Genomic DNA, 56,641 nt, shown 5'->3' with positions numbered 1-56,641 from the left:
CACGATCCGTCCGGCGCCGGCGGCCCTGGCGAACTGGACGGCCAGGCTGCCGACGCCGCCGGCCGCCGCGTGAATGAGCACGCTTTCGCCGGGCCGCACCCGGGTGACGGTGTTGACCAGGTCGTAGGCGGTAGGGGTGACCCAGCCGAACCCGGCGGCCAGGCGCGGGTCCACGCCGTCGGCGTCGAAGGTGAGCGCGGCGGGCGCCGTCACCACCTCGGCGTAGGCGCCGGCACTGGTCAGCGCGATCACCTGCCGGCCGATGCGGCTCTCGTCGACGCCCTCGCCGACCGCGACGATGCGCCCGGCCGCCTCGAACCCGGGTACGAAGGGCCGTGGCGTCGGGAAGTGGCCGTCGCGGACCAGCACGTCGCCCCACTGGATCCCGGCGTACTGCACGCCGATCGCGACCTCGCCGACGCCCGGGGCGGGCGCCTCCAGGTTGGCAAGGCGGAACCGGTCATCGGCGTCGAGGACAACGGCCTTCATAGTCACTGCTCCCTGAGTTGAATCAGTATCCTGATACCCAGAGACCCTACGAGTATCAGCTACCTGAGTCAACACAGCAAGCTGTGACGATGGAGGACGTCGTGAGTGAGATCCCGGCCGAGGAGTACCTGTGCACGCGCATCCGGCGCACCGAACAGGCGCTGATGACCCACCACGAGGCGGTCCTGCGCGGCTACGGCCTCACCATGACGCAGTACACCGTGCTCCTCACGCTGTCGCGGGAAGGGGGCATGTCCGGCGCGCAACTGGCCCGCGCCTGCGGAGTCACCCAGCAGACCATGGCCTCCGTCCTGACCGGCCTGCAGAACAAGCGACTCATCGCCCGCGAGACCTCACCCCTGCACGCCAAGGTCCTCGTCACCTCGCTGACCGACCAGGGCCAGGAGGTGCTCGACCGCGCCTACCAGGAGGTGATCGTGCTCGAACGCGCCCTCACCGACGCCTTCACACCCGCCGAGCACGCCGCGTTCTGCGAGCTCCTGGACCGCGCCACCACCATCCTGGCCCGGCAGACCCCCCAAGCCGAAGCCCGATCCGCACGCCCGCACCAGTGAATCTGTCCGGTCCGGGCCTGCCCCTACCGGGCTTGCTCCCTTGTCGAAGCTTGTCCGATGAGCCCGTGGAGGTGGGCGTAGGAGACCGCCTGGACGCGGTCCCGCAGATTGAGCTTGGTCAAGATGCGCGAGACGTGGGTCTTGACGGTCTCGTCACCGATTCCGAGACGATCGGCGATCTCGGCGTTGCTGTGCGCTCCGGCCAGCAGCAGCAGAACCTCCCGTTCCCGCGTGGTGAGGAGATCCAGGCCGGCCGGGGTGGCGGGCGGGGCGATCCCGTCGGCGAGGCGGGCGCTGAGGCGCCGGGTCACCGACGGATCGATGAGGGCGTCGCCGCGGGCGGCCACCCGGACGGCCGCGATCAACTCCTCCGGCGGCAGGCTCTTCAGCAGGAACCCGCTGGCCCCTGCCCGCAGCGCGCGGTGGACGTACGCGTCATGGTCGTAGGTGGTCAGCAGGATCACCTTGGTGGTGTTGGCAGGGTCGGCGAGGATCGTCTCCGTGGCGCGCAGGCCGTCGAGCCTGGGCATGCGGATGTCGATGATCGCGACGTCGGGACGCAGCCGCAGCACCTCGCTCAGAGCGCTCTGCCCGTCCGACGCCTCCCCCACGCAGGCGAGGTCGGGTTGGGTGTCCAGGACCGCGCGCAGACCGGAGCGGAACATGGCGTGGTCGTCGGCGATCAGAACGCGCAAGGTCATGAGGGGTCCAGGGGGAAGCTCACGGTGGTGATCCAGGCTCCGCCCTCGGGAGCGGGCCCGTAACTGGTGGAACCGTTGAACATGGTGGCACGGCTGCGGATCCCCTGCAGTCCCCGGTGCGGCGAGTCCGGCCGGGCGCGCGTTTCCGCGGCGAGCGGGTTGGCGGTGGTCACGGTGAGGCTGGCTCGGTCGTAGCGCAACTCGACCTCCGCGACACCGCCGGCGCCGTGCCGCAGAGCGTTGGTGAGCATCTCCTGCACCACCCGGTACACGGCGATGTCCAGGGACTCCGGCAGCCGGGACGGGATGCCCTGGACGGTCACCCGCGCCCGCAGGCCGACCGCGCGGACGGCGTCGAGCAGTTCGGGGAGGTTGTCCAGGCCGGGCTGGCTGTCCTCCCCCGACGGGTTGCCGTGCAGGACGTCCAGCAGGCGCCGCAGGTCGAGCATGGCCGCCCGGCTGGAGGTCTCCACGGCGGTCAGCGAGTTCGTCAGGTCCTGGGCGGCCGGCGCCGTCGAGGCCCGCAACCGGGCTACGCCGGCGTGGACGCCGATGGCGCTCACGTGGTGGGAGATCACGTCGTGCAGGTCCCGGGCGATGCTGCTGCGCTCTTCCGCGATGGCCGCGGCCAGGGCCTGCCGCGCCTCGGCCTGTTCCCGCTCGGAGCGCTGCTCCAGTTCGGCGATGTACGCGCGCCGGGCGGTGGTGTACCGCCCGACGAGCCAGGGCAGCAGCGCGTCGGCCACGACGTCGAGCAGGATCCGCTCCGGCTTGACGGGCGGCCCGCCGAAGACCCGCCTCGCGACGATCCCCGCCGCCAGACAGAGCAGGGACGCCACCGCCGGCCACCGGCCCAGCCAGGCGCCGGCCCGGTACGCGGAGATCAGCAGGCCCGCGCTGTTCAGCAAGGGCAGCGGACCGGGCCCGGGGTGCAGCGCCACGCCCCCCACCGTGACGGCCACCTGGGCGACGGCCACCGCTCCCGACAGGCGCGGCGCGCTGGCCAGGCCGGCGTCCACCACGACGATCGCCCCCAGCATGGCCCAGCGCAGTCCCACCGGATAGGAGAAGGAGCTGGTGTAGAGGGAGAAGGAGAGGCAGTCGATCACCAGGGTGACCGCGGCGATCGCGATCGCCTGGCGCTTCAGCGACCCGCTGACGTCGCGGACGCGGACGGACCTGGCTCCGCGACCGTCACGTTCTTCCCGGTCGGGCACCGGCGCCCCTTCCGTCCTTCGCTCCAGCGGCCGCATCCCCTGGGCGGGCGGCCATGACGTCCCATGATGCCTGCTCACGGCCGTGGCCGAGTCCCCCGCTCGGGGGACCCGCGTCCCCTGCCTCCGTGACGACAGCGGCGGGCGGCCCTCCCTAGGCTGCCCGCACGATGAACGACACCGCCGCCCGTACGACGCCGGGGCACGACGACACGGCTCCTTCTCCCCGACGCCGCCCTGGTGCCGGGCTCGCCGTCCTGCTGAGCGCCGTGGCGCTGCTGTTCGGCCTGGGCCCTGCGGCCGAGGCGGACTCCACCGCCGGCGGCGACGTGCATGTCGCGCAGACGCTCGGCGCCCGGGAGCTGACCGTCGTCCTGCGCCGGATCACCGGTGTGCCGGGACCTCTGCACGTGGACGTGATCACCCGTGCGGGCACGGCCGCCGGCCGCCTCACGCTGGCGGTGGTACCCACCGGGGTCTCCACCTCCGCGCCCGCCGCGTCGGCGTCGGGCACCACCGTCGACACCGCCGTGATCACCCTGGGCAGCCGGCCGGGGACCTTCTCCGCGGTGCTGGACGTCACCCAGGTCGGCCCGTGGGAGCTGTCGCTCGGCGACGGGCGGAGGACCGCGAGGATTCCCTTCGTCGTGCCGAAGCAGACCGCCTCACCGGCGGAGACGGCGGCCTACGCGGGCTTCAGCGGCGCCGGGGTTCTGGTTCTCGCCACCGTCCTGGTCGCCGTACGCGTGCGCCGCGTCTGGTGGACGCTGCTACCGGCGGGCGGGCTGGTCGCCTGTCTGACGGTGGCCGTCACCGGCGCGCTCCTGTCGTCCCGGCTGCCGCTGCCTCCGTCCCAGGGCGACGACGTCGACGCCACGGTCGACGGCGTCAGCGATCCGTACGCCTACGTCGGGCGGCAGACCCGCGACTACTCGCGCCCGCCGGCCACGCTGCTGCTGTCGTCCTCCACCGACCGCGCGGGCGAGGTCGCCGAGCTGCGGCTGGCCCTGTCCGACGCGTCCACCGGCCTGCCGCTGGACGACGTCGTCGTCCACGACGGGGCGCTGCTGCACCTGCTGGTCATCGGCCCCTCGGGCCGGCTGTGGCACCTGCACCCCATAAGAACCGGTGCCGGCGAGTTCGAGGTCCCGTTGGCCCTGCCCGAGGCCGGCCATTACGCGGTCTCCACCGAGTTCGCCCGCCGGGGCGGCGGCGTCCAGCAACTCCGCTCCGCCACCGGCATCGACGCGGTGCCCGGCTCCGGCGCGCGGACCACGTCCGGTGACGCTCCGGCGCAGGCGGGGACCGGTGCGCGGACCGTGGCCGGCGTCGACGTACGGCTGACCGCGTCGTCGCTGGTGGCGGGCAAGGCCGCCGTGCTCACCGCGCGCGTGGGAGAGACGGCGACCCTGCAGCCGTGGCTCGGCATGATCGGGCACCTGGTCGTCGTCGGCCCGCTCTCGCCGAAGGCGCCGGTGGGGACGGCGACGCAGGGCGCCCAGGTGTGGGCCCACGCCCACTCCATGGGCGCGCTGCCGGACGGCACCCACGATATGTCAGATATGTCCGGCATGGAGGGGATGGACCGGATGGACTCGATGAGCGGTCTGACCTCCGTCAACGGCGACAGCAAGGCCGACGAGACCGTCGCCGCCTACGGCCCCGACGTCTCTTTCGTCTACACCTTCCCGGCCGCCGGCCACTACCGGATCTGGATCCAGGCCGAGCGCGACGACACCATCCTGACCGTCCCGTACCTGCTCCAGGTCGCCGACACCCCGGCGAGGAACCCGTGAGCCGGCGGCCCCTGGTGGCCGCGATGATCCTGGTCGCGACCCTGCTCACCGCGCTGTCGGTCCATGCCCTGTGGGCGCCGTGGTCGGGCCCGACACGGCCCGCGTCCGGCTCCGCCCCGCACGGCTCCGTGACGCTCACGGGCGGCACCGCCCACGACGTGGTGATCCTGACGATTGCCGCGCCCATGACCGGCACCACCGCGGTCGACGTCCGGCTCAGGCCGCGCGACGGTGCGGCAACCGGCACATCGCCACCGGTCGTCACGGTCTCCGCGGTACTGCCCACCGCGGGCCACGCGGTACCCGACTTCACCGCCGTACCGGCCTCGGACGACCGCTACCACGTGGCGGGCCTCCCGCTGATGATGCCCGGCCGCTGGGAGTTCCTGGTCGCCGTCGACGGCGACGGCCGCCACGGCCGGCTCGTCTTCCCCCTCACCGTCCCCCGCTGATCGCAACAAGAAGGGCACGCCCGATGGACCCCGCTCCCGCACCCACGCTGACCGGCCCGCCCGGCCGCCCGTCACGGCCCCGGTCGAGCGACGCGGCCGGCGCGTACGCCGTGCTGGCCGGCACCCTGCTGTCGCTGATCGGCGTCGGCTGGGACGTGCAATGGCACGTCGACGTCGGCCCGGACACCTTCTTCACCCTCCCCCACCTGATCCTGTACTCCGGCAGCGCCGTCGCCGGCATCGCCGCCCTGGTGATGGTGCTGCGCGCCACCTTCGCCCAGCGGGCCGGACGTCCCGCCGACCCCACCGCCGGTGGCAGCCCGATCCGGGTTCTCGGCGGCACCTTCACCGCGCCTCTGGGATACCTCGTCGCCGGGACCGGCGGCGCGCTGTTCCTGCTGTACGGCCTGCTGGACCTGTGGTGGCACTCCCTGTACGGCTTCGACGCCGTGCTGAACTCGCCGCCGCACGTCGCCCTGTTCATCTCCATCAGCCTGACCATGGTCGGCAGCGTCATCGTCTTCGCCGCCGCCCGCGCACGGCGCTGGGGGCGGGCCGGGCTCGTCGTCAGCATCCCCGTGCTGATGACGTTCACCCCCGTCACCACCAACGCCTTCGACGGACTGGGCCTGCCCATCGACCCCGAGCTCGCGGGCACCGTCTTCTTCACCGTCTGCTTCGTCCTCATGGGAGCGATCACCCTGCGCCACCGGCGGGTAGCTCTGTCCATCGCGGCCGTCCTCGGCGTCATGCAGCTCTTCCTCTGGTGGTTCTCGCCGTGGGCCGCGCGGGTCTACGCGGACTATGTCGGGCTGCCCCTGCGGGACAACCTCAGGGACATCCCACCTGAGCTCCCCTCCGGCATGCCGATGTTCATGCTCGCCGCAGCCCTGGTGATCGAGGTGCTGCTCCGGTTGGGGCGCGGGCGCGGCTGGTCGGTCCGCCGGCTGCCCCAGCTCACCGGCGCCGCCGGCGGCGTGGTGGTGAGCCTGTCCATGCTCGTGCAGACGTCGCTGCTCCGCGGCGGGGCGGGAGGAGGGCCGATGGACCGGTCCGGCACGTCCGCGACCATGGTGCTGACCGACGCGATCCTCGGGCTGGCGTTCGGTGCCCTGGCCGGCTACCTCGCCGCTCGCTTCGCCGTCCTGCTGCACCTCAACACCACCGCCGCCGACCGGGAAGGCCGCTGACCCGATGCGTCTACGAACGTTCCTCGCATGCCGGCCGGTGACGCGTCACGCCCGCGCCGTGTTCCTCGCCGTGTGCGTCATGGGCGCCGCGGTCCTGGTCTCGGCCCCGTCCGCGCAGGCGTACGCGCCCGTCGAGCCCGAGCGGGCGTACGCGCCGGTCGAGGTCGTCCACACCGAGCGGGTGCAGGCCGGCCCGTACCACCTGACCGTGGGCTTCTCGACGTGGCCGCTGCGGGCCATGCAGTCGCTGGACTTCACCTTCGCCCCCGACGGAGGACTGACCGGCAAATCCGGCACCCTCAGCATGACCGGCCCGGGTATGAGGCCGGGCATGCGCAAGGTGAGCCCGCTGTCCCGCCACCCGCGCGAACGGTCCGTCTGGGGGCTGGACATCCGGTCGCTGCCCACGGCCGGGCAGTGGAGCTTCACCTTCACCGTCAACGGTCCGCGGGGGCAGGGAACGGGCACTCTCGGCGACGTCACCGTCCTCGATCAACCCGGCCCTCCGCTGGCGTTGAGCTGGGCTCTTTGCGCCCTGCCCGTCCTCGGGCTGATCGCCTTCCTGGTCGTCGCCTGGCGGCGTCACCGGCCTTCCCGCCGCCTCGCGATGATGGGCGTCTGAGACACGCCTTGAGCTGACATTTTGCGGAGATGGCCAGCAACTATCGAGTAGCACTAATAAAGGGATATGTAGAAGGAAAAAGGCGTCGATCGCCGCGTGTGGCACCAGCGAACGGAAACCAAACCCCCAGAAGAATGGTCCCGCGGGCGCTCTCAAGCAAATATTCGCCCGATTCGGAAAAATGTCCATATTTCGGGACGGCGATACGTTCCGGGGGAGAATATGCCGAAATTTCCTGGTATTGTTTGGTTTCTTGCGGTCGGTGCCGCACTGACTGGCGGGGTCACGCCTGCGGGCATTCCCGCCATCGCCGCATCCGCCGTCACGAGCCACGCGACTCAGAATCCGGATCCGCCGGCCACCGTGCCGGCGCCGCGGGGCGATCGAACCGCCGCGGCGATGCGGGAGTACCTTCGGGACCTGACCCTGAGAAAGCAGTTCACCGGCTCGGTGCTGGTAGTGCGGCGTGGAGAGGTGCTGGCGCGTACCGCTGCCGGCGCGGCCGACGCGGAGAGGCGCATCCCCAACCGGCCGGACACGGTCTTCCGCATCGCCTCGGTCACCAAGGAGTTCACCTCGATGCTCGTGCTGAAGCTGCGCGACCGCGGGTTGCTCCGCCTGGACGACCCGATCTGCCCATATCTCATCCCGGCGTACATCGAGACCTGCCCGCAGGCGTGGCGGCCCGTCACGATCCGCCAGATCCTCACGCACACCTCCGGCATCGTCAACATCCAGGACCTGCCGGGCTTCTACGCCGAACTCTCGCAACCGACCACGACCCGGGAGCTCATCCAGCGGTTCGTGCACAGGCCGCTGGACTTCAAGCCCGGGACCAGCTGGAAGTACAGCAACGGCGGCTACGTCCTGGCCGGGGCGATCATCCAGGCGGTGACGCACAAGCCGTACGGCACCGTACTGCACGAAGAGATCACCGGCCCGCTGCACCTCCGGCACACCGGCTACAGCAGAGGCGATCCGCCCGCCGGGTACGCGAAGGGCTACTTCACGGTCGGATCACCGGCCCCGCCCACCAACGGCTCCCAGGCGTTCTCCGCGACCGGCATCTACGCCACCGTCGACGACATCGCGCGCTGGGACCGGTCGTTCGGCGCGCATCTGGTCGCGCCGCCCGCCACCGTCAAGCAGGCGTTCACGCCCCAGGCCCCATGTCCCCCCAACGGCTGCCTCACCCTGCCGTCGGAGGCGTACGCCTTCGGCTGGGCCGTCGACCGCCTCCACGGGCACCGGCTCCGCTACCACCACGGACTCCTCCAGGGCTACGCGGCGATCAACATGTACCTGCCCGATGACGACATCGTGGTAGTCGTGCTCAGCAACGTGCAGGACACCGATACTTACGGCATCGGCCGCCACCTCGCCACGATGGCCCTCAAGTCTTCGAACGCGGAGCGGTCCTCGCGATGACGGGGTGCCTGTAACGGGGAAGCCAGGCGATGGCGTCGAGGGTGCTGAAGTGCCGTTGTCGCCTGAGCGGGAACCCTTCGAACCGAGCCGAGGCGCCGCCCTCCGAGGGTGGCGCCTCAGTCGTTCGGCCGGTGCCCGGCAGCGGAGGCGGCGACGTTGCTGCCGCGGGTCATCGGGCGTGGCCAGGATGCCGGACCCCGCCTGCCCGGCCCCATGCACTCGTCATCGGTAGGTGAAAAGGGCGCGGTGCAGCATTTCCCGTACGCGCTTGTGGCGGTGGTCGCGCTGGGCGGCGTCGTCGGCGGCGACGGCGCTCTCCCCCATGGAGATGGCGAGCATCAGGTCGTCGACGTCGACGACCGGCTGGACGATGCCGGCCGCGCGGCCGGCATCGAGGAGGGGCTCGAAGCAGGCCGCGATGCGGCGGGCATGTTCGATGAACCATTGCAGCTCGGTGCTGGACAGGACCTGGGCCAGGCCGCGGTTGTCCAGCTGCATGTCCAGGACGAAGTCGAACAGCTTGACCGCGCCGTCGGGTTGGTCGCGCAGCCCGGCGGCATGGTGCTCGATCTGGGCGACGTTGTCGGCGAAGACCGTGGCCGCGAGCTCCTCGCGGGTGGCGAAGTTGCGGTAGATCGTGGTGCGGCTCACCCCGGCGGCCCGCGCGATCTCCTCCAGCGCGACGTCGTGGCCGTGTTCGGCGAACATCCTCCGGGCCGCGCCGAGCAGCCGGTCCCGGTTGCGGACGGCGTCCTTCCGTGTCACTGACACCCACTTTCACGCACGGTCCAACCCTAACTTGCCACGAACCGTACATGATTGTACGTTTAGCGACCGAGAGAACCGTACACGTGTGTACGTTTTGACTGGCCGAATGGCAGGCTCCCGTCGATCCGCGCCACCGGCCCACATCACGAATCGATCGGAGCGGACAATGCGTGGCTTGAAGGAGAAGGCGATCATCGTGGCCGGCGGGGCGACCGGCATCGGCGCGGCGACCTCGATCAGGCTCGCGGAGGAAGGCGCCAATGTCGTCGTCGGCGACATCAACCTCGCCGGCGCGCAGGCCACCACCGCCAAGATCACCGAGGGCGGTGGTTCGGCCATCGCGGTGCACTTCGACCTCGCCGACGAGGACTCCGTCAACGCGATGGTCGCCAAGACCGCCGAGGAGTTCGGCAACGTGCACGGCCTGTTCAACGTCGGCGCGGACCTGTCGCCCGGCACCCTCGGGCGTGACGGGTCCCTGCTCGACACCGACCTGGACGTATGGGAACGGACTCTGGACGTCAACGTCCTGGGTTACGTCCGTACGGCTCGCGCCGTCCTGCCACACCTGCTGGACAACGGCGGCGGCAGCATCGTCAACTGCTCCTCCGGCGCCGCGGTCAGCGCCAGCGACCGCAAGCGCCCCGCCTACGGGGCATCGAAATCGGCGGTCAACGCGCTCACCCGTCACATCGCCGGACGCTTCGGCCCCGAAGGCGTACGCTGCAACGGCGTGATGCCCGGCCTGGTCATGGGCGAGACGCAGGAGGCGCAGAACGACGTCCAGCTCCAGAAGATGTTCCTGGAGCACGTCCCCACCACCCGGCTCGGCTGCCCGAGCGACCTGGCCGCGGTCGTGGCCTTCCTGCTGTCCGACGACGCCGAATGGATCAACGGCCAGGTGTGGGCCATCGACGGCGGCGCGAACATGCGCGCCTGACGACATCCGCGACCCCGCTGCAGGCGGACGACCTGAGGAGGGGCCTCCCCCGGCGTCGCGGCGACGGCGGGGAGCGTGCTTCGTCCCGGGCCCTGTCCAGGAGATGATCGAGGTCCTGTGCGGAGCGAGAAACGAGGTGACGCGATGACGCCGTCAACGGCCGCGGCCGAGGAGACCGCCCTGCTGGGCCTGCCGCCCGAACCCCCGGACCGGACCGTCCGGTACGGTCCGCATCCGGCGCAGGTGGTGGACTTCTATCTGCCGGCCGGCGCCGCCGCCGAGCGGGTCACGGTGCTGCACGGCGGATTCTGGCGGGCGGCGTTCGACCGCACCCACCTGTCCCCGCTGGCCGCCGCATTGGCGCGGCGCGGAACGGCGGTGGCGCTGGCCGAGTTCCGCCAGGTCGGCGACGACGGCGGGTGGCCCGGCACCTTCGATGACGTCGCGGCGGTGGCGGACACCACCTGGGAGGGCGCCGACCACGTACTGCTGGGCCATTCGGCGGGCGGGCACCTGGCTCTGTGGGCAGCGCACCGCGCCCGGCTGCCGAGCCGCAGCCGGTGGACGCGGGACGGCGCAGGATCGGTGCGCGCGGTGGTCGCCGTGGCACCGGTCGCGGACCTGGACCGCGCGCACCGGCTGGGGCTGAGCCACGGCGCGGTCGCCGAACTGCTCGGCGGCGAGGAGCTGGTTCGTGCCCGGCTGCCGGAAGCGGACCCGGCCCGGTTGCTGCCGGCCACGGTGCCGGTGACCATCCTGCACGGCACGATCGATCCGGACGTTCCGATCGAGTTGTCCCGCGCCTACAGCGCCGCGTCCGGGGCGGAGCTTCACGAGCTTCCAGGAATCGGGCATTTCGCACCAGTGACCCCGGGGTCCGCCGCCTTCGCGGAGCTGCTCACCGCGTTGCGGACCCACCGGCCTCCCCGTACGGCCGCGGACGCCTGACCTCCTGCCACCGCGCCGCTCCCCGCGCACCGTCCTGCGCCCTTTACAAAGTAGACCGCCCAGATGGCGTGCCGGGCCGCGCAACGCCCGAGGAGTCGCAGGTCAGTCTCCGTGAACGGGGTTCTTCGCCACGCGTTTCTCCGACACCAGCAGGCGTACCGCGCCCTGCCGGTACGGCTCGGCGGCCCAGACGATCCAGTGGCATCCCGGTCGTACGGAGGGCTGTGGCGGCGAAGGTACGACGCCACAGCCCCTCATACGAAAAGGGGCAGCGCGATCATGCGGGCTGCAGCCGTCATGCAAGCGACACCTGATCAACTACCGGCATCGGAAACGGACAAGGCCGGCCCGCCAGGCTCCGCCTATCAGCGTGAGGAAGAATGGTGGTATCGATCGTCTTCGGGACAGTCGCCGTCGTCATATTGATCGTGGCCCTGGTGCTGTTCCTCGTGTTGAGGCGGAAACCGCACACCCGGGTCGGGGCGTACGTCAGCGCGGCGATCCTCCTCCTGGCCGCGGGGATGCTCGCCATGGGCTCCATCTCGTTCGCGAGCCTGGAATCCGCCGCGCTGCGGACCTTCACGCCGGAGGAGCGCGCGGCGGCGGTGCGGTGTGACGCGGCGGTCCTGGGGGCCGAGGAGACGTCCAACAAGCTCAACGGACGCTACATCTGGCTGTTGCGACTCCGCGTGACCCCTCAGGCCGGCAGCCCGTACGAGATCGAGCGCACGGCCCGGCTCACCTCTTCCATGGGGGAACGCCTGGAGCAGGGGAACGTCGTGCTCCCCTGCCTGGTGGCCCCCACCGACCAGACCCGGATCGAGATCTCGGCCCTGGCCTGAGACGTCCATGCCCGGGGTGACCCCGGGCCGGCGAGCACCAGGAACGGCGTGACGACGCCCCGATCCGCCGGAGCGCCGTCGACCGGGTTCGGCGGGCCCGACGTCCCTGTCGAGAACTACCTGTCGATCCGCACCATGCGCTCACCGACTGGCGGGATGTTGTGGTTGATACGGAAAAGTTGGTTCGGGTCGTACTTCGCCTTCAGCGTGGCCAGCCGCCGGTGGTTCGCCTCGGTGTAGGCCCGCCTGACCTGCTCGGGAGCCGAGTCGTGGTCGAACAGGAACCCTGGAAGCATGGCGCCGGTGTCCCACTGCCGCAGCCGCTCCAGCACCGCGTCGGCGGCCTTGCGCGCGGCGTCGGCCTGCCCCGCCGGAGCCGGCAGCCGCAGCCACAGGTGGAAGGCCGCGCCCTGGGTGCTGACCGCGTGCGAGCGGCCGGGCGGCCGGTCCAGCGCCCCGCCCAGGTGACGTAGCTCGATGCCGGGGAACGGCCCCCCGGGCAGTGACGGGTCGATGAACGAGACCAGCTCCGCCACGGCCTCGTCGTCCAGTTCGCGCAAAAGCGCGCTGCGCAGGTGCGCCGTGACCGGGCCCTTGGGGTCCTGGTAGATCTCGGTGATCTGCGTGTACGGCATGGCTCCGCAGGTGTCCTTCTCCGGGCCGAGCGCGCGCAACGGCTCCACCAGCCGCGCGCCCTGCTCCTCGTCCCCCGTGCAGACCACCCGGACCAGCACCAACGAGCGGCCGCGGAACTCCTCGGGCAGCTGCGGCACATCAGGGAAGCGCATCAGCGTCACAGAGGACGACATCTCCTCCGGCTGATCCTTGACCCAGCCCAGGTAGGAGCCGAGCACACGGGCGGCGTGCGTGGAGTCCTCGATCGGGTAGTGAAGCTGGCCGCCGTAGATGGTGCGCAGCGGCAGCAGCTCGATCTCGGCCGCGACCACGACACCGAAGTTGCTCTTGCCGCCCCGCACCGCCCAGAACAGGTCGGGCTCCCGGGTGGGCGAGACGGTGCGGAGCAGGCCGTCGGCGGTGACGACGTCGAGCGAGCGAACGTGGTCGGCGGCGAAGCCGTACGTACGGGCGGCCACCGGCAGACCGCCGCCCGTCAGGTAGCCCATCACCCCGACCTGGCCGGAGGAGCCGCACAGGGGCGCGAGGCCGTGCTCGGCCGCCGCGGTGACCACCTCGCCCCACCGCAGCCCGGCTCCGATCCTCGCGGTTCCGGCACGCGGGTCCACCGACAGTTCGCGCAGCTGCCCGGTGGCGATGAACACGGCTCCGTCCGCGGGCACCGACTTGCCGTGCCCGGTCGACTGCACCGCGACCGGGCGTCCCGCCTGCGCCGCGAACCGGACGGCGGCGGCCACGTCATCGGCGTCAGCGGCGACCACGACCGCCGCCGGCCGGTGCTCGACCGTCAGCAACCAGCCGGAGCAGGCCTCCTCGAAGCCCTCGTCACCGGGGTGGAGCGTGCGCCCCCGGATGTGCGCGCCCAGGCTCACCACGTCGTGCCAGGCCGCCGGCCCGCCGGCGAGGCGGTCGGCGGTGAACCTCACCGAGGTGGTGGTGTGCGCCGGCGCGCCGTCGGGGGTGTGCACCCTGACGGTGCCGGTCCCCTGATATCCGGCCTCCTCCAGGTGGGCCTCGACATGGATCCGCACGCGTCCCGGGCGGCCTGCGGCCGGAGTGAGAATCTCGGTGAGCTCGTAGGAGAAGCGGCCGGGCCGGTCCGCGCTCCAGACACCGGTGCCCACGCTGTGGGGGGTGCGCAGCGCGATCGTGCCGTCGGGTGCGAACGAGACGGTGAAGGAGTCGGTCCGGTCGTGGTGGTGCGTCAGGCCGGTCCAGACCCCTGTGGGAGTCCGAAGCGTGCCGGCCGCGGAGTTCGTGTTCAGCATGTGAGTTGTCCGCCTTTCCACGATGTCAGTTGCTCAAAGGACGTCGACGCGTCGCCGACCACCGAAACGTTGGGCTGGCCAACGTTGGTTGGGCCAACAATACACATAATCGTGGGTGCGGCCAACAACTTGCTAGATTGACCCCGTGAACACCCCAGAGGGGCCGCCGCCGAAGCGGCTGCGTACGCTGCCGAGCAGGTTGACCAACCAGGCAGCGCTGACCGCCAACCGGATCGTGGATCAAGCGCTCGCCCAAGCCGGCGTCCGGCGCTACCACTACGCCCTGCTCGCCGCGCTGGAGGAGTACGGCCCGGCCAGCCAGGCCGCCCTCGGCCGCCGCACCGGCATCGACCGCAGCGACATGGTGGCGACCGTCAACGACCTCGCCGAACGGCAGCTCCTCGAGCGCGCGCCCGACCAGGAAGACCGCCGACGCAACGTCGTCACCATCACCGACGCGGGCCGAAGGCAGCTCATCCACCTCGACCGGCTGATCGCCGCCGCCCAGGACGAGTTCCTCGCCCCGCTGTCCGAGGCCGACCAGCGGAACCTGATCGACCTGCTCATCCGCGTCGTCGATCATCACGGCGACAGGCCCTACTGATTCGGGAAGCACTCCCCCACGCTCCAGCTCGACGAACACCGACGCCGGCAGGTCCCCTACGGGTGTGTCGGAGGTCGGCGTAGCGTGAATCGCGCATCCCCGGTCCGGGGTTGAGGCAGGCGCGGGTCCGGTTCCCGCGCATGCGCAGCGCATCGCCGGCGGGGACGGTGAAGTCGACGGTGTGTGCTCCAGCTCTACGGGATGGGGCGTTATGTCCTGGGGCCGGTGCTCATCGCCGGTCTGCTGAACCTGGCGGGTGGCTGGATGCGGGCGGCGCCGGCCGTCCTGTTCGCCGGGGCGGCCGCGGCGCCGGTGAAGGTACGACCTGAGCGTACGTGAGCCGTTCCCACCTCGCCGGCGAAAGAGCAACGACATGGGGACGACAGCCCCAATAGGTACCTTCCGTTTTAAATGCCAAAAGCGATGAGGAGGACCACATGAAGGATCTGATCAAGCGAGTGGTCGGCCTGAAGGAGAAGGCCCGGCTGACGGAGATCTTCGACAAGAAGTCCGCCGCGGTCTCCTCCAGCGCCCTGAAGCACGAGTAATGACGTTGATCTGATGGCCGATGTCGTGCCCGGGCCGCGTCATGAGCCGGGGCACGACGCCCTTCCTGGGGGAACCGGTTGACTACTCATGTTTTCGTGGGGCCGACGTTGCAGGCGGGCGAGGTGTTCCAGGCCGCCGGCGGCGGCGCGGTCGTGCATCCACCCGTACAGCACGGTGATCTGCTTCGGTTGTCGCCTCAGCCGGGTGACATCGTGGTCATCATCGACGGCTATTACCACCAGAAGGCCTCGGTCCGGCACAAGGAGATCCTGCACCTGCTTGCCACCGGAGTGACGGTGGTCGGCTGCGCGAGCATGGGCGCGCTGCGGGCGGCCGAACTGCATCCGTACGGCATGGCAGGCAGCGGACGGGTTTACGACATGTACCGCGACGGGCTGATCGACGCCGACGACGAGGTGGCCGTGGCCCACACGGAAGGGCCCGAATATCGCAGGCTCAGTCTGCCGTTGGTGAATGTCCGGCACGTGGTCGCGGCCGCCGAAACGGCGGGGGCGGTGTCGCCGGGGCAGGCCGAGACGATGGTCGCGGCGATGCGAGCGCTGCCGTACATGGCCCGGACCTGGCAGGCGATCGCCCCGAAGGCAGACGGTGTGGCCGCCGTCCAGAATTTCCTCGCCGAGAATCCTCAGCATGCCGATCTGAAGGCGACGGACGCGGTTGAGGCATTGCTGCGGCTCGGCTCTTTCTCGGCGCCCGACCCGCAGGTCCATGATTGGATCGCATCGACGGGCTGGCGAACCCGCTTCCTCTATGACTGGCGCGCCGCCTTCCGCGGTGCGAAAGTCGAGGGCATCCAGGTGGGAGACGCCGGCGTGGTGCGGTACCGGCAGATTTACGATCGGGATTTCCCGCGGCACTGGCGCGATCACGTTTTCACGTCCATCGCGGGGAGTCGGTCGCCGGTAAAAGTCCTTTCGGCGGTGGCGGCGCGGGGCCTTACGGCCGAGTCGGTGACCGCGGCGCAGCGCGCGGAATGGTTGACGCCGGCCGAGGCCGATCGGCTCTCACCCGACGAGGCGTTGCTGACGATCCTCATCCGGTCCCACAAGCCCTCCCGCGGCATTCACGACCTGGTGAGCGATGAGCGCGCGACCATCACCGCGGCAGAGCGCCGCCTCGTCGCCGAGTGCTATGCGATCAATGCCGAGGTGTCCACGTGGGAGCCCGGCCGCAGCCTCGACTACCTCCGGTATGTCACGCTGCGCGCCCACCTGGCCGAGGTCTGGGGGGAAGGCGGCGGCGCCGCGCTGGTCGCGGCGGCGCGGGATCGGGGATTCCGTACGTTCCGGGACGCCGTACAGGCGGTTCGCGCGTTCTATCTGCGCAGCCACTTCATGGCGGTGGACGCATGACCGCCAAGGCCTTCACGGACGGCACCCACCGGGCGCGGCACCCTGACCACACGTGGGACCTGATCTCGCCGAAGCTCACGGGCTTCGGCATCACCCGCGTCGCCGACGTGACCGGCCTGGACGTCATCGGCATCCCTGTCGCGATGGCGGTCCGGCCGCTGTCGAGGACGCTGAGCGTGTCACAGGGCAAGGGACAGAGCCTGACGCCGGCCAGGGTGTCGGCGGTCATGGAGAGCATCGAGCTGTGGCACGCGGAGACCGTTCTGCCGCCGATCACCCACCGTGCCGCACCCGCTGCCGCGCTCGGCCTGCCGTACGAGCTCGACGGGCTGCACCGCGAGCTGGGCAGCCTGGTGACCGAGGCGACCCTCCTGGACTGGACCGATGCCGTGGGGCTGGTCGGCGGAGGGCGTACACCGGTGCCGTTGGACCTGATCGCCTTCGCCACTCCGCAGCGCCGGGGCTGGACGCCGCCCGGGATTCATGCCACCAGCAACGGGCTGGCGTCCGGCAACGACCACGACGAGGCCGTCCTGCACGCGCTGTACGAGGTGATCGAGCGCGACGCGGTGAGCCTGTCGCCGCGGGCCGGCCGGCGCACCTTCGTGGACCCCGATTCGATCGGCGACGACGCCTGCGCGGCGATGATCGATCGAATCCGGACCGCCGGCGCCGAGCTTCGGCTCGTGCACGCGCCGAGTGTCACCGGTGTGGCGTGTTTCACCGCCGAACTGTGGAGCCCGGACTTTCCGGTCGTCACGCTCGGCGCCGGCGCGCATCTGGCCCCCGAGGTGGCTCTCTCGCGGGCGCTCACCGAGGCCGCGCAGAGCCGCCTGACCGCGATCGCCGGCAGCCGCGACGACCAGGCGCCCGTGTACGACCACGTCAGCGCCGGCGCCGACGGACGCCCCGAACCGGCACCGGCCCTGCTTCCGTGGGCGCGACTGTCCGCCAGGCCGGTCGGCGACTTCACCGACCTGTCCGAGGAACTGGCGTGGGTGGCCGCCGCGGCGGCCGCCGGGTTCGGCGGCGAACCGTTGGTGGTGGACCTGAGCACGGATGCGGACTTCGCCGTGGTCAAGGTGATCGTGCCCGGCGCCGCGTTGGACGCCGGTCGCATGCATCCGGACGGCGGTCCCGAATTCCCGCCGGAGGAGCCTTGACGACTACGTGGATCGGCATCGCGCAGCTGACGTTCACGGCGATTCTGCTGGTACGGATGGTGATTGTGGGGTTCTTCCAGCCGGTGGGGCGGGTGTTCAGCTGGGCGATGTTCACTCGCGGTAGCTACATCACGTTCGAGTTCACCGGATATGACTCCGCCGGCCGAAGGCACGTCGTCGACGCCCTCGACCTCACGCCGTCACACGGCCCGGCGGTCACCGTACGGCGGCTCGAACGGATGGCGGCGTACCTGGAGCAGACGTACACCCAGGTGTCGGGCGAGGGCACCATCATGAACGTGGCCGGCACCCGGCCGATCCGAATCGAAGACGGCCATGTGGTTCTTTGACGCCGCCCTGTCGCTGTTCTCGACGCCCACCGACGAAGCGCACCTGCAGTATTTTCGCATGGGGTTGGGCCTGGCCTGCTTGATGAAGTTCGCGGTGTGGTTCACGCACGGCGCGTGGTCGCGGATGGCTCCAGGCGGCTTCGGACGGTACGACATCGAATGTCGCCTGGGTGCGCGAAGGGCGGCCTTCGTCGCCGCCATGTACCGGCCGGTTCTGTGCATGCGGGTGATCGCCGCGGCCTTCCTCGTCGCGGGCATCCTGCCCAAAGCGGCGGCCGTGGTGGTGATGGCCGGACTTCTTTTCGAGCTGCAGTACGAGCTCCGGTCCAACACCATCTATCTCGGGATGATGGTGGCGTGCATGCTGGTCGCCGGCAACCTGGGAGAGGGCTTCACGGTCATCCACCGGATGAGCGACGCCAACACCTGGGCGCAGTTCCTTGTCGTCCTCATCACCATCGACCTGTACTGGAACAGCGCCTGGCAGAAAACCCGCTCCACGCACTTCATGAGCGGGCTGATCCTGGCCCAATACGTCGGCTTCACCGCTCGGGCCCAGGAGAGACTCCGCTATCGAGAGTTCTACTACCCGGGAGTTTTCCTAAGACTGTTCGGCGGTGGCGACGAGACGGCGGTGCGCCGATGGCGGGTGATCGCCGTGGCGGTGATCGTCCTCGAACTGGCGCTGCCGATCGGGCTGTTGACGCCGGCGCTGTTTCCGTACGCCGCCGCGGCCGGCGTCGTCATGCATCTGGCATTCATGATCCTGCTGCCTCGGCATCTCATCGGATTCTCACTGGGAACGGTGTCCAGCTACATCGCCTTCGCCCAGTAGCTCGGCCGCCTCCGGCTTCACCGGCAGCGCAGCTCCGCCAAGGTATGGCGTATCGCGCGGTGCCGCGCACCGGCCGGTCGGGATGTCGGCGCCCGCGCTTCGGCCCGGCCACCGCCCGGCACGTGTTCACCCTGGGGATGTCCGACGATCTGGAGGCCGCCCTCCAGCTCGCCACCGTGCCCGCCCTGGCCACCCTGCCCACGCCTGGCTCCACCGCCTGGTCTGCGACTGCGAGACACCCGTCCCGAGACAGCGAGGGCGCCTCACCCCGCGCCGGTGCTGCCGTTGCCGCCCGAGGCGGACACCAGCCCGGCGATGTAGTCGGAGACCGCGGCGACGGTCGGTTGCCGCCACAGCAGGGTCGTCGGCAGCGAGCATCGGAACCGTTTCTCCAGCCGCCGCCGCACCACCACCGTCAGCACCGAGTCCAGCCCCTGCTCGACCAGCGGCCGGTACGGCGACAGGTCGGTGGGTGCCAGCCGCATCTCCTTGGCGATCTGCGCACCGACCTCTTCGAGCAGGAACGCCCGCAGCTCCTCCGGCCCCAGATCGGCGATCGACTCGGCGGTCCGCACGCCTTCGGCACCGTTCCCCGTGCCGTTCTCCGGGGCGGTCGGCACGTCGATCACCGGGTAGCGCAGTCCCGACAGCCAGCCGACGACGGCGCCGGTACCGTCGGTCACCCTCACCTGCACCGTGTCGCCGCGCTCGGGGTCGAGCCACACCTCGATGTCCACCGTGCTCGGCGGCTCTCCGACCGTGACCAGCCGATCGACGTGCGTCACCATGCGAAGCAGCGGGTCACCGGGGAACGCGCTCGGCGCCACCGACATCGCCGCGTCCAGGACGGGCGCCCACGTGGCGGCCGGCCCGCACCGTACCCGGGCACGCAGCGCGCCGTGGCCGCGCAGCAGTTCCTCGACCGTCCAGTCGAACCCGGTCTCCGGTACGCCGACCGCGGCGAGCCGCTGTCCGACCAGGCCCGGCTCCGCCGGTGTGAGCGCCCGCGCCGGTGGCGCGGGCGCCTCGCCCGGCGTGGCGGGCACCGTGGCGGTGGCGATCATCTGCCAGGCGGCGTCCGGTTCGCCCGCGGCGCGGGCGGCGTCCGGTTCGCCCGCGGCGCGGGCGGCGTCCGGTTCGCCCGCGGCGCGGGCGGCGTCCGGTTCGCCCGCGGCGCGGGCGGCCAGCCGCAGCTCGGTTCCCTGCCGTACGACCTGGACCTCGCGGCGGTCGGCGGTCAGCAGCGGCGCCGACATCGTCACCTCGCCGAGCAACTGGCCCCCGGCGGCGGCGAAGAAGGTCGCCGCCAGCACCGCGGCCGGCACGATCTCCACGCCCTCGATGGCGTGGCTGCCGGGATAGGGCCGGGTCTGGTCGTCCACGCCGGTCCGCCAGAGCCGTACGTCGGTGCCCGCGAGATCGACGCCGTCACCGAGCAGCGTGTGCGAGTCCGGGTCGTGGCCGCGGCCGGCGGTGTCCGGGGCCGACGGCGTACGCCAGTGCCTGCGGTGCTGCCAGGGGTACGCGGGGAGCACGACCGGACCGCCGGCCGGCTGCAGCCGATGCCAGTCCACGTCGAGGCCGGCGCAGTGCGCCGCGGCCACGCTGGCCGGCAGAGTGACGCTCGGGGGACGGTTGCGCCGCAACGACGCGCCGACGAAGACGTCCTCGTGCCCGCCCGCGCCCAGCGTCTCCAGCACCGAGTGGGTGACCACCGGGTGCGGGGAGATCTCGACGAACGCGCGGTACCCGTCGTCCGCGGCCGCCGCGACGGCGTCGGCCAGGCGCACCGGCCGGCGCAGGTTGGCCGCCCAGTACGCGCCGCCGAAGCCGTGCCGCGCCCGTGGATCGTCCAGCGCCGTCGAGTAGACGCGCAGGCCGGGGGCACCGGCCGCCAGGTCGGCCGCGGCGGCGGTCAGGTCGGCCAGCAGCGGATCCATCTGCGGCCCGTGGAAGGCCACGTCCGAGGCGACCCGGCGGGCCGGGATCCCCTCTTCCAGCCATGCGGCCAGCACCTCGGCGACGGCGTCCGGATCGCCGGAGACGACCGTGGAGCCGGGCGACGACGCAATCGCGGCGACCACATCGGCGCGGTCCCCCAGCAGCCGCGCCGCCTCGGCGAACGGCAGCTGCACCATGGCCATCGCACCGCGACCGGCGACCCGCCGCAGCAGCCGGGACCGCCGGCAGATCAACCGGGCCCCGTCGAGGCGGCTCAGCGCTCCGGCCGTCACGGCGGCGGCGATCTCGCCGACCGAATGGCCGATGACCGCGTGCGGCCGCACCCCGTACGCACGCCACAGCTCGACGAGGCCGAGCTGCATCGCGAAGATCATGGTCTGGATCCGGTCCACCTCGGTCAGCTCGTCCTCGGTGAGCGCCTTCCGCGGCGAGAAGCCGATCTCGGCGGCGAACACCGGCTCCAGCTCGTCGATCACCGCGGCGAACGCCGGCTCGGTCTCCAGCAGCTCCCGGCCCATGCCGGCCCACTGCGAGCCGTGCCCGGAGAACACGAACACCGGGCCGGGACCGGGGTCGATGAGCACCCGCCCGGTGGTCACGGCGTCGTGCGGGGTGCCGGCCGACAGCGCGCGCAGCCGCTCGGCCAGCGCGGCCGGATCCTGCGCCGCCACCACCGCCCGGTGCGGCAGGTGGGCCCGGCGCAGCGCGAGCGTGTGCCCGACGTCGGCCGCCGGCAGGCGACCGACGACACCGGCGAGGTTGCCGGCGGCCTGCCGCAGCGCCGGGCGCGACGCGGCGGACACCGGGTACAGCTGGCCCGCGCTCCCTTCGGGGGACGGCCGTGCCGGCGGCGCCTCTTCGAGGACGACGTGGGCGACGGTGCCGCCGTACCCGAAGGCGGAGACCGCGGCGCGGCGTGGATGCGCGGTGCCGGGCCACGGCGTCGGCGCGCCGACCACCCTCAGCCCGGCGCCCGCCCAGTCGACGGCCGGAGTGGGCGTGTCGAGCCGGCTCGGCGGGATCTCGCCGCGTTCGAGCGCCAGGACGGCCTTGACCAGGCCGGCGATGCCGGCGGCGCCTTCGAGGTGACCGATGTTGGACTTGGCCGAGCCGATCAGGCACGGTTCTTCCTGCGGCCTGCTCGCCCCGTACACGGCGCCCAGCGCGCCGGCTTCGAGGGGGTCGCCGACCGCGGTGCCGGTGCCGTGCGCCTCGACGTAGCCGACCGTGCCCGGCTCCACGCCCGCCTGCCGCAGCGCGCGGCGCATGACGTGCTCCTGCGCCTGGCCGCACGGCGCCATGATGCCCGCGGTGCGGCCGTCCTGGTTGACCGCGCTGCCGCGGATGGTCGCGAGGATCCGGTCACCGTCCCGTACGGCGTCGGCGAGCCGCTTGAGCACCACGACCACCGCGCCCTCGCCCCGCCCGTACCCGTCGGCGGCGGCGTCGAACGACTTGCTCCGCCCGTCCGGCGCCAGGGTGCCCGCGGCGTCCAGGGTGAGCGTCTCGCCGGGGGACAGGATGAGGTTGACCCCGCCGGCCAGCGCCACGTCGGTCTCGCCGGACCGCAGGGCCTGCACGGCCAGGTGGACGGCGACCAGCGACGCCGAGCACGCCGTGTCCACCGCCAGGCTCGGGCCGCGCAGGTCGAGCGCGTACGACACCCGGTTGGCCACCGCGCAGGCGGCGGCGCCGATCCCGGTCCACGCCTCGATGTCGGGCAGGTCCTCCAGCAGCCGGTGCCCGTAGTCGCCGGTGCAGACACCCACGTACACGCCCGCGTCGGTGCCGGCCAGCGCGTCCGGCGACACCCCGGCGTGCTCCAGCGCCTCCCACGCGGTCTCCATCACGAGCCGCTGCTGCGGGTCCATCAGCTCCGCCTCTCGCGGCGAGAGGCCGAAGAACTCCGCGTCGAAGTCGGCCACCCCGTCCAGGAAGCTGCCGTGCGCGAGGGTGCGGCGGACCGCCGCCGCGTACGACGGGCCGCGGTCGGCGTAGTCGCGCCAGCGTTCGGCGGGCGCCGGTCCGCCGGCGTCCCGTCCCTCGTACAGCAGGTTCCAGTACTCCTCCGCCGAGCCGACGCCACCCGGCAGCCGGCAGCCGATCCCGATCAGCGCGATCATCTCGACCGGTCGGTCCATCACACGTCACCTCCCCGTCTCCGCGCCCACACGGGCGACTCGAGAATCTCCACGACGGCGGCCGAAATCGTCACGCCCGGCCCGAAGCCGAACATCAGCAGGTGGTCGCCGGGTCCGAGGGCGCCGTCGCGGACCAGGCGCTCCAGCGCGAGGATCTGGTCGCTGGCCCCGCAGTGGCCGATCGTCCGGCCGAAGTCCCAGACCGAGCGGGACGCCGGGATGCCCAGCCGGTGCTCGCAGATCTGGTCGGCGATCTCCTGGGAGGTGTTCATGCACGCCACCCGGGTCACGTCGTCCGCCTTGATCCCGGCCTCCGACAGGGCACGGTCGATCACCTCGGCCATCCGCTCGTCCAGTGTCACGAGCACCCCGGTCCCGTTGCCCTCGACCACCGCGCGCCGCCGGAACACGTCGTTGTGCGCCGCGAAGTCCACCGTGCGGCCCTCGGTGACGCCGGGCGGGAACAGCGGCTCGGCGCAGCGGTGCATCTCCTCGGCCTCCGACACCGACATCGTGCAGACCGCCGCCAGCCGGGCGAACCCCGGCTCGGTGTCGAGCACGAGGGCGCTGCCCGCGTCACCGGCGACGGCCCCGGGCAGCATCCGCCACCGGTCGACGAGCGGGGTGCCGTAGTTGTCGGCGGCCACCAGCAGCGCCGCCCGGCGGCCGGGCGCCGCGCGCAGGTAGCTCGCGGCCAGCTCCAGGGCGGCGAACATGCCGTTGCAGCCCTGCTTGAGCTGGGTGGACAGAACGCCGTCGCCGACCAGATGGCGTTGCACGTACGACTGGGGCGGCCATCCTTCCGGGCCCTGATGCCAGGTCGAGACGTACAGCAGCAGGTCCAGCTCGGTGGGGGACCGCCCGCTGCGGGCCACCGCGCTCCGCGCCGCCCGTAACGCCATCTCCGGCGGCGGGACGTCGCCGGCCACCGCGACCGCGGCCAGCCGGTGCAGCTCGACCTCCTCGGCCGGGTACCAGCCCGCCGCCACGGCCTGCTCGACGCTCACCGTGGCGGGGAGGTACGACCCGACCCCGCTGATGTACATGTCCGCCGTCTCCATGCCGCCTCCCGGGCTGGTCGAACTCGATCGTCGATGCGCGCCTGCTCAGCCGGGCCCGCCGGGGGCGTACTCCCGGGGGACGTCGAGGATCCGCAGGACGGCGCAGGCCATGGTGGTGCCGGCGCCCAGCCCGACGAGCAGCATGTAGTCGCCGCGGGCCAGCGCACCGACGGCCAGCAGGTGGTCGAGGGCGACGAACTGGTCGCTGACCCCGAGGTGCCCGATGCCCGCGCCGTACTCCCAGGTGGTGTCGGCCAGGGTCAGCCCGAACCAGTTCACCCCCCGGTGCTCCAGGTCGTCCCAGCGCCCGTGCGGGAAGGCCACGCGCGCCACCTCGTCGATGGTGATCCCCGCCTCCTTGAGCGTGCGGTCGACCAGCCCCATCAGCGTCGTCTGGATCGCCAGCATGACGCCGGCGCCGTCGCGGGCGAAAAGCCGCTTGCGGAACTCGCGGTTGCGGGCGGCGAAGTCGAGCGGCCGGCCCACGGTCGCGTCCGGCGGGAACATCGGCACGCCGCCGTCGTTGACCGACTCGGCCTCCGGGAGCACGATCACGTTGACCGACCGCACCTCCGCGAAGCCCGTGTCCGTGGTGACCAGCAGCGCGCAGCCGGCGTCGCCCATCACGTTGCCCTCGATCATGCGCCACCGGTCGACCAGCGGGGTGCCGTGGTTGTCGGCACCGACCAGCAGCGCGCTGCCGCCCGGCCGCAGGTACCCGGCGGCGAGTTGCAGGGCGCTGAACAGCCCGCAGCAGCCGTGCCGCAGCTCGACGGACAGCACGCCGCCGCCGATGAGGTGCTGCTGCAGGTAGTACTGCGGCTGCCAGCCCTCCGGCCCCTGGTGCCAGACGTCGGCGTACAGCATGAGGTCCAGGTCGCTCGGTGACATTCCGCCGGAGCGCTCGAACGCGTGCCGGGCCGCGCGGAGCGCGAGCTCCGGCGCCGGTACGTCGCCGGCCACCGCCGCACCGCCGAGACGGAAGTACTCCATCTCGTCGGCCGGGTAGCGGCCCTCGGCGACGGCTGTCTCGACGCCGACCACCGGCGGCAGATGGACGCCGATACTGCGCAGGTAGATGTCGGGTGTGCGCATCGTCCTCCTTCAGCGCGGGGCGTGGTGGCACGAACGGCCGCCGGACCTCACCGAGGGCCGGCCGTCGCGGCGGGGTTCTCCGGCCCGTCGCGGAGCAGCAGCATCGGATCGCTCAGCTCGTACAGCCCGCACATGGGCGGGCAGGCCTCGTAGCCGAGCAGCCGCTGGATGTCCTCGGGGTAGCCGCGGACCGTCTCCAGCGGCAGGGACAGGTAGTGGTTCTCCTCCTGGCGGAGGTTGCCGAGGTCGTAGGCGTAGGACAGGCCGGTGCGCGGCGCGTCGGAGGCGTTGACGCCGGCGCCGTGGTAGGTGCTGCCGAGCCACAGCAACGCGGCGCCGGGCCGCATCTCGGCGGGGACCGCCTCGTCGTCGCGGGGCGCCCGCTCGTCGTCCCATCGGTGGCTCCCCGGGATCACGCGGGTGGCGCCGTTACGCGCGGTGAACCCGCTCGCGGCGACCATGACCTGCACCCGGCTCTCCGGACCCGGGTGGGAACGGAGGTGGGCCGTGTCGTCGCGGTGCAGCCCCTGGATCGGGACGCCGGGCCTGATCTGGATCGCCCGCGAGATGCCGAGCTGGATCGTCGGGACCAGCTCCACGCGCTGCTCGCCGAGCCAGGCTTTCACCGGGCGCTGCAGGAAGTGCCGCGCGCTGCCGAGGAAGTGCGGCTGCCGCATGATCGCGATCGAGTGCCGGCTCCGGCGGATCAGGCCCGGCAGGATCCGGGTCTTCTCGCCGACCAGCCGCCCGTCGCCGTCTGCCTGGAGTTCCAGATCCGGGCCCAGGTCGTCCCACAGGCCGCGGAGCGTGCCGGCGTCGGCGAAGTCCTCGATGATCACCGCTCCGTCACGCTCGACCACGTCGATCGCCTCGTCGAGCGGCACCGTCGCGGGCAGCGTGGTCAGCTTGGGATCACTCATTCGCGAGCCTCCTGTCCGGTCGGCCGAACCATCGGGTGAGGGCGCCCCGCAGCGACGCCGGGCCGGCGGGCGGGCTCCAGGCGACGAAGCCGTCCGGCCGGATCAGCAGGGCGTCCGCCGGGGCCTGCGCGCATTCGGCCGTGACCACGTCGACCCGGTCTGCCCAGGGTTCGGCGAGCGCACGCAGCTCGGGGCCGGCGCCGAGGTCGAGCAGCAGCGCCCGTCCGGTGCGTTGCAGCTCCGCGAGCCGTACGGGGCCGTCGGCGCACCGCAGCCGCAGATCCGGGCTGTAGCGCCCGACCAGCGGGCCGGTCAGCGCCGGGTCGCCCATGTCGTAGCTGATGTGCAGGTCGTCGACCAGGGAGGTGAGCTGCCGGTTCGCCTCGTCGCGGAGCAGCAGCTGCGTGAGCAGCCGGCGCAGCGCGTCGACGTACGGGCCGGGGCGCATCAACGCGATCGAGGCGCGCTGGATCTCCAGCGTCTGCTCGCCGATCGGGTGCCGCTCGGAGGTGTAGGTGTCGAGCAGGTCCTCATCGCACTGGCCGCGCGCGACCGCGGCGAGCTTCCAGCCGAGGTTGAGGGCGTCTCCCAGCCCGAGCCGCAGTCCCGGGCCGCTCCAGTGCGAGTGGACGTGCGCCGCGTCGCCGGCGAGCAGCACCCGCCCGCTGCGGTACGTCTCGGCCTGCCGCGCGTTGTCGGTGAACCGGGTGATCTTCTTGACCTCGGTGACCGTCACCTTGGTGCCGCTGAGCCGGCGCAGCGCCTCCTGGAACTCCTCCAGCGTGATGGGGGCGTCCCGGTTGGCCGGCGGGCCGTCGAACTCCAGCGTGATGAACCGGGGCGGCCCCTCCTCGTACACCAGGAGCCCGCCGTCCTTGCGGAACCAGCCGGGAAGGTGGAACTCGGGGTCGTCGATCTCGGCGAAGGCCCGGTATCCGGACGTGACGCCGTCCGTCCCCGGAAAGGCGATGCCCGACAGCTTCCTGACCACGCTCCGGCCGCCGTCGCAGCCGGCGAGCCATTCCGCCTCCATCCGGTACGGCCCGTCCGGGCCGTCGACGTCGAGACGCACCCGGTCGTCGTCCTGGACGAGACCGGTGACCGCGTGGCCGCGCCGTACCTCGATGCCCAGGTCCGCCGCGCGCCGGGCCAGGTCCTCCTCCAGGAGCTGCTGGGGCACCAGCAGGTCGGGAGACTCCGGGCGGAGCAGGAACATGGTGGCGAAATGCCGCGCGCCGGGGAACGCCTTGGGGAGCAGGCTGTCCGGCCGCCGCTCCCCCTCGGCGATGCGTGCCCGCTGCGCGGCCGTCAGCGGCGTGGCGGGAGCCTCGGTGACCCCGATCATGAGACCGCGACGGTCCATGATGTCGATGGCCCGTCCGGTGATGCCCTCGGCCTTCGGGCGCCATTCGATCGCGGGCAGCCGTTCGAGCACCACGACCGGAACGCCGTGGAGGGCCACCTCGCACGCGAGCATGAGCCCCACCGGCCCCGCGCCGACGACCACGACCTGTGCATGCGGATACGCCATTGACACCTCTGCTGGAGGAGGGAACGAGACTGCTGAAAGAGCTGCCGGGTCGCCAATCACGGGGCCGGGATACGCACGGCGGTTCGCAACCTGAGCGTTGACAGATGGGTGTCCGGGCGGTCAGCGCCGATGCTAATCGGATGATCCATAAATGACTAGTGGTGTCATTTTTCGGACTCACCATGCATAATCATCACCGCCGATGATCAACGGCGTGCCTGGGACGACTCGTGCCCGGCACGCAGGTGGGAGGTTGCCGGATGAGCGATGGGCGCAAGGCCCAGCCGTTGGAGACCGACCGGCCCAATCCCTTCGACCCGCCCGTCGAGCTGCGGAGGCGAGCCCCGCTCAGCCGGCTCGCCTATCCCGACGGGCACGTGGGCTGGGTGGCGACCGGGTACGCCGTCACCCGCGCCATCCTGGCGGACCCACGCTTCAGCACCCGGCGCGAGCTGCTGCACCAGCCGGTCGGCCGCGAGCGCGCGCACCAGCGGCCGACGCCCGCGGAGCCGGGGATCTTCCCGCACATGGACCCGCCTGAACACACCCGGTACCGCCGCCTGCTGAGCCGCCACTTCGGATCCCGTCGCGTCGCCGGGCTGACGCCCGCGATCCGGCGGTACACCGCGCGGACGCTCGACGCGATGGCGGGCGACGGGCCGCCCGCCGACCTCGTCGCGTCGTTCGCCGTTCCGATTCCGGCACTGGTCATCTGCGAGCTGCTCGGCGTCCCGGCGCGGGACCGGCACCCGATCCAGGCGGCCACGGCGGTGATGAACGACCTGGACTCCACGCCGGGACAGACCGCCGAGGCCGTGATGTCGATCACGGAGACCGTACGCGGCCTCCTCAAGCGCCTGCGCGCCGGATCCGGCCCGCCGGACGACGGGCTGCTGGCTCACGCCGTGGCGACCGGCGACCTGAGCGACGACGAACTCACCAACCTCGGGATGGTACTGCTGGCCACCGGCCATCTGCCCACGTCGAGCATGCTCGCGCTCGGGACGTTCGTGCTGCTGACCGACCCGGCCCAGCGAGCCCGCCTGACCGCGGACCCCGAGCTCGCCGAGCCGGCGGTCGAGGAGCTCCTGCGGTACCTGTCGATCCTCCAGTTCGACGTACGGCGCACCGCGCTGGCCGACGTGGAGATCGGCGGCCAGGCCATCGCGGCCGGCGAGACCGTGGTGCTGGCGCTGCCGGTCGCGAACCGGGACCCGGAGCGTTTCCCCGACCCGGACACCCTGGACCTGGGCCGCTCCGCGACCGGGCACCTGGCGTTCGGGCACGGCATCCACCAGTGTCTGGGCCAGCATCTCGCACGGGCCGAGCTCCGCATCGCGCTGACCGCGCTCTTCGAGCGCTTTCCCGACCTGCGCCTGGCCGTTCCCGCGGCCGAGGTGCCGACCCGTGACCGCATGGCGGTGTACGGGGTGGACCGCCTGCCGGTCACCTGGGGCGCCGCTCCGGTGGACCGTCCGAGCGAAAGGTGATTTCGGATCATGCGGTACAGGACGTTGGGCGACTCGGGCCTGCGGGTGTCGGTGGTCGGCCTGGGCTGCAACAACATCGGTTCGCGCATCGACGCGACGCGTACCCGAGAGGTGGTGGACGCGGCGATCGAGGAGGGCGTGACGCTCTTCGACACCGCCGAGGCGTACGGCGCGGTCCACGGCGCCTCCGAGGAGATCCTCGGCGAGGTGCTGGCCGGCCGACGGGACCAGGTGGTGCTGGCCACCAAGTTCGGCAGACCCGGCAACCGCCCCGACCACGGGCAGGGTGAGGCGCGCGGAACGCTGGGCGGCCGGTCGTACATCCGGCGAGCGGTGGAGGGGTCGCTGCGCCGCCTGCGTACCGACTACATCGACCTCTACCAGTACCACTTCCCCGACGGCGTCACCCCGATCGAGGAGACGCTGGACGCCCTGACCGAGCTGGTGCGTGAGGGCAAGGTGCGCTACCTCGGCAGCTCCAACTTCGCCGGCTGGCAGATCGCCGAGGCCGCGCACGTGGCCCGCGCGCGAGGGTGCGCGTCGTTCGTGTCGGCGCAGAACCACTGGTCGTTGCTGGACCGGGGCGCCGAGCGCGAGGTGGTGCCGGCGGCCCTGCACTACGGGGTCGGCGTGCTGCCGTACTTCCCGCTGGCCCATGGGCTGCTGACGGGGAAGGTGCGACGAGGGCAGGAGCCGCCGGCCGGGAGCCGGCTCGCGGAGCGTCCCCATCTCGTCACGCCGGAGAGGCTGGGCCGGGTGGAGGCGCTGACGTCCTGGGCCGACAAGCACGACCGCTCCCTCCTGGACGTGGCCATCGGCGCGCTGGCCGCGCTGCCCGGCTGCGGATCGGTGATCGCCGGTGCCACCGCCCCGGAGCAGGTCCGGGCCAACGCGGCCGCCGGCGGCTGGGAACCGACCGCCGAGGAACTGGCCGAGCTCACCGGGTTGGTGCCGCTGTCCTGAAGGTTTGGCAGAAGGGGTTGTGACGAGCGGCTTCCGCGGCGACGACCCGGCCGATCCTCAGCTGCCGACCGTGACCGGCTCGGCCTCGGAGCCGGCGGCGGGTGCGGCGGCGCTGCGCAGCGGGACCTGGCGGATGAAGAAGGCCAGGACGATGCCGACGGCGGTCACGGCCGCGCCCCAGGTGAACAGGGTGGTGATGCCGTCGGTGACGGCTTGCTGGAACAGGTGCCGGGCCGCTTCGGGCAGGGCACGCAGCGACTGCGGGGTCATCGAGGTGGCGGAGGAGGCCACGCTCTGCGCGGCCGGCCCGGCGGCTGCCAGGGAGTCGGCCAGCCGGCTGGTGTAGACGGCGCCGAGCAGGGAGACGCCGAGTGAGCTGCCCATGTTGCGCAGGAAGGTCGACACGCCGGTGCCCGCGCCCATGTCGCGCAGGTCGAGGCTGTTCTGGGCGATGAGGGTGCTGGTCTGCATCAGCGCGCCCATGCCGGCGCCCAGGACCACCATGTAGAGGGCCGACATCGTGGTGGTGGTGCCGAGGTCCACGGTGGCGAACAGGGCCAGACCGGCCGTGACGAGGATGGAGCCGATGATGGGCAGCGACTTGTAGTGCCCGGTCCTGCTGATCAGCGCGCCGCCGACCAGGCTGACGACCATCGCGGCGATCATCATCGGCATGAGCAGCAGGCCGCTGTTGGTGGCCGAGGAGCCCTGGACGAACTGCTGGAACTGCGGCAGGAAGCCCGTGGCGCCGAACATGGCGAACCCCGAGATGAAGGCGACGGCGCCGGCGAGAGAGAAGTTGCGGCTCTTGAAGACCCGCAGCGGCATGATCGGCTCGGCTGCCCGCCGCTGGACGATCACGAAGGCGACGAACCCGGCCACTGCCAGCGCCGCCAGGCCGAGAATCTGCGGCGAGCCCCAGTCGTACTGGGTGCCGCCCCAGCTGGTGATGAGCACCAGCGCGGTGATCCAGACCGTCAGCAGCGCGGTGCCCCACCAGTCGATCACGGCCTTGCCGGTGCCCTTGGGCAGCTTGGCCAGGGTGATCCAGCACAGGACCAGGGTGACGGCGCCGAGCGGCAGATTGACGTAGAAGGCCCAGCGCCAGCTGAGGTTGTCGGTGATGAAGCCGCCGATGAGCGGGCCGCCGATCATCGCCACCGGCATGGCGGCCATCATCACGCCCTGGTACTTGCTGCGATCCCGCGGCGGGATCATCTCACCGATGATCGACAACACGCCGACCATCAGGCCGCCCGCTCCCAACCCTTGCAGGGCGCGGAAGCCGATCAGCTGCGCCATGTCCTGCGACATCCCGCACAGGACCGAGCCGAGGAGGAAGATCGCCACCGCGGCGACGAAGATGATGCGCCGGCCGTACAGGTCGCCGAGCTTGCCCCAGATCGGCGTGGCCACGGTGGAGGCCAGGACGTAGCCGGTGGTCACCCACGCCAGATGGTTCAGGCCGCCCAACTCGCCGACGATGGTCGGCAGCGCCGGGGCGACGATCATGTTGTCCAGCATGGCCAGCAGCATGGCGATGACCAGGCCGCTCATCGTCACCAGGATCTGGCGGTGGGTGAACCCCAGTCCGCCCTGCTCCCCTGTCGCCGGCGGGCTGGCCGCGTCTCTCGCGCCGTCTCCTGCCATCATTGCGCTCCCATCGATACCGTAGGACTTACCTGCCGGTCGGCAAGCTTACTTGCTAACCGGCCGGTAAGCAATCGGGGAGACGGGTGCACCCGGCTGTTTCGAGGGGCCGCGCTCACTTCACCGACCTGCCGGGCCGAAGCCCCGTGAGTCAAAGCGGTGTCTTCGCCAAGCTCGCGATCTCCTGGCCCGACCCGCCGTTCACGGCCACCCGCCCCGCCGCGACCAGCCCGTCCAGCACCCGCGAGAACTCGAACAGCTGCAGCCCCGACATCGCCTGGAGCCTGCGCAGCTCGGACTCGCCGCTGGCGCGCAGCGCGTCCAGCAGCACCTGCTCGGCGGGCGGCGACTGCTCGAAGGCCGGCCGCAGCGACTCCACCAGCTCCCGCAGAACCTTCTCACCGATCAGCGCCTGCAACGACAGACCCAGCACGTACGACTTGACCTGCTCGGGAAGGGTGGCCTCACGCCCCGAGCGCAGGGACGCGATCCGGTCCTCGACCACCTTGACCTCAGCGGGAGTGAAGTTCTGCAGCGCCGCCACCGCGTAATGGAACAGCGCGTCCGCGCCCCGCTCGAACGGGAACCCGCCCATGATCTCGCCGACTCCCTTGGACCTGATCCTGGCCCGCCCCCGATCCACCGCCCGGTCGGCGGCCGACAAGATCACCGTGAGCACCGCGCTCGGCCCGACCCCGATCACCTGGTTGCCCGCCGTGACGTTGAACAACGAGCTGCGGAACAGCGCCCCCGATCCGAACCCCGCCGCCAGCACCTGCGTGAACGTGACGCTCGCCCCCGTGGCGCCGAAGGTCCACCCGAACTGCGTGACCGTCCACAACGCCGCCGCCGCGCCGCCCGCGTTGACGGCGACGTAGAAGGCCGCCGGCACCGACAGCAGCGCGCCGGCGGGGTTGTCGCGATACCGCGACACCAGCTCGGCCAGCGCGACGAGCGCGCCGATGAGAACGACCGCGAGGTAGGAGACCCACATGGCTCACGCCTCGCGATACAGATGGACGATCTCGTCCCCGGGCGGCCCCTTGACCGTCACCAGCCCTTCTTCGGTCAGCTCGGCCAGCACCGCCGTGAACTGCAGGAACGACAGCCCCGTCCGCTCCTGCAGCTCCGCGATGCGCAGCCGGCCGCCGCCGTCGACCAGCGCCCGGACGGTCTCGTGGGTCCGGGGCGAGCCCAGGGCACGGCGGAAGGCCGAGCCCCCGCCTTCCGCGCCCGTGGCCCTTGAGAGGTCGTGCACCGAGCTGTCGTCCCGACGTGGAGGCGGAGGGACGTTCGACGTTCCCGGAAGGCGCTCAGACATGGGAATCCTTCTCTCAGCCTGCGTTCACCTTGCGGCCGGCGGTCACATGGTGTCAATGTCGGCCGGCGCGTCGGCTCACGATCCGCGGAGATGGGTCTCGGCGGCCAGGACACGCGCGGCCTCGCGTTCCGCGGCGAGGTTCTTCTTGCCCTGCCGTGATCCGGCCAGCTTGGCCTTGATGTGGTCCCGGACGGTGACCGGTTCGTAGGCCAGCCCGGAGGCGTCGTGGTGACTGGCCAGCGTCTCGATGACAGCCTCGGGGTTGCCGTCGTGGAAGAAGGCGGCCGAGCGGCGGCGTTTGATCGCGCCGTCCACGATCGGCGGCTTGACGCGGTGCAGGGTCGACATCCACCGGTCGTTGGTGAGCCGGGCCGTGAGGTCGCCGAGGTTGACCAGCAGGGCGCCGTCGGCCGGCGCGACGTCGTGCCAGCGTTCGTCCCGGCCGAGGACCTGGAGTCCGGCGACCTGGTCGGCCCACAGGACGGTGACGATCCCGTAGTCGGTGTGCTCCCCCATCCCGATGAGGTCGCCGTCGAGGGTGATCGTCCCTTCCGGCAGGGCGTAGTTGTTCATGCGCAGCACGTCGATGGAGTGGTCGGTGAGCCGGGCGAAGAACTCGGGATCCAGGCGGAGGGCGTCGGCGAAGACCCGGGTGAGAGTGCGCGCGACCCGTTCGGCGTGCTCGAAGTAGGTCTGGACGGGCTCGGTGAAACCGTCGAGGTCGGGCCACACGTTGATCCCGTAGTCCTCCTCGGACAGGTCCAGCGAGGTGAAGGAGCGCGCCTCCACGCCGACGTTGAAGGCCTCGAAGAAGTCGTTCATGCGGCTGGCCGACTCGACGCCGAGGCTCAGGCTCAGCGACTCGCTCTTGGGCGGGCTGTAGCCGCGGTTGGCGCCCGTGACGCAGTAGGTCTTCTTCGTCGCGACGGGGAGGGCGAAGAACGCGTCCATCGCCGCGGCCAGGCCGGAGATCGCCGCGTCCGGGATCTCGTGGCCCAGGATCTGGATGAAGCCGACACTGGCGCAGGCGTCGTCGATCTCCCGCGCGACCCTGCGGCGTTCGGCCTCCGGCCCTCCCTGTACGTAGGGGGATATGTCGACCGCCGGGACGGTGAAGCGCTCAGGCTCTCGTGAGGACATGGGATTCCTTTCGGCCGGCCCCGGAAGTGGGGGGTACCCCTCGTCAGGTGAGCTCATGCCCGGGCCTCCCGTACGACGGTCGTCCCCGCGCGGAGCGCGGCCACAGGGTCGGCCGCCTCGTCCAGCTCGATGAGCACGGTGCCGGCGCCGGGGGTGCGGGACATCGCCTCGGCCCACCCTCGCCAGTCCACGATGCCCGTGCCCAGCTCGGTCATGTAGGGCTGCTGCTGGGCGAAGACGGTCTCGTCGATGGTGAGCTCGACGTCGATGGGCTTGACCGCGTCCTTCCAGTGCGCCAGCGCGATGCGCTGGGCGTGGCGGCGCGCGACCGCGACAGGGTCGCCTCCCCCGAGCGCGATGTGGCAGGAGTCGGGGCACAGCCACACGTAGCGGGGATCGGTCAACGCCATGAACAGGTCGATGTCCCTCTCGTACCAGAGGGTGCTGTTGGACTCCGTGTGGAGGACGAGCTTGACACCGTGCTGGGCGACGGCCTCGCCGACCACGTGGGCGATGTCGGCCATCCGGGTCATGTACGCGGCGTCGACGAAGAAGGGCGGGCGCGTCCCGAACGTCTCCCGCATGGGCAGTCCGGTGACGAGGAGTTCCGCGCCCACGTCGGCGAGGAAGGCGGCGTGCCGCTCGGCGGCGGCGACGATCGCGGGCAGGTTCTCGGCGTGCCGCCAGTCGGGTGACGCGCTCCCGGCCATGAAGGCGCTCACGACGGAGAGGCCACGGGACTGGAGTTCGCGGCGGAACGACGACGCGTCGCCGAAGGCCCGCAGGGCGGAGTCGATGTCGCCGGGCGCGAAGGTCAGCTCGATGCCGGTGACACCGGCCTCGGCCAGCACGTCCAGCACCCGCTCCCAGAACCGGTCAGGGTTGTCCACGGCCCAGTCGCGGAAGGCGCCGGCGGAGTCGAGCCCCCAGAACCCCGGGTGGTAGAAGGTGATGATGTCGGTCGCGAAGCGCGGTTCGATGGTGTCGCCCAGCGTCATTCGGCACCTCCGCGGGCGTTGTAGACGGTGACGCCGCCGGTGTCGACGGCCTTTCTGTAGTCGCGGAACACCGCGAGCGCCTCGTCGCGGAGCACGTCCCGGGTGACCCGGATGCCGCGTGCCTCGAACTGCTCGGCCCAGTCCGCGCCGAGCGGGCCCTCGTCGAACGTGGTGATCTCCTCCAGCTCCGGGCCCTCGCCGGCGACCACGAGGCCGCGTACCCCGGACCACATGGCCGCGCCGTAACACTGGATGCACGGCCGCCAGTTCACGACCAGCTCGTGCGCGGGCAGCCCGTCGCCGCCGAGGTCCCAGCCGCCGGCCGCCCGCTGCGCGAGCCCGAGCGCGACGACCTCGGCGTGCGCGCTGGAGACGCCGGAGGCGAGCACGACGTTCACGCCGACCGAGACGATCCGGCCGGAGTCCGGCTCGGCGACGACCGCGGCGAAGGGGCCGCCGTTGCCCTCGCGCCAGTTGCGGTCGGCGAGGCGGTGCACGAGGCGCATCCGGTCGTCGCGGTCGGGGATGCGGGCGGGCACGGCGGCCAGTTCGTCGTCGATCCACGCGGGCAGCGCGACGCGGTATTCCTTGGCGATGTCGATCACGATCGTGCTCCCTCTCGGTGCGCGGCCGGTGCCGCGTGTCGTCCGGCGACGGCGCGAGCGGCCCGTACCGCGGTGACCGCGCCGGTCAGGGTGACGTTGGCGGCCATCGCGGTGGGGATCACACCGTTGCCGGCAACGTACAGGTTGTCGAAGCCCCACACCCGGCCATCCGGGTCGCACACGCTGGTGCCGTCGTCGGCCGACCCGGACCGGACCGTGCCGGTCTGGTGCAGCGACGAGCCGGGTGGCAGCAGCGCGCGCTCGGTCGCGGGGTCGAACGGGCCGAACTCCTCGGCGATCGACCGGACTTCGTCGAGCGCGCGGCCGATCAGCCTGCGGTCGGCGTCGGAGTAGCCGAACTCGACGGTGATCCGCGGCATCCCGGCGAGGTCGGTCTGGGTTTCCGAGAACACGAGCCGGTTCTCGGGGCGGGACTCGATGGGGACGTACAGCGCCAGACCCACGGAGTACGCGAGCGGATGGCCGCCTTCGTCCATGTACGTGCGGTTCATGACCTGGCCGTGGAACGGCTGTGCCGCCCCGTTCTGGGGCAGCCAGAGCGAGTCCGTGCTGAACTCGCCGGGGCGCGGCAGGGGCAGGGCGCCGCGGCCGATGCCGAACCGGTCGAGGTCCAGGAGCACACGCGCGGTGACGAACGCGTGCTCGTTGAGACGGCGGCCCAGCGCGGCGGGCCGGATGCCCGAGGCGAACAGCAACTGCGGAGTGCGCAGCGTGTCGGCGCACACCACCACGGCGTCCGCCAGGAGCTCCCGATCGGCTCCGTCGGCGACGCGGCGCAGCCTGGCCCCGGCGACCCGCCCGCCGGAGACGAGGAGTGTCGTGGCCAGCGTGCCGGTCGTCAGGGTGAATCCCGGGTCCCCGCCCGCCGCGATCGCGGGAAAGATCGTCCCCGGGGCCGTGCGCGGCATGCGACCGGACGCCGTCGCGGTGACGGCCATGGGCATCGGCTGCGGTCGCCGGTCGCCCGGCCCGACGCCGTCGAAGCGCCGGCGCAGGACGTCGAGCACCGTCCGGCCGACCTCGGTCGGGCCGATCGCGGACGGCGCGACCGCGAGTATCCGGCGGGCGGTGTCCAGGTCCGCCGCCCAGCGGCCGGGGTCGCCGAAGTCGAACACCTCGTCCCCCGCGGGCCACGGCGTCGCGGCGGTCCAGTGCACGCCCATGCCCCCCGCGTTCCACGCCAGCGCGGTCGCCGGCATCGCCTCGGCGTCCTCGCCGAAGGCGAGCGCGTGGAACATGCCGGGCGTCAGGTCGGTGAGACCGCCCGCGACCTCGCGCACCACCTCGGCACCCGTGTACATGCCCTGGATGCCGGTGGCGACCCGTTCGTTGTACCGCGACCAGAGGACCGGGTCGTCGAGGTCGTGCAGGTGCAGGCCGGGGGCCTGCCCGATCGCGGCGCCGCCGTCGACCATCGTGATGTCCAGCGCGGGATCGGCCTCTCGCAGCAGTCGGGCCACGACAGATCCCATGATGCCGCTGCCCACGATGAGGACATCGGTACGGGGGGCGTCGGTCACAGTGAGACTCCAAGTCTTGCGGCACGCGTGCTGATGAGGAGGTAGGGCCCGATCATGTGCTCGGGGTGAGCGGGCCGAACAGTTCGGTGTCCATGCGGTCGAGGGCCAGCTTCACGGCGCCGACGAGCGGGGCGTCGCGGCCCAGGCCGGTGGCGCGCAACTCGACCGCGGGGGCGCGGGCCTCGCGCAACGCCGCCCGCACCCGGGGCAGCAGCACGTCGGCCGCGTCTTCCAGACCGCCGCCGAGCACGATGAGCGACGGCGCGATGGTCCACGACAGGGTGGTGAGGATCGACGCGATGTTCTCCACGAACTCGTCGACCTCGGCCAGCGCGGTCGCGTCACCGGCCCGGGCCGCGTCGAAGCGGCCGAGCGCGACGCTCCGTTCGGCCGGCTCCGGTGAACTCAGCAAGGCCACCGGGCGGTTCTCGATCGAGCCGGTCGGTATCGACCGCGCTTCGACGATCTCGCCCGCGGCGCCGTCCAGACCGCGGTGCACGGCTCCGCGGATGAGGATGCCGAGGCCCGCTCGGTTCCCCAGGATCGCCCATACGACGTTGTCGTGGTCTGCGGCCACGCCCCGCCAGCGCTCGGCGAGCGCGCCGAGGTTGGTGTCGTTGTCCGCGAACCAGGGCACAAGGATTCGTTGCTTGAGCTGTCCTGGCAGGTCCACACCCTCCCAGCGCGTCGTGTGCACCAGGCGCCGGACGACCCCGTCGTCGTCGATCGCGCCGCCGCTGGCGACCCCGCCGGCGCGCAGCCGCTCCGTCGACCCGCCCGCGGCGTCGAGCGCCTCCAGCACCAGCGCGGCCGCGTCGTCGAGCGTGACCTGCGGATCCTGGTAGGCGCGCAGCAGCCGGTGCGCCCGGCCGACGATGCGGCCGCGCACATCGGCGATGACCGCGGACACGTCGGAGGTGGTGATGCAGACGGCCGCCAGCAGCGCGTGCTCGGCCCGCAGCTCGTAGCGGCGGGCAGGGCGCCCGGCGTAGCCGCTGGTCGGTACGCGGTCCAGCTCGCTCACCCAGCCAGCCTCGACGAGCGAGTCCAGGATGAGCTCGATGGTGCGGCGGGACAGTCCGGTCTGCTCGGCGAGCTCGGCCAGCGTCACCGGCCCGGCCGACACGGCGAGGGTCCGGAGGGTGACCGAGGTGTTGACGCGCCGGACGGCGCTCTGGTTCATCCCGGGCATCATCGCTCCCCCACCGCCCGCACCACGGGGTCGAACACGCCCGTGGTGTCGGCCGCGAGCGCCGCTCCTGGCCGGCCGTATTCGCGCGCCGGATCGCCGAGGGCGCCGGTCGCCCGCGCCCAGGCCGGCTCCTGGCCGCGTACGAACCCGACCAGATCGGCATGCATCAGCGTGGCCAGGTCGGCGGGCGGGTTCGGCCCGAGCGCGGGAGCGATGCCGGGTGCGTCGAGCACGTCGAAGAAGAACGGGATGTCGACGCAGTGCGCGGCACCGCCGAGCACAGGAGACGGCCATTCGAAGGAGTACAGCCAGGTCCCGGCGACGGCTCGCCGGCGGGCGGCCGCCGTGCGGGCGCAGGCGGAGCGGAACAGGGCGTCCGTCAGGCGCGTGCCCGCCGCGCGGGCGGCGGCTCTGGCCTCCTGCCCGAGGCCGCCGTCGAACTCGTCGCCCGTCGCGCCGAGCAGCACGGGAACGTCGTGCCCATGGACGGTGAGCCCGTCGGCGATGGGCACCGGCAGGAGGTCGTCGCCGGCGCACGGCGCGAGCACGAGCCCGTCGCCGCCACCCCGCTCGTCCCGCAGGTCGATGACACCCTGCTGGATCTGCTCCACGGTGCGGCCGGCGAATCCGGTGCGCGTCGGCGGCACGCCGAGCCGGTGCCCGAGCCGTTCGAGAAGGCCGCGGGCGGAGTCCGGGCCGACGTCGAAGACGCCGCCGGACAGACTGACCGCGCGGTGGAAGCGGCCGCTGCCCGCGGGCGAGGAGAGCAGCGCGAGCACCGCCGCGCCCCCGGCCGACTGGCCGGCGACGGTGACCCGGCCCGGATCGCCGCCGAACGCGGCGATGTTCTCCTGGACCCAGTCCAGGGCGAGCAGCAGGTCGCGCAGCCCGAGGTTCGGGAGCACGCCGTCCATCGGGGCGAACCCGTCGACGCCCAGCCGGTAGCCGACGGTGACGCAGACGACGCCGTCGCGGGCGAAGGCGCGGCCGTCGTACCACGGGCTGGCCGGGCTGCCGGCCAGGAAACCGCCGCCGTGGATCCACACCAGGACGGGGAGCGGCCCGCGGTCGTCGTCCGCGGCCGGGGCGACGACGCCGAGGTTCAGCACGTCGTCGCCCGGTATCGACGGCTCCGGGATGGTCGTCGTGGCGAACAGCGGCACGCGCTGAGAGGTGGCGCCGTGCCGGGACGCGTCGAACGGCTCCGGGAGCCGGCCACGTCGGACCGGCGGGGCGAACCGCCGGTCGCCGGTGGGTGCTTCGGCGTAGGGGATGCCGAGGAAGCGCCGTACCAGGCCGGCGCGACGGCCGATGATCGTGCCCGCGGGAGCGTGAACGGTGACCGGCTCGCCGGGCGCGTCGAAGAAGTCCATCCGATCATCCAACACGGGTCACCGCATCCCCGTTCCGGCGATGCCCTGAACGAAGTAGCGCTGCAGGAACAGGAAGAGCACCAGCACGGGCAGCATCACGACAATGGCACCCGCGAGGAGCAGCCCGTAGTCGGTGACGTGCGACGCGGCCTGGCTGGTGGCGGCCAGACCGACCGGGAGCGTGTAGCTGGACATGCTCTGAGCGACGATGAGCGGCCAGATGAAGTTGTTCCACGAGGCGAGGAACGACATGATCGTGATCGTCGCGACGGCGGGGCCGGCCAACGGCAGGAAGACCCGGAAGAAAATCCGGAACTCGCCGGCGCCGTCGATGCGGGCCGCTTCGAGCAGGTCGCCGGGGATCGACATCGCGTACTGCCGCATGATGAAGACCGACATCGGCATCGCCACGCCGGGCAGCGCGATCCCGGCGAGGGTGTCCGCCAGGCCCAGGTCGACCGTGATCACGAACTGCGTGACGAACACCGCGCTGAACGGCACCATCATGGCGGCCATGACGGCGCCGAACGCGAGCCGCTTGCCCGCGAAGTCGAGCTTGGCCAGCGCGTAGCCCGCGGCCGACGCCGCCACGACGTTGCCCGCCACCACGATGATCGCGACCACGATGCTGTTGGCCATGTACCCGCCGAAGCCCTGGGTGGCGAACAGCCGGGTGAAATTGCCCAGGGTCACGTCGTGCGGAAGCCAGGCGCCGGGGTCGGCGCGGATCTCGTCGAGGCTGCGCAGCGAGCCGCTGATCACCCAGACGAACGGAAGCATGGTGAGCAGCGCGCACAGCACCAGCGCGCCGTACAGCAGCGGCCGGGCGACGGACAGGCGGCGCACGGCGACCCGGTCACTGATCATTTCGGTGTCTCCCACCGCGTCTCCCACCGTGCCTCCCGCCGTGTCTCCCACCGGGTCTCCCACCGTGGCGATGGTGCTCATGCGCGGGGCCTCAGCAAGCGGAACTGGACGATGCTCACCAGCATCACGAACACGAGCATCACGAAGGACGCGGCCGAGGACGTCCCGATCGCCCCGGACCCGAACTGGTGGTAGGTGTACAGCGCCACCGATTCCGTGGAGCCCAGCGGGCCGCCGTTCGTCAGCAGGTACGGCTCGTCGAACACCTGGAGATAGAAGACGGTCAGCAGCACCGACACCATGAGCGTGGTGGGCAGCAGCAGCGGCAGGGTGATGTGCCTCAGCTGCCGCCACCGGCCGGCCCCGTCGAGGGCGGCGGCCTCGTACACGTCCCGCGGCACCGCCTGCAGGCCCGCGAGGAACAGCACCATCGCGGTGCCGAAGTTGCGCCAGACGCCGAGCAGGATGACCACGGGCATGGCCAGGTTCGGGTCGTCCAGCCAGTTCGGTCCGGCGAAGCCGACGGCGCCGAGCACCTCGTTGACGGTGCCCTCGGCGTTGAAGGCGTACTGCCAGATCAGCGCGACCGCCACGATGTTCGTGACGACCGGGGCGAAGAAGACGACGCGGAACATGCCGCGCAGCCGCCGGATGACCGTGTTGAGCGCGAAGGCCAGCGCGAATCCGATCCCCATGGTCAGCGGCACACCGACCACCACGAAGAGCGCGGTGTTGAGGATGTCCCGCAGGAAGCTCTCGTCCTGGAACAGGCGGAGATAGTTCTCCAGGCCGGTGAAGTCGACGGCGAACGGATTGCGCAGATCCGTACCCCGCAGGTCGGTGAGGCTGAACCCGAGCGCGGCGACGGTGGGGACGGCCGTGTAGAGCAGGAACACGATGGTGAACGGCGCGAGGAACAGCCAGGCGACACCCGTTCGGCGGGAGCCTCGGGCCCTCGGGGCGGCGGTGGTGGTCATGCGGAGATCACCCCGTGCCCGTGCCGAGGCTCTCGGCGTACGCCTGGACGCTCGCGGCGGCCTTCTCGGCGGTGCCCTTGCCCTTGGCCACCGCCTCCATCTCCTTCCCCAGCCGGGTCGCCACCTGCTGCCAGGTGCTCACCTGCGGGAACGCCCGGGTGTTGTTCAGCTGGGTCAGGAAGGCGTCAAGGAGCGGCTGGCCCTTGATGGCCGGGTCCTCCCAGGCGGAGATGGCGGCCGGCAGCGAGCTGTACGCCTTGTACTGCGCGACCTGGGTGCTCGGCTGCGAGATGTACCGGATGAGCTTCCACGACGCGGTCGCGTTGCCGCTGGTGGCGAGCACGCCCCAGCTGCCGCCCGCGGAGAAGGAGGCGCTGCCCGACGACCCGGCCGGCAGCGGCGCGGTCGCGACGTGGGACGCCGTCCAGCCGGTCTTCTTCGCGGCGGTGTCGAGCTGCCCGATGACCCACGGGCCCGTGATCATGCAGGCGGTCTTGCCATCGACGAAGTACGGCTGCGAGTCGAGGAACGTGGGCCCGCTCGCGTCGGCGACGCCCGAGGTGAAGAACGACGCGTTGTACTTGAGCGCGTCGACCATCGCCGGGGTATCGAGCGTCCACTTGCCGTCGGACGAGAGCAGCGAGCCGCCCGACTGCCAGGCGTACATGGCGACGTCCTGGCCGTTGAAGATGTCCCACCCGATGTCGGCCCCGAGGCCGCGCCCGGCGCCGGCGCCCTGGAGCGCCTTGAGGAACGGCACCATGCCGTCCCACGTGGCCGGCGCCTTGACACCCGCCTTCTCCGCCAGGTCGGAGCGGTAGACGAGAGCGTAGGTGTAGGCGTACCAGGGCACCGTGTAGGCGACGCCCTTGGCCACGCCCGCGTCCCAGAGGCTCTTGAAGAACGCGCCCTGGTCGACGAGGCCGGCCGGAACGGGCTGGAGGATCGACGGATCGAGGAACTGCGCCTGCGACTCGGGGAAGAACTGGGCGACGTCGGGACCCTTGCCTGCCGCGATCGCCGACTGGAGCTTGGTGTAGTACTCGGCGTTCGGGATCAGCGTGAATTTCACGGTGACGTCCGGGTTCGCGGCTTTGAAGGGCTCGATGACCTTGTCGAGCACGTCGGCATCGCCCTGGGCGGCCCAGACGTTGATGGTTCCGGTGGCCGGGGACTCGTCGATGGGCTTGACGGTGCCGGTCGCGGCGGCGTTGTCACCGCGACCGCAGCCTGCCAGGGAAAGGGTGCAGCTGAGAGCTATGCCGGCGGTCAGCCGTAGGGCACCGCGTCGGGAGAGATTGGACACTCGGGGACTCCTGTCACGCGAAGGCGCTGAGCACAGTGGGGGATTTCCGGCGAAAGTAGCTTTTTTGATCAGAGGGGCCCGGACGGCGTCTGTGCAGCTGTTTAGGACGGTAGGTATGGCTTGTTTCGGCTGTGCAGCAACCTCGTCACGGAACAATTTCGGAACTTGTAGCAAAATAGGCGTTGTCAGCGTGAGCGCAGGACCTTGAGCGTTCCCGGGCCGTCAGGGCCGGCCGACCCCGGCGAGGCTCCGATGGGCGGCATGGATCCGGAACGTGTCCAGGATGCGCATGCCGCCGTTGGCGCGCCGCCAGCGGTATCCGCTCGGACGGACGATGAGGCCATGGTGGTACTTGTTCTCCATGTAGGTCAGGACGTCGAGGTGGCCGGCCCGGTCCCACACCAGCGCCTCGGGGTACTCTCCGGCCGGGACCTCGATGGCGGATCCGGCGGAGGCGCCGGTGGCCAGATTCCAGAACCGGATGTAGCCGGGCCTGCCGGGGTCGAAGTAGGCGACGACAGACCCACCCATGCGCAACGCGCCGACCTGCGTGCCGCGATGCACCACGGCCCAGGTCTCCGTGGAGAAGACCTCGGTGATGCCGGGATCGGTCCTGCGGTGGACGAGCACATGCTTGTTGTCGGGACTGAACGACAATTTGTCGTACTGTCCGGCGGGCAGCGTGTGGGCCTGCCCGGTAACGCTGTCCACGATCTGATACGGCTGGCCGCACCCGACCAGGAAGCGCCCTCCGGGGGAAAGCTTGCAGAACCCGCCCCCGCTCGCGAATCTTCCAGGCACCGCGCGGATCTTGCCCGTGGTGAGGTCACGGACGATCCAGGCGCCGTCGGGCTTGCGATAGTAGGCCACCTGGCTGCCATGCGGCGTGAGGACGGGCATGGAGGGGGACGTGGTGGAGAACATCGCATCCGTCAGGCGGATCAGCCGGCCGTCTCGCAGCCCCAGCCGCCAGGGGCCGACTGCGGGCTCATCGGGGTGCGACCCCGCCGGGGAGCCGTCCACGACGTAGCGGGCGAAGACCTTCGTGGCGGCCGCGGCCGGCGCCGGTCCCGCCTGGGCGATCATCAGTACCGCGACCGTGGCGGCGGCGACCCATCGAAAACCCGGCGTCATCGCGGCCCCCTTGATCGTGATCGACCCGTGGTACCCCGATTATCACGGGAACCGCCCGCGGCGGCCAGCCACCCGCGCTACGCGACCATGGACAGAACCTGCTCCAGTTGTGCCGGATCGGCCGCGCCGCCCGCCGAAAGGACGGTGCCGGCGCGGTCGGTCACCACCACGTACGGCGGCCACGGGATGTCGTTGCGCTCGAAGACGTCCGGGTCCACGACCACGGGCAGCCCGGCACCGCCGTACCCGTCCACCGCGCTGACCAGCACGACCTCCAGGCGGTCGGCCGTCGCGACGAACTCCGGCAGCATCGCCCCGCACAGCCCGCACCCCGGCGACACCAACGCGTACATCGTCCGGTCGCCGGTCGGCTCCGGCCTGCCGGTGAGGGCGAAGCGCGTGCCGGGACGCGGTCCGTACGAGGCCCTCTCCACGCGGAGCAGCCGCGCGGGCAGGAAGGCCAGCCCGAGCAGCACCGCCGCCACCGGAAGCTGGACGGGCGCGAACGCGACCGGCCCGGTCACGGCCGCCGTCACCGCGAGGACCAGCAGCAGGCCGGTACGGAGCAGCGTGCCGGCCCCGACGAGGTCACGGCCGCCGAAACACCCGCAGTCCACGGCCATCCGGCGCCGCATCACGGAGGCCATGGCCGCCAGGAACGCGGCGAACAGGACCCCCGCCACCACGCCGCCCCACCGCCGGCCGCCCGGCGCGAGCAGCAGTCCGGCGGCGACCGGCTCGGCCACGAGCAGGCCCACCGCGGCCGGCCAGGCCAGCCTGCCCGGCAGCACCTGGTAGCCGGCCACCGACCGGGCCAGGCCGCGCACGTCCCGCAGCTTGCCCAACGCCGCCACCAGCAGCACCGCGGTCACGGCGAGGTACGCCGACTCGGCGACGATCATGGCACCGTCTGCTGGTAGGCCGAGGCCTGCAGCTCGTACAGGGCGGCGTACAGGCCGTCGCGTTCCATCAGCTCGGCGTGCGTGCCCTGCTCGGCGATCACGCCGCCGTCGAGCACGTAGATGCGGTCGGCGTAGCGGACGCTGGCCAGCCGGTGCGTGATGAGCACGATGGCGCGGCCGTCGGCGTGGCCGCGGATCCGCTCGAACAGGGCGTGCTCGGCACGGGCGTCCAGGGCCGAGGTGGGCTCGTCGAAGATGACCAGCGCGGCGTCGCGGTAGAAGCCGCGGGCCACGGCGATGCGCTGCCACTGGCCGCCCGACAGGTCGTGGCCGCCCCGGAAGCGGCGGTCGAGCAGCGCGTCGTAGCCGTCGGGCAGCCGCGCCACCACCTCGTCGGCGCCGGCCGCGGCGGAGGCGGCGGCCAGCCGGTCCTCCTCCAGGGGGCGCCCCATGACGATGTTCTCGCGGACGGTGAGCGGCCAGCGGGTGTGATCTTGGGCGATCACGGAGATCCGCCGCCGCAACGCGTCACCGTCGAACGCGCCCAGGTCCACGCCGTCCCAGCGGATCGTGCCCTCCTGCGGCCGGTACAGCCCGGCCAGCAGCTTGGCCAGGGTCGTCTTGCCGGAGCCGTTCTCGCCGACCAGGGCGATGACCTCGCCATGGCCGACCGTCACGCCGGCGCCCGACAGTGCGGGCCGGTCGGCGCCGGGGTAGGTGAACGTGACGTTCTCGGCCGTCAGCAGGCGGAACGGCGCCGGCTCGGCGGGGGTCGAGGGCGGCGGGGGGACGCGCTCCCGGGCCAGCTCGCAGAAGGCCAGGTAGTCACCGAAGTAGAGGCCGGCCTCGTAGAGCCGGTTCATGGTCTGGATCAGGGCGGTGAGCGACACCTGCCCGGTCCTGATCGCCAGCACGGCCGCGCCGGCCACTGACAGCGGGATGAGGCCGACGGCCAGCAGCACGCCGAGCACCACGTACACCCCGGCCGTGGCCACGCCGGTCAGCAGGTCGCCGCCCGCCTTGGTCGCGGCCCGCCGTCGTGCCACGTCGAGCTGGACGTCCTGCTCCAGGTCGGCCACCTTGGCGTACTGGCCGAGCAGGAAGTCCCGGAGCGTGAACGCCCGCACCTCGGCGGCGGGCTGCCGCTCGGCCATCAGGTCCGACAGCATGAACTTGCGCCGCCGCGCGGTGGACAGCCGGTAGAACGCCTGGTAGCCCAGCCGCGCCATGCGCACTGCCGCCCATCCCGCGGGCACGGCGGCGACCAGCAGCAGCGGCATGAGGATCGGGTGCAGCAGGCCGAGCGCCACGGCCGAGGCCAGCACGCCCACCGCGCCGGTGACCACGGCGATCGTCGTCTCCACCACGGTGGCGGTGTCGGGCACGCCGCTGTCGCGGGCCCGCCGCATCGCGTTGTGGAAGTCGTGGTCGTCGAACGCCGCCAGCTCCACCCGGGTGGTCAGCTCGAACAGCCGGGTCTCGGCCAGCCGTTCGACCAGCGGTTTGAGCCGGGCCTGCGCCCATCCGGCGCCGGCCAGCAGCGCTCCGCGCGACCCGGTGGCGGCGGCCACGAGCAGCAGCGAGGGCAGCGCGGCCCATACCCGATCGAGCGTGGGACCGACGGCCAGCAGCGAGGCCAGCACGTCGGAGGTGGCCACCAGGCCGAAGACGGTGAACACGCCGGCCACGAGGTTGCCCGCCAGGGCCACGGCCGTGTCGCGAGGACTGGCCCGCCACGCCATCCGCAGGGCGGCGGCCACCAGGGACGGCAGCCGGCGCGCGATCGTGCCGAGAGTGGCGGTCAGCAGGTGCTCGTCGTGGCTCTCCCAGTACTGGGCCGCGAGCCCCGACCGGTCGTCGGGGACGGGCGTCGCGCGGCGGCGTCGCCACAGCCTCACGCTAGGGCGCCGTTGTCAGGCCGGCATGCCGGAGATCCCCCCATCACGCACGCCAATCTAGAAGATCGAACTCTCGCTGTAAAGGCGCATGTAAACACATTTTTGGCCGTTACGGCTACCTCTGGACAGGCTTCCGGATATGTGCACATAATGCGTCCGTTTGCTCGCGACACGGGAACTTCTAGCCGGTTCCCGTTCACGGGCAGGGCACGGGAAAGGCGCCTACCGGCGTCACCCCGAGGCCCGGACCCCTACGTCGGCCGCCCATAGGCGGCCAAGGAAGGAGCCCTTATGTCGGTCCTCGCCCTGGAGCCCCGCGACGCCGGAGTCCTGGAGTACGAAGACCTCGTCGTCGACTTCGAAGGCGAGCTGAACAAGCTGCTCCACGGCCCCCAGGCCTGCGTCAACACCTGCAAGCGTACGGTCTGCAGCAGCTTCCCGTGCTGCCCGTCCATTGTGTGAAGCACCTGATCCCACGCGGTGAAGCGTGGTGACGAGAAGTGCTGGGGAAAGGCCGTCGGCGACGCTCTGATGGCCTTTTTCTCATATCAGGCCGATGCGCTGCGTTATCGAGGGATGACCGTGGACAGTAATGTGCTCGACCGCCTTACCCAATTTGCAGATTCGAATGGTAGGGAAATATACGAGGACGACACGTGGATCAGCGTTCACGACCCTCGCCACGACATTCCATTGCAGGGCTGGAAAATCCACATTTCCGCACGTCCCGGCACCCTCGCCGACACCCTTGAGCGCACGTTGCCGATCCTGGCGGGCACCGGCTGCGCCTTCAAGGTCGCCCGCTCCGCCCACCGGCTCATGGAGCTCAACTCCGGCGACGTCGACCCGGGAGCCGTGGGCAAGGCCATGACGGTCTACCCCGAGCAGGGCGCCGTGGTCGAGCTCGGCCACGCCCTCGCCGACGCCCTGTCCGGGCTGTCGGCCCCGCGCGTCGTCAGCGATCGGCGGGTCCGTCCCGACGCTCCGGTGTACTACAGGTACGCCCCGTTCGCCCCGCAGTACCGCGTGGATGAGAACGGCGACTTCGAGCTGATCGTGATCGGGCCGGACGGCGAGCAACTGCCCGGCGCGGCCGGCCCCGAGTTCACCTGCCCGCCCTGGGCCACCGACCCGTTCCGTCCCACGGAGCCTGCCGCGGCCGGACCGTCGGACGCGCGGCAGTCCGATGGACGACCGTCACTGGGAACCCAGCCGCCAGTGCAGACGACCGGGCAGACGACCGGCCAGGCCGCCGACGGCGCCGGCCGGCTCATCGGCGGCCGCTACCGCGTGACCTCCGGCGTGGTGCGTGGCCCGCGTGGCAACGTCTACCGCGCCACCGACGCCGCCGGGCGGCGGGTGGTGGTCAAGGAGGCCCGCGCCTACGTCGGGGAGAACGTCGAGGGCTGGGACCTGCGGATGTACCTCCGCAACGAACTGCGCGTCCTGCAGGCGCTCAAGGGCGTGGCGGGCGTGCCGGAGCCGATCGACCACTTCCGGCACGGCGAGGACGAGTTCCTCGTCATGACCGACGCGGGCAGCCGCGACCTCAACCGCTTCGTCGCGGAGAACGGCCTGTTCACCACGGAGCCCGCCGTCGGCGAGCGCGATCTCGGCGCGCTCGCCGTCCGGCTGCTGGAGGTGATCGACGCGGTGCACGCGCACGGCGTCGTGATCCGCGACCTGTCGCCCAAGAACGTCGTGCTCGGCGAGGACGGCCGCTGCACCCTCATCGACTTCGGCAACAGCAGGTTCGACGGGCTGCAGCTGCCCGGCTGGAGCCGCGGCTACAGCGTCCCCGACCAGCACACCGACCGCGACTCCGCGCCCGCCGACGACTACTTCTCGCTGGGCGCCACCCTGTTCTTCGCGGCGACCGGGATGAACCCGATCATGATCGGCCCGGACCCGGTCCGCAACGTCGAGCGCACGCTCATGTGCCTGGCGGGGATGTTCCCGGATGTCACGACGGGCGTCCTCGGCCTGCTGCCCGGCCTGCTGAGCCTCGACCCCGCCGACCGCACCGCCGCCGCCGCCGAACTCAGACCCACCCGCGAACCGGACCCCGCCGACCACGCCGCCACCGCCGCCACCGCCGCCGACCTCCCACCGGCGAGACGGTGGCGGCTGCCCTCCCCGCCGAGGCTCACCGGGGAGCTGCTGTCCAAGGCGCTCGACCACACCGTCCGCGAGTGCGCGGCCTTCGCCGAGCAGCTGATGGCCGCGCCCGAGGACGCCCGCCGGGAGAGCCCGCCGGTGACCAACGTCTACGGCGGCAGCGCCGGAGTCGGCATGGAGCTGCTGCACCACCCGGAGAGCAGGGCCGTGGCCGCCGACCTGGCCCGGTGGACGGCCCGCGTGATGCCGCCCGCCAAGCTCCCGCCCTCGCTGTACTTCGGCCGCACCGGCACCGCGCTGTTCCTGACCGCGGCCCGCCTGAGCGCCGCGCCGGAACTGGCGGCGCCCGCCCCCGTCGCCGTCGACGGCCCGCAGCGCGCCGACCAGGCACACGGCGTGGCGGGCATCGGCTCGGGCCACCTGGCCCTGGCCGCCCTCGACCCCGGCGATGCCCGGCATCTGCGGATCGCCGCCGAGTGCGCCCGGCTGCTGATCGCCGATGAGGTCACGCGCTCGGAGGACGCCGTGGCGCCCGCCCAGCCCGGCTCCGGCGTGTCCGTCGACACGGCGTACGCCCACGGCGACGCGGGCTGCGCGGACTTCCTGCTCTCCTATCACGAGGCCACCGGCGACCGGGCGGCGGGCGAGGCGGCCCGGGAGCGGCTGGCCGCGCTGGCCGTCCAGGTCGAGGCGCTGATCGGCGAGCTGCACGGCCCGGATGCCCGGGCCATGGGGGCCTCCTGGTGCCAGGGCATGTCGGGCATCGCCGGCACGCTGGCCCGCGCGGCCCGCGCGCACGGCGAGGACCGCTACCTGGAGCTGGCCGAGCGGGGCGCGCGGGCGTGCCTGGTCGTCGTCCCGCAGGCCTGGGTGGTCTCCCAGTGCTGCGGCCTGGCGGGCATCGGCGAGGCGCTGATCGACCTGGCGATGGTCACGGGCGATGACGGCTACTGGCGCCACGCCGAGGACATCGCCGAGCGGATGCTGGTACGGGCCGGCGGCGAGCCGGCGCAGCCGGTCTTCCCCGGCAACGACCTGGACAAGGCGGCCTACACCTGGAGCACCGGCACCGCCGGCGTCCTGTCGTTCCTGCGCCGCCTCGACCGCCGCACGGGCGCCCGGCTGTGGACGGCCGACTGGCGACTGCCCGAATCGGACCGCTCGGCGCACGGCGGTGTGGCGTCCGTGGGTGAGGCGATCAGCCCAGCGACGCCTGGTCCGAGGTGAAGGCGCGCAGCGCGACGGCGAGGCGGGCTCGGGGGACGCCGAGGTCGGTCCGGGCCGGCGCCTGGTGCGGCGGGTCGCCCCAGCGCTGGACCACGTGCGCGGCCACGCGGCGGATCTGACGCTCCTGGTCCCATCGGCCGCGGTCCAGCATCAGGTAGGAAAGGGAGGTGGCGAGACCGATGGTGAGGTCGTCGTCGCCGGTCTCGGCCGCCTGCCGGACCACTGCCACCAGATTGGGCGCCTCGGCGTCGGCCCATTCCCGGGCGGCCTGGGGGCCGGCCAGAGGCGAGCCGGCGTGGACAGGCGCCGTAGGACCGATGGCGGCGCGCCATTCGGCGTGCGGGTTGAGCAGCCGGACGGCCCGGCGGGCGGTGGCCAGAAAGTAGTGCAGGACTCGCCGCACGGCCTGCGGGGCCTCGAAGCCGTGGGTCGCCGCGCGTTCGCGGGCGAACAGACGTGCCAGGTGGTGCATCCGGTACCTGCCGGGCTCATGGGTCTGGAGGAGCCGGAGGTCGGCGAGGAGTTCGAGCAGCTGCCAGGCGCGTTCGGCGGGCAGCTCGGCCAGGGCGGCGACGGTGTCGGTGCCGAGGTCGGCGCCGTCGACCAGGCCGAGCAGGTCGAACACCCGCGTGGCCGCCGCACCGTGGGGTTCGGCCCGCAGTTGCTGGTAGCTGGTGCTGAACGTGGCCCGGATGGCACGGTCGCCGGCGCGCAGCTCGTTCATGCGCCGGTGCTGGGCGCCCAGCCGGTCGGCCAGGACCGAGATCGGCCAGGCCGGGCGTGAGACGAGCCTGGTGGCGGCGATGTGCACGGCGAGCGGCAGCCCGCCGCAGTGCTGCACCACCTGGGCGGCGGCCCGCGGCTCCGCGGCCAGGCGCCCCGCGCCGACCAGCCGCCCGAGCAGCTCGTACGACTCCTCAGGGGAGAAGACGTCCAGCTGGACGTGCTCGGCGCCGTCAAGGTCGGCGAGCAGCCGCCTGCTGGTGAGCAGCACGCGGCAACCGGCGCCACCGGGCAGCAGATCGCGCACCTGGGCGACGTCGCGCACGTTGTCCAGCAGGAAGAGCATGCGCCGGCCGGCGGTCAGGGAGCGCAGCAACCGGGCGGCCTCCCCCGGTTCCGCGGGCACGGCGGCCGGTGCGACGCCGAGGGAGCGGAGCAGCCGCCGGAGAGCCTCCGCCGGCTCCAGCGGAGGCAGGTCGGCGGCGGAACCGTTGAGGTCCAGGTACAGTTGCCCGTCGGGAAAGGCGTCCGCGAGCCGGTGGGCGACGTGCAGGGCCAGCGCCGACTTGCCGATGCCGCCCGGCCCTGAGACGGCGGCGACCGTCGTGTGCCCGCCGCGGAGCGAGTCGAGCAGCGCCCGCGCCTGGGGGTGCCGCCCGGTGAAGGTCGCCACCTTCGCCGGCAGCTCCGCCGGTACGGGCACATGAGCGACGGCCATCCGCTGCTGATCCCCGGCCAGACGGGGCACGTCCTGGCGCAACACCTGCGCGTGTGCCTGCCGGATCCCCTCCCCGGGCTCCAGCCCGAGCTCGTCGCGCAGCATCACCCGCAGCGCCTCGTACGCCTCCAGGGCCTCGGCCTGGCGACCGGCCTGGTAGAGCGCGATCATGAGCTGACCGGTGAGCCGCTCACTGACCGGGGAGGCCGCGACCGCCGCCTTGAGACGGCTGATGATCGCCGGCCCCTCCCCCTCCCTCAGGGCGAGCTCGAACCATCGTTCTTGCGCGTGCCGGTGTTCCTCCTCCAGCTCGGCGATCTCGTCACGATGAAGGGCGTCCGACGCGACATTCGCCAGCACAGGCCCCCGCCACAGCGCCAGCGCCTGGGAGAGCAGGCTCTTCTCGGCAACGCTGTCGCTCCGCCCCCGGGCGGCCAGATCGCGAAAGTTGATCAGGTCCAACGAATCCTGGTCGGCGCGGACGAGGTAACCACCGCCGCTGCTCTCGATCGGGCTCGTCCCGTCCAGGCCCGTGGAGAGGGTACGCCGGAGCCTGGTCAGATGGGTGTGCAACGCCCCGCGAGGATCATCCGGGGTGTCGTCCCCCCACATCCGCTCGATCAGGCCGTCGACGCCCACGGGCTGATTCGGATACAGCAGCAGGGTCGCCAGCGCGATCCGCTGCATTCCGGAAGGCAACCGGATCGCCGCCCCGTCATCCTTCACCACCTCCAACGGCCCCAGAACCCGGAACCGAATGACCCCGACCGACCGCGCTGGAAGCATCAGCTTCCTTACCCCCTGCCCCGTTGGACTGGTGTGGATGGTAGCCCTGTTCAATCCATGCCAGTCAAGACTGTGTCAGTTAAACTCAACAGCTGCGCCACTGTCAACGGTGGTGAAGATCGCCGTGGTTACGTCCACAGCAGTCAAGCGAGTAGGTGGACTATGGAGAGCTCCAGCCCGGAAGAGCCCGAATCGCAACGGAACCTGGCTGAGAAGCTGGAATACCTGTTCCGCACGGTCCGGGAGCCCGGCCGCCGGGAATACAGCAACGAGGAGGTCGCCGCGGCCATCGCGCGGGACCAAGACGTGAGCATCTCCGCCTCCTACATCTGGTACCTGCGCACCGGCCAGCGGGACAACCCGACCCTCAAGCACCTCACCGCGCTGGCCACCTTCTTCGGAGTGCCCTGCGCCTACTTCTTCGACGAGCGGATCCGTGACGAGGTGGAGGGCGAGCTCGCTCTGGTCGTCGCGCTGAGGGACGCCGGTGTCCGGGATGTCGCGTTGCGCGCGTCCGGACTGTCGGTGGAGAGCCTGGACACGATCACCGAGGTGATCAAGCGCGTACGGACGCTGGAAGGGCTTCCCCCGCGCGACGAGCCGTGACCCGGCGATAGGCACGGGCTGTCAGGACAAGCCTGCGGATCTCCTCCGCCATGCCGAGATCAGGCAGCACCGGCGGCTGCTGCCCGGTCACGTGGCCGCGTTTCCGCGCTTCCAGCGCCGCGGCGAGTGCGGCGGCCTCGGCCGCGGCATCCAGCCGCGGCCCGGTCAGCCCCGCCGCCCTGGCTCGTTCCCGCGCCGCTCGCGCGACCTCGGTGTTCCAGTAGGCCCGCAGCGCCAGCCGTCCGTCGAGGATCTCGATGACGCACCGGTAAAGGCGCAGATCGACGGGGGCACGGCGAGTGGCCGGCGACATCAGCACGATGTCCGGCATGACCTCGTACAACGCCTTCCAGAGCGGAAGAAGCGCGCGATAGGTCCGATAGCGGCTCCACCACCGCAGCGCGGCGCCGATCCGCGGGCCCCAGCCGTACGCGGTGAGCCCGGCGACGAACAGGGTCAGCACCAGGCCGGCGAGAGTGGTGGAAACCGGACCCTCCGTCCAGGGCGGCCGGCTCCCGAAGCGCGTCATGAGCGCGTAGGCGGCTTTGTGCGCCGCGAACGCGAAACCCGCCGAACTCGACCCGGCCCACAACCACAGGCCGGCCCGGAGGTACCCCGCCGTGGCGCGGCGGGTGAACCGGAGCGAAAGCCGGAAGATATCCGCCATCACCACGGCGACGAAGCCCAGGAAGGTCAGCAGGTATTCGGTGACGAACGGCCACGTGGCGTACGCGGCGACGAAATCCTCCGCGGCATCACCCGGCGAAGCCGCCACGAACAGGACGATCATCGCGATCAGGAAGACGACCATCACCGCCGCGCGCACCCGGACGTTGGCCGCCGTCCGGCCGGGCGGCGAGGCCAGCTGGACGACGAGCAACTGCGTCGAGAAGACGGCCAGCACGACCAGGCCGTGCTGGACCAGCCGGACCAGGCTCGGGGAGTCGGCGAACCAGGGGATGCGCTGATACAGCGGCGGCAGCCCGACCGTCAACGCCGAGGCGAAGAACAGCAGCGCCGAGCAGAGCGCGAGGCGCCCGAGGTCGTTCGGCCTGCGCCGGAGGTCCAGGAGCTTGTAGCCGACGCCGATCCACGCCAACGCGATCACGGCGAGGTGAAAGGCCCTAAGCATGGCCGTCACCCCCGAGCACGGCCTTCAGTTTCGCCAGCACTCCGGAAGGATCGTCGATGATGTCCGGGCCCCGCACGGGAACGACCTGGAAATCGGCCCGCAGCAGAACGAGCGTGGCGAACAGCTCGGCCTCCTGCTCGTCCACGCCGTCGTACTTGCCCCGGCACAGCAGGCGGCGCACGACCTTCGGATCCAGGTTCGGCGCCAGCAGGCGCGCGGTGAGGTCGTCCAGGTCCGCGACGCCCGAATGGCCGAACACCAGATGGCCGATCTCGTGCAGGATGATGTGCTCGCGATGCACCGAACCGGCGGATTCCTCGTAGAAGATGTAGTCGGCGGTCTTCGCCGACACCCACAGGCCGGACGGATTCGACGGCCGCGAGGACAGCGGGAGAAGGCGGATCGGCCGGTCGCGCTCCCTGGCCAGGTCCTCGCACAGTGCGGCGACGTTCAACGGCGACGAGATCCGCAGTCGCCGGATCTCCTGCTCACAACGGTCTCGCACGCGGGCCAGATCCATGGTCTCCCTCTTGACCGGTTCAACCGCACGACGCCATCCGGACTTGTCCAAGATTCTCCGCCGAACAGCACGCGGGTGCGCACCGGCACGGCAGCCTCCGACGCGGGCCTCCGGCTGCGGGCAGCGTGCGCGCTTGGCCGAACCAGCATGGTCTGGCCCCCAGCCGGAAGATCCGGTTCTCGGGGATGGTCGGCTGCTGACGCCGCGTGCGAGCCCGCCACGGTGGTCACTCAGGCCGACAGGGCCGTCACATGGGCTGCCCCAGCGTGGCTCGCACGCCGGGCAGGACCGCCGCGCGGAACGCGTCGTCCAGCTCGGCGGGCGACGCGGTCGTCTCGCCGTCCACCCAGGCCCGCATCAGCCCCATGAACGCGCCCACCACGCACACCACCAGCAGGTCCAGCGAGGCCGACGCCGGCGCGCCCGCGGCCACGAGCTCGTTCCTGACGACGGCCGAGAGCAGTTGCTCGCCGCGGGCGTACACCTGACCGCCGCCGCGCCGCCCCAGCAGCGCCCGCACGAGCCGTCGCTGCTCCCGCACGTGCTCGAACATCGGCAGGCTGAACGCGAAAAGCCCACCTGACACGGCAGCCGGTGCGAGATGGAGGAACGCGAGCTCGTCGAGGTTGCTGAACAGCACGTCCTGCTTGTCCGTGAAATGGGAGTAGAACGTGGACCGGCCCACGTCCGCGCGGTCGATGATGTCGGTGACGGTCACCGCGTCATACCCCTTCTCCAGGATCAGCGCCACGAGCGCCTCCTGGACGATCCGCCGGGTGCGCCGCACACGCTTGTCTCCGGACATTTCCTCACCCTCTGTTCAGTACCGCACAGCACAGCCGATCTGCTCGTTGCTCCTCCACAATTATGAACGCATTATTCGTAACTGAACACTCTGTTCAGTATCGGAGGGCCACACCATGAGCCTGGGAAAGCTCCTGCACACCCACGAAGAGCGCGCCGACCACGGCGGCACCATCGACCGCCCGCGCGCGTACGACGTCTTCTCCTCGATCGGATTCCTGGGCGGCCGCCGCGCCGCCTTCACCCGCGTGGCGACGGCGGCCGGACCACGAGCCGGAGACGAGGTGCTGGACGTCGGCTGCGGCACCGGCTATCTCAGCCGGATCCTCGCCCCGGTCGTCACGCCCGGCGGCCACGTCACCGGCGTGGACCTCTCCGCCGCGATGATCGACCACGCCGCCCGGCGCGCTCCGGGCAACTGCACCTATGTGCGGGGCGAGGGGCAGGATCTGCCGTTCCCCGACGGCTCGTTCGACCTGGTGGTCTCCAGTCTCGCGGTCCACCACATCCCCGCCGATGCGCGGCCGGAGGCGCTGCGTCAGATGTTCCGCGTGCTGCGGCCCGGCGGCCGCCTGCTCATCGCCGAGTTCCGCCCGCCGGCCAACCGGGTGGCCAGACACCTCATAGGCGCCCTCAGCGGCCCCGCCATGCGGCACGACCCCCGCGACCTGCTCGGCACCCTGATCCCCGACGCCGGTTTCCAGGTGGAGTCCGAGGGCGACCTGCCGTACCTGCTCTACTTCGTCCGCGCCACGCGGCCGTAGAACCCGGCGGGATGCCCGTCGCCTGCCTCGGCCCGCACGCGTGCCGTCGGGCAGGGGCGCTTCGCGCGGAAGGGGAGGATCAACCGTCCCCGGCGGGCCGTGAGTCCCACGCGGCCAGCACCCGCTGCTCCTTCTCGCCGGCGAGACCGAGTGGCGGGACGCCAGGCGCGGTCCGCACCGCACCGCCTGACCGCAACCACTCCCAGGTGTCCCGGACGGATTCGCCGAACGGGCGGGTACGCAGTCCCGCCGCTGCCGCCGAAGCGCCGGACACGGCCCAGAAACCGGCGGCGTCCGGCACGTCCGGGATCCACAGCGGAAGCTCCGCCCATGGTTGTACTCCTTGGGAGAGCAGGAAGCCCTCGTCCATCCACACGGGAGTGGCGTCCGAGCCCGTCGCCCGCACGCAGCCGTCGACCAGCCGGCCCATCGT

General features: G+C 71.8%; 51 protein-coding genes (2 of these 51 cut by a window edge). 21 read left to right on the top strand and 30 right to left on the bottom strand.

From position 1 onward, the window contains the following. Positions 1-489, bottom strand: partial view of a zinc-binding alcohol dehydrogenase family protein gene (locus ACIBQ1_RS27620; RefSeq protein ID WP_397281935.1) — the 5' portion only. 459 nt of this gene lie to the left of the window's left edge; 489 of the gene's 948 nt are visible here — the first part of the coding sequence; it begins with the start codon at positions 487-489; the stop codon falls past the left edge of the window. A gap of 101 nt (positions 490-590) precedes the next feature. On the opposite strand from ACIBQ1_RS27620, the gene ACIBQ1_RS27615 reads away from it, so the two are divergent. Continuing rightward, complete coding sequence (locus tag ACIBQ1_RS27615; RefSeq protein WP_397281934.1) at positions 591-1,064, top strand: MarR family winged helix-turn-helix transcriptional regulator; 474 nt, start codon at positions 591-593, stop codon at positions 1,062-1,064. Between the two features lie 23 nt (positions 1,065-1,087). Here ACIBQ1_RS27615 and ACIBQ1_RS27610 read toward each other — a convergent pair whose 3' ends face one another. Both ACIBQ1_RS27610 and ACIBQ1_RS27605 read right to left on the bottom strand, forming a co-directional pair. Then, entirely contained in the window at positions 1,088-1,765 is a 678-nt protein-coding gene (locus ACIBQ1_RS27610) for a response regulator (RefSeq protein WP_397281932.1), read from the bottom strand. After that, the gene (locus ACIBQ1_RS27605; protein WP_397281931.1) at positions 1,762-2,982 is read right to left on the bottom strand and encodes a sensor histidine kinase; all 1,221 of its coding nucleotides are present in this window, start codon (positions 2,980-2,982) and stop codon (positions 1,762-1,764) included. The genes ACIBQ1_RS27610 and ACIBQ1_RS27605 overlap by 4 nt, the downstream gene beginning before the upstream one ends. A 167-nt stretch (positions 2,983-3,149) precedes the next feature. Here ACIBQ1_RS27605 and ACIBQ1_RS27600 point away from each other — a divergent pair, with 167 nt between their 5' ends. The 5 genes from ACIBQ1_RS27600 to ACIBQ1_RS27580 all read left to right on the top strand — a co-directional run bounded on the left by ACIBQ1_RS27600 (position 3,150) and on the right by ACIBQ1_RS27580 (position 8,467). Beyond that, positions 3,150-4,775, top strand: coding sequence for a hypothetical protein (locus ACIBQ1_RS27600; RefSeq protein ID WP_397281929.1), 1,626 nt, complete (start codon positions 3,150-3,152; stop codon positions 4,773-4,775). Continuing rightward, on the top strand, positions 4,772-5,227 hold the full coding sequence (locus ACIBQ1_RS27595; protein WP_397281927.1) for a hypothetical protein: 456 nt from the start codon (positions 4,772-4,774) through the stop codon (positions 5,225-5,227). The genes ACIBQ1_RS27600 and ACIBQ1_RS27595 overlap by 4 nt, the downstream gene beginning before the upstream one ends. A 23-nt stretch (positions 5,228-5,250) precedes the next feature. After that, a complete protein-coding gene (locus tag ACIBQ1_RS27590) occupies positions 5,251-6,417 on the top strand; it encodes a hypothetical protein (RefSeq protein WP_397281926.1) in 1,167 nt (388 codons plus the stop codon). A 37-nt stretch (positions 6,418-6,454) separates the two neighbouring features. Next, a complete protein-coding gene (locus ACIBQ1_RS27585; RefSeq protein ID WP_397281924.1) occupies positions 6,455-7,039 on the top strand; it encodes a hypothetical protein in 585 nt (194 codons plus the stop codon). Positions 7,040-7,438: 399 nt separating this feature from the next. Further along, entirely contained in the window at positions 7,439-8,467 is a 1,029-nt protein-coding gene (locus tag ACIBQ1_RS27580; protein ID WP_397281922.1) for a serine hydrolase domain-containing protein, read from the top strand. A 222-nt stretch (positions 8,468-8,689) separates the two neighbouring features. On the opposite strand, the gene ACIBQ1_RS27575 is transcribed toward ACIBQ1_RS27580, so the two are convergent. Next, a complete protein-coding gene (locus tag ACIBQ1_RS27575) occupies positions 8,690-9,232 on the bottom strand; it encodes a TetR/AcrR family transcriptional regulator (RefSeq protein WP_397281921.1) in 543 nt (180 codons plus the stop codon). A gap of 169 nt (positions 9,233-9,401) precedes the next feature. Between ACIBQ1_RS27575 and ACIBQ1_RS27570 the strand changes: the two genes are divergently transcribed. The 3 genes from ACIBQ1_RS27570 (at position 9,402) to ACIBQ1_RS27560 (ending at position 11,965) form a co-directional block, all read left to right on the top strand. After that, positions 9,402-10,175 (top strand): SDR family NAD(P)-dependent oxidoreductase, encoded by a 774-nt coding sequence (locus ACIBQ1_RS27570; RefSeq protein ID WP_397281920.1) that lies wholly within the window; start codon positions 9,402-9,404, stop codon positions 10,173-10,175. A 144-nt stretch (positions 10,176-10,319) separates the two neighbouring features. After that, positions 10,320-11,123 carry an alpha/beta hydrolase gene (locus ACIBQ1_RS27565; protein ID WP_397281918.1) on the top strand — a complete coding sequence of 268 codons (804 nt, stop codon included), beginning with the start codon at positions 10,320-10,322 and terminating at the stop codon, positions 11,121-11,123. A 380-nt stretch (positions 11,124-11,503) separates the two neighbouring features. Beyond that, positions 11,504-11,965 (top strand): hypothetical protein, encoded by a 462-nt coding sequence (locus ACIBQ1_RS27560; RefSeq protein ID WP_397281916.1) that lies wholly within the window; start codon positions 11,504-11,506, stop codon positions 11,963-11,965. A 116-nt stretch (positions 11,966-12,081) separates the two neighbouring features. On the opposite strand, the gene ACIBQ1_RS27555 is transcribed toward ACIBQ1_RS27560, so the two are convergent. After that, positions 12,082-13,869: an FAD-binding oxidoreductase gene (locus ACIBQ1_RS27555; RefSeq protein ID WP_397281914.1), complete on the bottom strand. Its 1,788-nt coding sequence runs from the start codon at positions 13,867-13,869 to the stop codon at positions 12,082-12,084. Positions 13,870-14,014: 145 nt separating this feature from the next. Here ACIBQ1_RS27555 and ACIBQ1_RS27550 point away from each other — a divergent pair, with 145 nt between their 5' ends. The 6 genes from ACIBQ1_RS27550 to ACIBQ1_RS27525 all read left to right on the top strand — a co-directional run bounded on the left by ACIBQ1_RS27550 (position 14,015) and on the right by ACIBQ1_RS27525 (position 18,743). Then, entirely contained in the window at positions 14,015-14,473 is a 459-nt protein-coding gene (locus tag ACIBQ1_RS27550) for a MarR family winged helix-turn-helix transcriptional regulator (protein ID WP_397281912.1), read from the top strand. Between the two features lie 183 nt (positions 14,474-14,656). Next, positions 14,657-14,812: a hypothetical protein gene (locus ACIBQ1_RS27545; protein WP_397281910.1), complete on the top strand. Its 156-nt coding sequence runs from the start codon at positions 14,657-14,659 to the stop codon at positions 14,810-14,812. Between the two features lie 305 nt (positions 14,813-15,117). Further along, positions 15,118-16,395, top strand: a complete 1,278-nt coding sequence (locus ACIBQ1_RS27540) for a TfuA-like protein (RefSeq protein WP_397281908.1) — start codon at positions 15,118-15,120, stop codon at positions 16,393-16,395. Further along, a complete protein-coding gene (locus ACIBQ1_RS27535) occupies positions 16,392-17,558 on the top strand; it encodes a YcaO-like family protein (protein ID WP_397281906.1) in 1,167 nt (388 codons plus the stop codon). Before ACIBQ1_RS27540 ends, ACIBQ1_RS27535 begins: the two co-directional genes overlap by 4 nt. After that, positions 17,555-17,908: a hypothetical protein gene (locus tag ACIBQ1_RS27530; protein WP_397281904.1), complete on the top strand. Its 354-nt coding sequence runs from the start codon at positions 17,555-17,557 to the stop codon at positions 17,906-17,908. The genes ACIBQ1_RS27535 and ACIBQ1_RS27530 overlap by 4 nt, the downstream gene beginning before the upstream one ends. Next, positions 17,895-18,743 carry a hypothetical protein gene (locus tag ACIBQ1_RS27525; RefSeq protein WP_397281903.1) on the top strand — a complete coding sequence of 283 codons (849 nt, stop codon included), beginning with the start codon at positions 17,895-17,897 and terminating at the stop codon, positions 18,741-18,743. The genes ACIBQ1_RS27530 and ACIBQ1_RS27525 overlap by 14 nt, the downstream gene beginning before the upstream one ends. A gap of 263 nt (positions 18,744-19,006) precedes the next feature. On the opposite strand, the gene ACIBQ1_RS27520 is transcribed toward ACIBQ1_RS27525, so the two are convergent. From ACIBQ1_RS27520 to ACIBQ1_RS27500, 5 genes are read right to left on the bottom strand one after another with little or no spacing between them, the layout of a single operon-like run. Then, complete coding sequence (locus ACIBQ1_RS27520; protein WP_397281901.1) at positions 19,007-22,846, bottom strand: type I polyketide synthase; 3,840 nt, start codon at positions 22,844-22,846, stop codon at positions 19,007-19,009. Then, positions 22,846-23,907, bottom strand: a complete 1,062-nt coding sequence (locus tag ACIBQ1_RS27515) for a ketoacyl-ACP synthase III family protein (RefSeq protein WP_397281899.1) — start codon at positions 23,905-23,907, stop codon at positions 22,846-22,848. The genes ACIBQ1_RS27520 and ACIBQ1_RS27515 overlap by 1 nt, the downstream gene beginning before the upstream one ends. A 45-nt stretch (positions 23,908-23,952) precedes the next feature. After that, positions 23,953-25,002 carry a ketoacyl-ACP synthase III family protein gene (locus ACIBQ1_RS27510; RefSeq protein ID WP_397281897.1) on the bottom strand — a complete coding sequence of 350 codons (1,050 nt, stop codon included), beginning with the start codon at positions 25,000-25,002 and terminating at the stop codon, positions 23,953-23,955. Between the two features lie 47 nt (positions 25,003-25,049). Continuing rightward, positions 25,050-25,922: a phytanoyl-CoA dioxygenase family protein gene (locus tag ACIBQ1_RS27505; protein ID WP_397281895.1), complete on the bottom strand. Its 873-nt coding sequence runs from the start codon at positions 25,920-25,922 to the stop codon at positions 25,050-25,052. Beyond that, entirely contained in the window at positions 25,915-27,453 is a 1,539-nt protein-coding gene (locus ACIBQ1_RS27500; RefSeq protein WP_397281894.1) for an FAD-dependent monooxygenase, read from the bottom strand. Before ACIBQ1_RS27500 ends, ACIBQ1_RS27505 begins: the two co-directional genes overlap by 8 nt. 260 nt (positions 27,454-27,713) lie before the next feature. Here ACIBQ1_RS27500 and ACIBQ1_RS27495 point away from each other — a divergent pair, with 260 nt between their 5' ends. Together ACIBQ1_RS27495 and ACIBQ1_RS27490 are read left to right on the top strand one after the other, a co-directional pair. Continuing rightward, positions 27,714-28,943 carry a cytochrome P450 gene (locus ACIBQ1_RS27495; RefSeq protein ID WP_397281892.1) on the top strand — a complete coding sequence of 410 codons (1,230 nt, stop codon included), beginning with the start codon at positions 27,714-27,716 and terminating at the stop codon, positions 28,941-28,943. Between the two features lie 9 nt (positions 28,944-28,952). Beyond that, entirely contained in the window at positions 28,953-29,906 is a 954-nt protein-coding gene (locus ACIBQ1_RS27490) for an aldo/keto reductase (RefSeq protein ID WP_397281890.1), read from the top strand. A 57-nt stretch (positions 29,907-29,963) separates the two neighbouring features. Here ACIBQ1_RS27490 and ACIBQ1_RS27485 read toward each other — a convergent pair whose 3' ends face one another. The 15 genes from ACIBQ1_RS27485 to ACIBQ1_RS27415 form a co-directional block, all read right to left on the bottom strand. Beyond that, positions 29,964-31,559, bottom strand: a complete 1,596-nt coding sequence (locus ACIBQ1_RS27485; RefSeq protein WP_397281888.1) for an MDR family MFS transporter — start codon at positions 31,557-31,559, stop codon at positions 29,964-29,966. Between the two features lie 148 nt (positions 31,560-31,707). Continuing rightward, the gene (locus ACIBQ1_RS27480; protein WP_397281886.1) at positions 31,708-32,550 is read right to left on the bottom strand and encodes a hypothetical protein; all 843 of its coding nucleotides are present in this window, start codon (positions 32,548-32,550) and stop codon (positions 31,708-31,710) included. A gap of 3 nt (positions 32,551-32,553) precedes the next feature. Next, the gene (locus ACIBQ1_RS27475; protein WP_397281884.1) at positions 32,554-32,877 is read right to left on the bottom strand and encodes a hypothetical protein; all 324 of its coding nucleotides are present in this window, start codon (positions 32,875-32,877) and stop codon (positions 32,554-32,556) included. Positions 32,878-32,952: 75 nt separating this feature from the next. Continuing rightward, positions 32,953-34,017, bottom strand: a complete 1,065-nt coding sequence (locus ACIBQ1_RS27470) for an isopenicillin N synthase family dioxygenase (protein ID WP_397281882.1) — start codon at positions 34,015-34,017, stop codon at positions 32,953-32,955. Between the two features lie 53 nt (positions 34,018-34,070). Beyond that, positions 34,071-35,015 (bottom strand): sugar phosphate isomerase/epimerase family protein, encoded by a 945-nt coding sequence (locus ACIBQ1_RS27465; RefSeq protein WP_397281881.1) that lies wholly within the window; start codon positions 35,013-35,015, stop codon positions 34,071-34,073. Next, complete coding sequence (locus ACIBQ1_RS27460) at positions 35,012-35,620, bottom strand: hypothetical protein (protein WP_397281879.1); 609 nt, start codon at positions 35,618-35,620, stop codon at positions 35,012-35,014. Before ACIBQ1_RS27460 ends, ACIBQ1_RS27465 begins: the two co-directional genes overlap by 4 nt. Continuing rightward, on the bottom strand, positions 35,617-37,161 hold the full coding sequence (locus ACIBQ1_RS27455) for a GMC oxidoreductase (protein WP_397281877.1): 1,545 nt from the start codon (positions 37,159-37,161) through the stop codon (positions 35,617-35,619). Before ACIBQ1_RS27455 ends, ACIBQ1_RS27460 begins: the two co-directional genes overlap by 4 nt. A gap of 52 nt (positions 37,162-37,213) precedes the next feature. Then, positions 37,214-38,344, bottom strand: a complete 1,131-nt coding sequence (locus tag ACIBQ1_RS27450; RefSeq protein ID WP_397281876.1) for an ROK family protein — start codon at positions 38,342-38,344, stop codon at positions 37,214-37,216. Positions 38,345-38,352: 8 nt separating this feature from the next. After that, entirely contained in the window at positions 38,353-39,726 is a 1,374-nt protein-coding gene (locus tag ACIBQ1_RS27445) for a carboxylesterase family protein (protein ID WP_397281875.1), read from the bottom strand. Positions 39,727-39,744: 18 nt separating this feature from the next. Continuing rightward, positions 39,745-40,674, bottom strand: coding sequence for a carbohydrate ABC transporter permease (locus ACIBQ1_RS27440; RefSeq protein WP_397281874.1), 930 nt, complete (start codon positions 40,672-40,674; stop codon positions 39,745-39,747). After that, the gene (locus ACIBQ1_RS27435; protein WP_397281873.1) at positions 40,671-41,570 is read right to left on the bottom strand and encodes a carbohydrate ABC transporter permease; all 900 of its coding nucleotides are present in this window, start codon (positions 41,568-41,570) and stop codon (positions 40,671-40,673) included. Before ACIBQ1_RS27435 ends, ACIBQ1_RS27440 begins: the two co-directional genes overlap by 4 nt. A 7-nt stretch (positions 41,571-41,577) precedes the next feature. Further along, the gene (locus ACIBQ1_RS27430) at positions 41,578-42,876 is read right to left on the bottom strand and encodes an extracellular solute-binding protein (protein WP_397281871.1); all 1,299 of its coding nucleotides are present in this window, start codon (positions 42,874-42,876) and stop codon (positions 41,578-41,580) included. Between the two features lie 222 nt (positions 42,877-43,098). Then, positions 43,099-44,010, bottom strand: a complete 912-nt coding sequence (locus ACIBQ1_RS27425) for a hypothetical protein (protein ID WP_397281869.1) — start codon at positions 44,008-44,010, stop codon at positions 43,099-43,101. 77 nt (positions 44,011-44,087) lie between these two features. Next, positions 44,088-44,912: a MauE/DoxX family redox-associated membrane protein gene (locus ACIBQ1_RS27420; protein ID WP_397281868.1), complete on the bottom strand. Its 825-nt coding sequence runs from the start codon at positions 44,910-44,912 to the stop codon at positions 44,088-44,090. Further along, on the bottom strand, positions 44,909-46,810 hold the full coding sequence (locus tag ACIBQ1_RS27415; RefSeq protein ID WP_397281866.1) for an ABC transporter ATP-binding protein: 1,902 nt from the start codon (positions 46,808-46,810) through the stop codon (positions 44,909-44,911). Before ACIBQ1_RS27415 ends, ACIBQ1_RS27420 begins: the two co-directional genes overlap by 4 nt. A gap of 291 nt (positions 46,811-47,101) precedes the next feature. Here ACIBQ1_RS27415 and ACIBQ1_RS27410 point away from each other — a divergent pair, with 291 nt between their 5' ends. Both ACIBQ1_RS27410 and lanL read left to right on the top strand, forming a co-directional pair. Beyond that, positions 47,102-47,272, top strand: coding sequence for an SflA family class IV lanthipeptide (locus ACIBQ1_RS27410; RefSeq protein WP_355375798.1), 171 nt, complete (start codon positions 47,102-47,104; stop codon positions 47,270-47,272). Positions 47,273-47,341: 69 nt separating this feature from the next. Next, positions 47,342-50,155, top strand: a complete 2,814-nt coding sequence (gene lanL, locus ACIBQ1_RS27405; RefSeq protein WP_397281865.1) for a class IV lanthionine synthetase LanL — start codon at positions 47,342-47,344, stop codon at positions 50,153-50,155. Here lanL and ACIBQ1_RS27400 read toward each other — a convergent pair. Next, on the bottom strand, positions 50,127-52,322 hold the full coding sequence (locus tag ACIBQ1_RS27400; RefSeq protein ID WP_397281863.1) for a BTAD domain-containing putative transcriptional regulator: 2,196 nt from the start codon (positions 52,320-52,322) through the stop codon (positions 50,127-50,129). The two genes, lanL and ACIBQ1_RS27400, sit on opposite strands and share 29 nt — an antisense overlap. Positions 52,323-52,544: 222 nt before the next feature. Between ACIBQ1_RS27400 and ACIBQ1_RS27395 the strand changes: the two genes are divergently transcribed. Then, on the top strand, positions 52,545-52,988 hold the full coding sequence (locus tag ACIBQ1_RS27395) for an XRE family transcriptional regulator (protein ID WP_397281861.1): 444 nt from the start codon (positions 52,545-52,547) through the stop codon (positions 52,986-52,988). Here ACIBQ1_RS27395 and ACIBQ1_RS27390 read toward each other — a convergent pair. The 3 genes from ACIBQ1_RS27390 to ACIBQ1_RS27380 form a co-directional block, all read right to left on the bottom strand. Next, positions 52,939-54,120, bottom strand: coding sequence for an MAB_1171c family putative transporter (locus ACIBQ1_RS27390; RefSeq protein WP_397281859.1), 1,182 nt, complete (start codon positions 54,118-54,120; stop codon positions 52,939-52,941). The two genes, ACIBQ1_RS27395 and ACIBQ1_RS27390, sit on opposite strands and share 50 nt — an antisense overlap. Further along, positions 54,113-54,640 (bottom strand): hypothetical protein, encoded by a 528-nt coding sequence (locus ACIBQ1_RS27385; RefSeq protein ID WP_397281858.1) that lies wholly within the window; start codon positions 54,638-54,640, stop codon positions 54,113-54,115. Before ACIBQ1_RS27385 ends, ACIBQ1_RS27390 begins: the two co-directional genes overlap by 8 nt. A gap of 247 nt (positions 54,641-54,887) precedes the next feature. After that, on the bottom strand, positions 54,888-55,445 hold the full coding sequence (locus ACIBQ1_RS27380) for a TetR/AcrR family transcriptional regulator (protein ID WP_397281857.1): 558 nt from the start codon (positions 55,443-55,445) through the stop codon (positions 54,888-54,890). Positions 55,446-55,560: 115 nt separating this feature from the next. On the opposite strand from ACIBQ1_RS27380, the gene ACIBQ1_RS27375 reads away from it, so the two are divergent. Next, positions 55,561-56,208 carry a class I SAM-dependent methyltransferase gene (locus tag ACIBQ1_RS27375; RefSeq protein WP_397281855.1) on the top strand — a complete coding sequence of 216 codons (648 nt, stop codon included), beginning with the start codon at positions 55,561-55,563 and terminating at the stop codon, positions 56,206-56,208. A 79-nt stretch (positions 56,209-56,287) separates the two neighbouring features. Here the strand turns inward: ACIBQ1_RS27375 and ACIBQ1_RS27370 are convergent, their stop codons facing one another. Then, on the bottom strand, positions 56,288-56,641 hold the end of the coding sequence (locus ACIBQ1_RS27370) for an NAD-dependent epimerase/dehydratase family protein (RefSeq protein ID WP_397281854.1). The gene runs 675 nt beyond the window's last position; 354 of the gene's 1,029 nt are visible here — the last part of the coding sequence; its start codon lies off the right edge, out of view; its stop codon occupies positions 56,288-56,290.

Origin of the sequence: Nonomuraea sp. NPDC050153 (assembly GCF_044460125.1) — a bacterium.
In the GTDB taxonomy this organism is placed as follows: Bacteria; Actinomycetota; Actinomycetes; order Streptosporangiales; family Streptosporangiaceae; genus Nonomuraea.
Note: the sequence above shows the minus strand (reverse complement) of the source record. Positions and strands in the feature narration are given on the sequence as shown.

Excerpts from the sequence above, each read along its gene's own strand:
- ACIBQ1_RS27610 (WP_397281932.1), bottom strand. The coding sequence starts at position 1,765 with ATGACCTTGCGCGTTCTGATCGCCGACGACCACGCCATGTTCCGCTCC.
- ACIBQ1_RS27600 (WP_397281929.1), top strand. The coding sequence starts at position 3,150 with ATGAACGACACCGCCGCCCGTACGACGCCGGGGCACGACGACACGGCT.
- ACIBQ1_RS27590 (WP_397281926.1), top strand. The coding sequence starts at position 5,251 with ATGGACCCCGCTCCCGCACCCACGCTGACCGGCCCGCCCGGCCGCCCG.
- ACIBQ1_RS27580 (WP_397281922.1), top strand. The coding sequence starts at position 7,439 with ATGCGGGAGTACCTTCGGGACCTGACCCTGAGAAAGCAGTTCACCGGC.
- ACIBQ1_RS27570 (WP_397281920.1), top strand. The coding sequence starts at position 9,402 with ATGCGTGGCTTGAAGGAGAAGGCGATCATCGTGGCCGGCGGGGCGACC.
- ACIBQ1_RS27565 (WP_397281918.1), top strand. The coding sequence starts at position 10,320 with ATGACGCCGTCAACGGCCGCGGCCGAGGAGACCGCCCTGCTGGGCCTG.
- ACIBQ1_RS27560 (WP_397281916.1), top strand. The coding sequence starts at position 11,504 with ATGGTGGTATCGATCGTCTTCGGGACAGTCGCCGTCGTCATATTGATC.
- ACIBQ1_RS27555 (WP_397281914.1), bottom strand. The coding sequence starts at position 13,869 with ATGCTGAACACGAACTCCGCGGCCGGCACGCTTCGGACTCCCACAGGG.
- ACIBQ1_RS27535 (WP_397281906.1), top strand. The coding sequence starts at position 16,392 with ATGACCGCCAAGGCCTTCACGGACGGCACCCACCGGGCGCGGCACCCT.
- ACIBQ1_RS27525 (WP_397281903.1), top strand. The coding sequence starts at position 17,895 with ATGTGGTTCTTTGACGCCGCCCTGTCGCTGTTCTCGACGCCCACCGAC.
- ACIBQ1_RS27520 (WP_397281901.1), bottom strand. The coding sequence starts at position 22,846 with ATGGACCGACCGGTCGAGATGATCGCGCTGATCGGGATCGGCTGCCGG.
- ACIBQ1_RS27515 (WP_397281899.1), bottom strand. The coding sequence starts at position 23,907 with ATGGAGACGGCGGACATGTACATCAGCGGGGTCGGGTCGTACCTCCCC.
- ACIBQ1_RS27510 (WP_397281897.1), bottom strand. The coding sequence starts at position 25,002 with ATGCGCACACCCGACATCTACCTGCGCAGTATCGGCGTCCATCTGCCG.
- ACIBQ1_RS27505 (WP_397281895.1), bottom strand. The coding sequence starts at position 25,922 with ATGAGTGATCCCAAGCTGACCACGCTGCCCGCGACGGTGCCGCTCGAC.
- ACIBQ1_RS27500 (WP_397281894.1), bottom strand. The coding sequence starts at position 27,453 with ATGGCGTATCCGCATGCACAGGTCGTGGTCGTCGGCGCGGGGCCGGTG.
- ACIBQ1_RS27495 (WP_397281892.1), top strand. The coding sequence starts at position 27,714 with ATGAGCGATGGGCGCAAGGCCCAGCCGTTGGAGACCGACCGGCCCAAT.
- ACIBQ1_RS27490 (WP_397281890.1), top strand. The coding sequence starts at position 28,953 with ATGCGGTACAGGACGTTGGGCGACTCGGGCCTGCGGGTGTCGGTGGTC.
- ACIBQ1_RS27485 (WP_397281888.1), bottom strand. The coding sequence starts at position 31,559 with ATGATGGCAGGAGACGGCGCGAGAGACGCGGCCAGCCCGCCGGCGACA.
- ACIBQ1_RS27480 (WP_397281886.1), bottom strand. The coding sequence starts at position 32,550 with ATGTGGGTCTCCTACCTCGCGGTCGTTCTCATCGGCGCGCTCGTCGCG.
- ACIBQ1_RS27475 (WP_397281884.1), bottom strand. The coding sequence starts at position 32,877 with ATGTCTGAGCGCCTTCCGGGAACGTCGAACGTCCCTCCGCCTCCACGT.
- ACIBQ1_RS27470 (WP_397281882.1), bottom strand. The coding sequence starts at position 34,017 with ATGTCCTCACGAGAGCCTGAGCGCTTCACCGTCCCGGCGGTCGACATA.
- ACIBQ1_RS27465 (WP_397281881.1), bottom strand. The coding sequence starts at position 35,015 with ATGACGCTGGGCGACACCATCGAACCGCGCTTCGCGACCGACATCATC.
- ACIBQ1_RS27450 (WP_397281876.1), bottom strand. The coding sequence starts at position 38,344 with ATGAACCAGAGCGCCGTCCGGCGCGTCAACACCTCGGTCACCCTCCGG.
- ACIBQ1_RS27445 (WP_397281875.1), bottom strand. The coding sequence starts at position 39,726 with ATGGACTTCTTCGACGCGCCCGGCGAGCCGGTCACCGTTCACGCTCCC.
- ACIBQ1_RS27440 (WP_397281874.1), bottom strand. The coding sequence starts at position 40,674 with ATGAGCACCATCGCCACGGTGGGAGACCCGGTGGGAGACACGGCGGGA.
- ACIBQ1_RS27435 (WP_397281873.1), bottom strand. The coding sequence starts at position 41,570 with ATGACCACCACCGCCGCCCCGAGGGCCCGAGGCTCCCGCCGAACGGGT.
- ACIBQ1_RS27425 (WP_397281869.1), bottom strand. The coding sequence starts at position 44,010 with ATGACGCCGGGTTTTCGATGGGTCGCCGCCGCCACGGTCGCGGTACTG.
- ACIBQ1_RS27420 (WP_397281868.1), bottom strand. The coding sequence starts at position 44,912 with ATGATCGTCGCCGAGTCGGCGTACCTCGCCGTGACCGCGGTGCTGCTG.
- ACIBQ1_RS27410 (WP_355375798.1), top strand. The coding sequence starts at position 47,102 with ATGTCGGTCCTCGCCCTGGAGCCCCGCGACGCCGGAGTCCTGGAGTAC.
- lanL (WP_397281865.1), top strand. The coding sequence starts at position 47,342 with ATGGCCTTTTTCTCATATCAGGCCGATGCGCTGCGTTATCGAGGGATG.
- ACIBQ1_RS27395 (WP_397281861.1), top strand. The coding sequence starts at position 52,545 with ATGGAGAGCTCCAGCCCGGAAGAGCCCGAATCGCAACGGAACCTGGCT.
- ACIBQ1_RS27390 (WP_397281859.1), bottom strand. The coding sequence starts at position 54,120 with ATGCTTAGGGCCTTTCACCTCGCCGTGATCGCGTTGGCGTGGATCGGC.
- ACIBQ1_RS27385 (WP_397281858.1), bottom strand. The coding sequence starts at position 54,640 with ATGGATCTGGCCCGCGTGCGAGACCGTTGTGAGCAGGAGATCCGGCGA.
- ACIBQ1_RS27380 (WP_397281857.1), bottom strand. The coding sequence starts at position 55,445 with ATGTCCGGAGACAAGCGTGTGCGGCGCACCCGGCGGATCGTCCAGGAG.
- ACIBQ1_RS27375 (WP_397281855.1), top strand. The coding sequence starts at position 55,561 with ATGAGCCTGGGAAAGCTCCTGCACACCCACGAAGAGCGCGCCGACCAC.